This is a genomic window from Arenibacter sp. F20364, from assembly GCF_023015905.1.
GTDB lineage: Bacteria > Bacteroidota > Bacteroidia > Flavobacteriales > Flavobacteriaceae > Arenibacter.
In genome coordinates this window covers 1-57671 of record NZ_JALKBD010000027.1, presented here as the reverse complement: position 1 = coordinate 57671, position 57671 = coordinate 1, and the positions used below count along the sequence as shown (strand labels likewise).

Here is a 57671-nt window from a genome sequence, read left to right as displayed (position 1 = left end):
CCGGGGAGCAGTAAACTATACCCAAAAAAATCTTGGATCATTGGTGAAAAGAAAAGGATAGGCACCGTTAATATCAATGTAATCCAAAACCGTTTTCTAAAGTCGGCAATCATCATTTTATGGTGGTCGTGGCCTGCCATGCCCATTGGGATGCTGCCATGATCATGATTACCATGATTCATCTTACTGTGATCCATTTTTGAGTGATCCATTTTACTATGGTCATCCGATTTTGGGTCTTCCATTTTCGAGTGGTCCATCTTTGAATGGTCCATTTCTGGGTGATCATCTTTATCGTGATTCATTTTCGAGTGATCCATCTTTGAATGGTCATCTTTGTCGTGATTCATTTTAGAATGGTCCATCTTCGAGTGGTCCATTTTTTTGTCCTTGTGATCTTTGTTATTGTCCATATTGTTCTATTTAAGGGTTAACGCAATTTTTTTCGCATTTCTTCCGAGATATTCTCGGCATATACTCCGTAGGCATCCACTAAAATGCCTTTGACTCCGTTTTTAGAAGAAATGGCATATAGGATACTATTATCATCCGTACTGCTCATGCCTTCAAAACGGTGCAGTTCATCTACTTCAAATTCTTCCGGATGGATTTCTATTTTCAGTGACGCACATTCCAGACATTCTGGCTTTAAGTTGAAATCATAAGTATATCCTCTTTGCTGGAGATTGCTTATGGCTTCTGAAAGGGTATCGTAATTGTTCATCTTTTCATTATTTATAGGTCATTGTAAAATAGCTGCCGTCTTCCTCGGTAAATTTCTGAAAGGTCAATAAACCCTTGTCCGTCAATATTTCACTTGCGACATAAATTAACTGTTTAATTCGTATTCCAATAGCGTATGCTTTAATATTGATTTTAGATCTAATTTCTTTTCCATTTCCATTGGATTCCAACACCCGGTCATAAATTTTTATTTTACTATTGGAACCAAAAAAATTTAGCAATCCCGAATCAAAACTCATTACGAGTTCAATATCTTCTAAGTTTGTCAAATCATAGAGTTCCTTGAAATTTTTGGACACCGTATTGATTTCGGTTTCCTTTGATTTTGGTTTTGAAAAAGGAAAGGCCATAATCATAATACTAGATTCTTCTGGTTTACATCGGTAAGTGGTGGTATATTTATCGGTGGAGGCACCATTTTCATCAAAAAGTTCGGTCACGACCTGAATTTCATAATAATCATCGGATTCAATTATCTTTCCCGCTTTAAAAGTTTGTTTATTCATAAAATTGCCATTGTTATCGAAATTTTCCCGTACCACCAGTCTATCGGACAATTGTCCAATCAACATTTTATCTTGGGCATAGGCGGAAATAATCATTAAAACGAATAATATTAAGTGTAATCCTATTTTCATAAATGGCGCATCAATTCAGTGACTTCCTTGGCAATGACATCGCTTAAATCGATGGCGTTCGATTGGTGTGGGATAGTATTGCAAGTAACGATATCCTCCACATCGGCATCCCACAGATCTTGATAGGCATTTCCTGAAAATATAGCATGAATGCCTATACATATCGGGGGTTTCATTCCGGCATTTTTTAAATGAGCTACGGTTTCGATCATGGTCCGGGCGGTAGAAATAATATCGTCCACTAGCACCGGTGTTGAATCCTTATACTTCTCTATTTCGGGAACGGAAACTTCTACATCTCGGTCGCCATGACGTATTTTTTGCAATATGGTAAATGGGGCATCCGCCTTTTTTGCCACATCGGAAACCCATTGCTCACTTTCGGAATCAGGTCCGATAAGTATCGGATTATGTATATTTGTCTTAATGAATTTCGATATTTCGTCCGCAGCATGAATAACTCTGTTCGGAATATGATATACCTCGCCCAAGGAATGTATCCTATGTAGATGTGGGTCAATGGTCGTGATGCTATCTGCAAAACCAGAAATCAATTTTCCAAAAAACCCAGAAGTAACCCCTTCGCCTTCATTGAATACTTTGTCTTGCCTCATATAAGCCAAATATGGGGCCACTAGGCAGGTGCACATAGCGCCCAAGGATTTTGCGGTGTGGCTTAAGAAATACAAGGGTAACAGCTTTTCATCGGGTTCGTGCAAGGTGCAGATCATGACCACACACTTTCCCTTCACATCGGAAAGGATGCGGGTATAGGATTCCCCATCTGGAAATTTGCGTATGGTGCATTCCCCTACTTCCGCTTTCATTTTTTTTGCTAACAATTCCGTGAGTTCTTGGTTTCCCGGAAGACTGAATAATATAGTTTTCATTTTTCTTTTTATTTATTCTATTGCTATAATATCATCGTGATTCTCATAATATTCCAAGGCATAATTCAACTCGCCTTCAGATTCTGCAAAGAGCGTATAGAGCAATTGGCCTTTTTCTATTTTATCGTTCAAATGAACGTTCAATAAAATACCCGCAGATTTGGATTGCGGCGCTCCCGATAGTTTTGCGAGTTTAGAAATCTTTCGGTTATTTATTCGTTGAAGTTCCCCTGTTTTTCCGGCCCGAATTTCATGCGAATAGGATGCCTTTAAGGGGCGTGAAAACCTTCCTTGTGCCCTGCAAATGGCCTCGAATTTTTTATAGGCCTTTCCCGATTCCAAAATTTGCGTCGCGTTTTCGTAGCCTTTATCTTTCTCAACTTCTTCCGATAATTCGAGCAGTTCCCCTGCCAAGAATAAGGCTCTTTCTTTGAGGTCTTTTGGTGCTCTTTCTTCATTGCGCAGTACACTTAAGATATCGATGGCCTCCAAATTGGGTCCAATTCCCCTTCCAACAGGCTGGCTGCCGTCGGTAATAACTACTTTTACTTTTAAACCTACAGTATTGCCAACATTTTCCAATTGTTCTTGTAGTTGTTGTGCCGTTGCCAAAGATCGTACTTTGGCTGTCTCGCCCACGGGAATATCAATAACTACATGGGTAGAACCAGCGGCCGCTTTCTTGGAAAGTACCGATGCAATCAACTGCCCTTCACTATCAATATCCAAGGCTTTTTCAATTTTGATAAGCATATCATCTGCCGGACTTAATTGTGCAGTACCTCCCCACACAAAACAACCACCTTCTTTTTCTACCACAGCTTCAATTTCTTCCGAAGAGAGCGCAACATTCGTAATTACCTCCATGGTATCTGCTGTTCCTGCCGGGGAAGTAATCGCTCTCGATGATGTTTTTGGCATTGTAAGTCCATAAGCCGCAACAATGGCCACAACGATAGGAGTTGTGCGGTTACCGGGCAAGCCACCGATACAATGTTTATCGACTACGATTTTCCTGTTCCAATCCAATTGCTTTCCAGAAGCGATCATAGCCTTGGTCAGGTCTGAGATTTCAGTGACATCCAATCTATTTCCTGCGCAGGCGGTAATAAAGGCAGAGAGATGAATGTTGGAATAATCTCCTTCAACGATATCGGTAATAATCTCATTAAAGGCCGTATAATCCAGTTTTTGATTGTAGATTTTGGCCCTTACATGACTTAATGAATCTATGGGTTCTAAATGGGATACTCTTAACGTTTCATTACCGAATACCTTTAATTTTTTTGCTGCCGCATCTGATAGTCCAATTTCATGAGGCAACAGAATGTCCGAATTTATTACGTTAAGGCTAGCCACTATAGAGTCGGTGGTATTGGCAACCCTAATTCTGGTAAGTGCCTCAAACCCTTCGGAAATACAAACGTGACAATCTTCTCGCATGTAGACCACATGCTCGTTCTGTGTGTAAATACCAAGGTGTTTGTATTTTAGGATATTTGACCGTTGTTCCATATTATCTGTTGTTTTTGAGATTTTTATAACTATCCTATTTTTTCAATGCTATAAAGCTGAGGAATTTCAGAATCCCAATCATAGGTTTCTTTTATTCCCTTTTGAAGGGCTTCTGCACCTTCTTTTTCCCCGTGCACAATGAAAATTCTCTCCGGTTTATTCTTTATTTTATTCATCCAGTCCATAAGCTCTGTATGGTCTGCGTGCGCCGAGAGACCTTCTATTTCTGCTACCTCCATATGAAAAGGAACTGTTTTTCCATATACTTTCAATTCCCTGTTGCCTTCCAACAATTTTCTTCCCCGAGTACCTTCCGCTTGATAACCTATAAACAGCAGCGTATTATTGGGATTTTGAGCTTGTGTTTCAAGATAGTTCAGCATTCTGCCTCCTGTGAGCATTCCGCTACCTGCAATTACAATTTTTGATTTGTTGTCGGTTCTTAATTCCATAGTTTCTCGATAGCTGCTCACGACGGTGAAATATGAACACATCTCATCACATTCAATTTCTTTTAGTTTGTGCCAATCCCTAGTGCGATGGAACAATTCCAGAACATTGGCTCCCATAGGGCTGTCCATTATCATCGGGACTTTAGGGATTTTGTTTTCCTTTAGTAACCTCCAGAAAATGAGCATCATCAACTGGGCACGTTCTACCGAAAAACTTGGGATAAACAGGCTGCCGCCTCTATTGATGGTGTCATTGACCAATTTTTCAATCTGCGGAATGGCTTCCACTTCGTCAGGATGAAACCTTCCACCATAGGTCGATTCTATAAAAAGTACATCAGCTTTTTTAGGTTTTAAAGGCGGATAGAGTAATAAATCATTGGTTCTACCAATATCTCCAGAAAAGACAAAACGTTTTCCGTTTACGTCCAACTCGATGAATGTTGCACCCAAAATATGTCCGTTATACTGAAAACGAGCTTTGATACCTTCAAACAATGGAATCCATTGAGATTGGGGAATCGCTTTAAAATGCGGTATGGTATTTTCAACATCCTTTAAATCGTAAAGTGGTTCTGCGGGACTATGTTTGGAATAGCCTTCCTTATTGGCACGTTCAGCTTCTTGTTCCTGGATTTTTGCACTATCGTTCAAAATGATTTTGGCAATGTCCAATGTAGGGTTGGTACCGTAAATGGGACCTTTGAATCCTAGTTTTACCAACCTGGGCAAATAACCTGTATGGTCCATATGGCCATGGGTAAGCAATACCATATCAATTTCTGAAACCTTCACTGGCGGATATTCCCAATTTTTTAGCCGCAAATCCTTAAGTCCTTGAAATAGTCCGCAATCTATAAGGACTTTTTTATCCCCTGTATCCACTAAATATTTTGAACCGGTTACCGTACCTGCTGCGCCCAAAAAGTGAATGTTTATTTTGTTGTTGTTCATTTTTTTAGTTTAAAAGTGTTGCAAATAATTTTACTGTATCTTCTGAAATCCTTTTATTGCTAGTATCCAGAATCACTATTACCTTCTAACCATTACTCTTGTTTATTCACCTGTTTACGGACTTCAAGGCTCGTGCTTTCACAATTCCAAATATTAAAGTCCCCCACAACAGGAAGGTGCGTTCCCTTTGTCTTCGTCCGATTTGCATAATTCCGCTATTTCTTTGTACAGTTCATGAAAGTCCTTTTTGATAAGAAGTGCCAGTTTCTTTGCGGATTCAGGCTCGGAGTTTACCATCTCCAATAGTGTTTCAAAGGCCTCTTCAAGTAACCTTGGTTCATCCTCCAATGCTTGGTAAAATGTCTCAAGGTCTATTTTGTTCTGTTTTTGTAGTGCTTCTGTTTTCATCTGTATTCTATTTAAGATTAATACATGTTTATTTACTTATTTTTCATTTTAATGCGTGGTACATAATTTTTCCGAATCTTCAAGAATGTCTTTTTGTCGCCGTTTGGATATACCTATTTGTTCCAATAGTGAAGGGCTTTTGTTAATTTCCTTGCAGAGCACAATGCCTTTATCCAATAATTTGGACTTCTCGATCTTTGTCAATGTTGTTAAAGAGGTTAAGGGATGTAGGCCGGATCTGTCTATCCGTTCTTTTAGACCGTCCCCCTTTGGATAATCCCAACTTGTGAGCAACAACCCAACACAGGTTCCATATTGTATTGCATCTGTCGTGAAGCGGGTGTTAGTATATACACCACCTTGATGGAATTTGGTTTCATGGCCCTGCTGTTTCTCCCATTGTTTTTCTACATCCAAAAATCTGGATTGGATGTAGAGTGGAATCTTTACATTGCAGTACCTGCCCTGATCACTATGATATTTGCATTCGATCATAAAATGTCTATTGTCTTTTAGGGCTATCACATCCACTTCGTGCTGTACACAATTGCCCTGAACAATTACCCCGACTTTTGTGTCAAAACCTTCGTGTGCCAATAGTTTACCTACCAGTTTTTCAAATGGATAACCTGAAGGGCCGAGTTCCATAAGTGCCTTTTTAAGCTTATATCGAGAGGCATTTACCCTAGCCTTGCCTTTGAGCATCCTGAACGCCATTTGATATATCTTTTTGGTAGTCATTCCATCGTAAACTTCCTTTACAATATCTTGAACTATCTCTTCCACCAACAATTTATCGGTTCCAGCCCGTTCTAATGAAATTCTTACCTTTTCTATTTCAAAAGGTGCTTTGTCCCCGTTTGCTTTTATAATATTTATCTTATCCATTGATGTGTATTTTTTTAATATTGGCCAAAGCAAATACTATCAAGAAAAAACTTAAAAATATTTCTAACATAACAACGAATCTGGCTACGTCAGAAGTTGGAATAATATCGCCGTAGCCTACTGTTGAAAAGGTAATCACACTGAAGTAAAAAAAGTGGTACAAATTATACAAGTACGAGTTTGAATAATCGGGAACACCTTCAAATGTGGTAGGACTGAATTGGAAAAGACAGGCATAATCGGTTGCAAAGGAGAAAATACTTATGACGATTATCAATCCAAAAACCCAAAGCAATCTCTCCAATGAATGACAGATCTTTATCAATTTTGACAGTCTTTTCAAGGTAGTCATCGTAATCACAATGGTCTTACCCAATGCGGCCGTTATTATGATAATGTGGAATGGCAAAGTACTATGATCGATTGTTGACATTAAAACAACATAGAAGATGCCAATTCCCACAATGGTGACGAGTGGCAAGACCGTTCTTCCCAACAATAATTTGTAAAAGGGCTTTTCTTGTATTTGATTTAAGCTATCCGACATCGAATTATACTTTTTTTTAAATTTTAATCGTCATTACTGGAAGTGCGGAATGGTTGGCTATACCTTCAGCGATACTTTTGGAAAACAAACTCAAAAATCCCGTACTCCCGTGGGTGGACATAGCAATCAAATCCGTTGGTTCGTGTTTAACGAACGTGTTTATGCCAGTTTCCACAGTCGGTTCGTTATTGACGTACATGGAATAGTTTTTCAAATCGGGAAACTTCTCCAAAAACCTCTTGATCGGATCCAGACCTGCTGATATACTATTGGTATCAGTTTGGGTATTGATTCGCAACAAACGAATATGGGCATTGCATTTTTTCGCAATTGAAATTACATGCTCGAAAGCACCACTTACATCCTCCATAAAATCAGAAACAAATACTATATTTTTAAAAGGGAATGCAACGTCATCTCCTTTCACCACGATTACGGGTACATCTGATTTTCTAATGATTTTTTCCACATTGCTACCCAATAATTCCCTTACGGTCCCTTTGGTACCACTGCTTCCCGTTATGATAAAATCATGATGAAAATGACCGGAATGTCGTAAAATATTGGTTGTTTCTATTTGGTATTCCAAGAATGTCTGGCATTTTAAGCCTTCCTTTTCAGCCTTTTTTTCCAATTCCCGTAAGGCGGATTTGGCCGACCCGATTTCCCTCAAGGTATCAGGGTATCTTTTTTCTTTTAGCTTGTCAAGTTTTACCCAGTCTACGGGGGTATGTATCAAGTGAAAGAAATGGATTTCCGCTTCATACAGCTTGGCCATTTCAATTCCCAAATTAGCTGCTTTGGTACAGTTTTCGGAAAAATCGGTAGGTACTAGTATATTTTTCATAGTGATTGTTTTTTAAGATTCATATATTTAAACGATTAAAAGAAACTTGTCGTTTTTAGTTATTAGCAACTTCGTTTCCCGAATCGATTTGTTTTTCAAAGCAATCCAGATTATAAATTGTGGTGTCCGCAATGTTTGTCAGTGCAGTATCGGTCAAGAAGGCCTGGTGGCTCGTTATCAGAACATTGTTGAAAGTCATTAAACGCGCAATCACATCATCCTGAAGTATTTCATCCGAATGATCTTCAAAGAAGAGTCCTTCCTCTTCTTCATAGACATCCATCCCAAAATAACCAACTTTTCCCGATTTTAATCCTTGAATAACCGCTTTGGTATCCACCAAACCACCTCTACTCGTATTGATAAGCATTACTCCTGGTTTCATAAGAGAAATATGCTTGTCATTGATCAAATGTTTGGTGGAAGGAGTTAAAGGGACATGTAAGCTAATGATATCAGATTCACTGCATAGCGTTTTACAATCAGTATAGCAAACCCCATATTTTTCAACGAGCGATTCATCTTCGGAGGTATCAAAGGTCATTATTTTACAGCCAAAACCATGGAGTATTTTAACAAGGATAGCCCCGATTTTCCCGGTGCCCATTACCCCGACCGTCTTTCCATTCAGGTCAAAACCCGTCAATCCGTTCAAGGAGAAATTCATATCCCTCACCCTATTGTGTGACCTGATCAGTTTTCTGTTCAAGGCCAATATCAGGGCGACGGTATGTTCAGCAATGGCATAAGGGGAGTAGGATGGAACGCGTGAAACTTTGATACCCAATTCAGCGGCCTTTTTAGTATTTACATTGTTGTATCCAGCGGTTCGCAGGGCAATGTATTTTATTCCAAAGGCACTAAGTTTATCAAGTACTTCGGCCGAAGCATCGTCACTCGTAAATAGGCTCACTGCATCTGCTCCCTGAGCCAAGGAAACAGTGATTTCGGTCAGCCGTACATCAAGTAGGTTAAGCTCGTGCTTGCCTTTGTTTGCAGCTACCAAATGGGGCTCTTCAAATTTGTGGGTGCTGAATACCGTTGTTTTCATTTTGTTTTATTAAAATTTATTGTACTAATTCTTGGAGTTCTAATAGTCCTTATAAAGAGCCCATTTAGTTTTTCCATTTCCAGTTTCTGATCTCGGGCATATCCAAACCGTTTTTCCGTATGAAATAGTTGTGCTCGATCAGCTTGTCCTGCATTTCCTGTTTTAGATAGGCCACTTCATCTCCTAGGTTCGGCAACCTGTCCAAGACATCCTGTACTAAATGAAAACGATCCATATCATTTAGAACCGTCATATCAAAAGCGGTCGTGATAGTTCCTTCTTCCTTATACCCCCTTACGTGAATATTGGCATGGTTAGTTCGATTATAGGTTAGCCTGTGTACAAGCCAAGGATAGCCGTGAAAAGCGAATATGACAGGCTTGTTTTTAGTGAACAACATATCAAAATCGGCATCCTTTAATCCATGAGGATGCGCCGTATCGGTTTGTAGCTTCATTAGATCCACCACATTTACAACACGTATTTTCAGATAAGGTAATTTTTCACGTAATATGGACACTGCTGCCAACGTTTCAAGAGTTGGCACATCCCCTGCGCAGGCCATAACTACATCGGGTTCCGCATCTCTATCAGTGCTCGCCCAGGTCCAAATACCGATGCCCTTGGCACAATGTATGACCGCTTCTTCCATGGGAAGCCATTGGGGTGCGGGATGTTTACCGGCTATCACGACATTTACATAATGTTTGCTGCGGAAACAATGGTCCATTACGGATAAAAGACAATTGGCATCCGGTGGCAGATATACCCGGACTATTTCGGCTTTTTTATTTACGACATGATCAATAAAGCCTGGATCCTGATGGGTAAACCCGTTATGGTCTTGCCGCCATACATGGGAGGCCAAAAGAATGTTCAGGGAAGCAATTTTTCTGCGCCAAGGTAACTCTGAGGTTACTTTTAGCCATTTGGCATGTTGGTTGAACATGGAATCTATAATATGGATAAATGCCTCGTAGCAATTAAACAGACCGTGTCGTCCAGTCAAGAGATACCCTTCCAACCAACCCTCGCATTGGTGTTCGCTCAGCATTTCCACTACACGTCCGTCTTTTTTAAGAAGTTCATCGGTTTTCATGATCTCGGCTTCCCATTGTCTACTAGTGGCCTCGAAAACTGAATTCAAACGGTTTGAAAGTGTTTCATCAGGGCCAAAAATCCTAAAGTTTCGTTGTTTTTCGTTCAACTTGATAATATCCCTTGCGAATTCTCCAAGAACGCGAGTATCGCCGTTTCCCATCTCTCCACGTACCGATACATTTAAGCCATACCCCCTAAAATCGGGCATGCGAAGATCTTTCAGTAAGATGCCTCCATTGGCATGCGGGTTGGAACCCATTCGCCGCTCACCTTTAGGGGCCAAATCCACCAGATCGGCCAAAAGATGCCCTTGTTCATCAAAAAGTTCTTCAGGTCTGTAGCTTTTGAACCATGTCTCAAGTTGCTTAAGGTGTTCCTGATTACTGGCAGCATCAGCCAACGGCACCTGATGTGATCGAAAATGGTTTTCCACGGGCAAACCATCCACAAACTTGGGGCCCGTCCATCCTTTGGGGGATTTTAAAATAATCATTGGCCAATGGGGACGTTCCCAATTGTCATTTTGCGCCGCATTCTCCTTAATCGTTTTTATTTCCTCGATTACTTTATCCAACAATGCCCCCATTTTCCGATGCATTGTCATAGGTTCATCGCCCTCGATGAAATAAGGCTTCCAGCCGTACCCTAAAAAAAGCTGTTCCAGCTCTGTATCCCCGATCCGGGCAAGAATTGTTGGGTTGGCAATCTTATACCCATTGAGGTGCAGAATAGGAAGTACCACACCGTCCGTTACAGGATTTAGAAATTTGTTGGAGTGCCAAGCGGTAGCCAAAGGACCTGTTTCCGCTTCCCCGTCGCCCACTATACAGGACACGATCAGATCTGGATTATCAAAGGCCGCCCCGAAAGCATGGCTGAGCGAATAGCCCAACTCGCCCCCCTCATGAATTGATCCTGGGCATTCTGGGGATACATGGCTGGGAATACCGCCAGGAAAAGAAAATTGGGTAAACAGTTTTCTCAATCCCTCTTCGTCTTGGCTAATATCAGGATATACCTCACTATAGGTTCCCTCAAGATAAGTGCTTCCGACGATGGCGGGTCCTCCATGTCCAGGACCCGACACATAAATCATGTTCAGGTCATATTTTTTGATGATACGGTTTAGATGAACATATATGAAATTTTGGCCCGGGGTAGTGCCCCAATGACCCAATAACATGGGTTTAATATGTTCCGTCTTCAGGGGTTGTCGCATTAAGGGGTTATCCCTTAAATAGATCTGGCCTACGGAAAGATAATTCGCCGCCCGCCAGTACGCATCCATTTTATCCAAAAGTTCCTGCGCTATTTGAACTGACCCTAATTCACTATTTTGATTTTCCATGTCTTATTAATTTTTATGCTGTCTTTCTTTACTTTTAAAATCGTTGTATAGATCTGCCGTGCATTTTGCAATCATCAACTCTTCGTTAGTAGGGATTACCAATACTTTTATTTTGCTCTCTGCCTTCGAGATTTGAAATCCATTTTGTTCGTTTTGCTCTTCATCCAATTCTATTCCTGTAAAGCCCAAACCTTTACAGATTCTCGAACGGATGATTGGGGCATTTTCACCTATACCGCCGGAGAAGACCAATATATCAAGTCCACTTAATACAGCCATAAATGAACCGATCCACTTTTTTATCTGATAACAAAATAAGGCTACCGCCTCAGCTGCCCTTTCGTCTGAACTTTCTTTTTGCAGTAGGTCCTGCATATCGGCACTGGTTTCCGAAACCCCCAAGAGACCAGCTTCATGATTGATCAAATGATTGAACTGTTTAGTATTCAGACCTTCGCTTTTCATCATAAACCAAGCAACCCCAGGATCCAAATCCCCACTTCGGGAGCCCATGACACACCCACCTGCAGGGGTAAATCCCATAGTGGTTTCGACACTCCTCCCTTCTTTCAAAGCCACTAAACTGGCCCCGTTTCCCAAGTGGGCAAGAATGATACGCCCTTTAGCTTCTTCCACACCTATTGTTTTTTTCAGTTCTTCCACGAGGTAGGCATACGATAGACCGTGAAAACCGTATTTTTGAACGCCGGCTTGGTCAAAGCGCCTTGGTATGGGCAGAATCTTTGCTATGCGTGGTAATGTTGCATGAAAGGCAGTATCGAAACAGGCTACTTGAAATATTCCAAGGCATCGCTGCCTGAAAAGTTCGATGATTTCGATTTCGGCAGGAAGATGTTCCGGGTCATAGTCCTTTATTAGCTTTAATTCCTTTAACAAAGTTGCATCTATTACCTCCGCACAAGAATGTGCCTTTCCGTGGACGATGCGATGGCCGATACATTTGACCCTATCAAAACCAGCTTGCCTTTTTAACCAAAGGATCAAAAAGATGGCTGCCTCGTAAAAACCGGGACAGTATATTTCATATCCCTTCTTTTCATCAAGGTCGAGATTGGAAACATTGAAAGTCGTAGTCGCCAACCCAATTCGGTTAATACACCCAGAAAATATGAGTTTCGGAGTTTTGGCCATTTCATACATAGCGAACTTGATGCTGGATGAACCACCATTGATCGTTAAGATATTTGAATTTTCCGGAAGCATTTATTTTCTAGTTTACATTTATAAATTATCTATACCTAAGGTTTTGATGACGTGATTGCTATTTGGATCCTATCATAAATCCAGATAAGTAAAATCACAATCCTTTTCTTTCATAAAAGATGATGCCATTTCTTTATATTTCGCCCCAAGCTCATAACGCACCATTCCAATAATGCCGGTTGTTCGGAACAAGTGGTATTTCGAACCGCCTTCTTCAGTTCTATCTGCAACAGCTCCTCGTCGAAACAGACTTTTTTTATTATGGTTTCATGATATTTCAGTGTCTCCATTTTTCTTTTTATATTTTAAGTTCTATTCTAATACTGCCACAAAATCAAGTTGTCTTCTAATGGTACAGAAATGCCTTCGTAGCTTGGTACAATACGAACGGTATAATGATCTGAAGGACGGGAAGTATTTGCCTGTGCATAAAAATTATGTGCACCATCTTCCCCCAACCAATCAAATGTCATTTTGATCCTTTCGGACGCTTCACCGTTCAAGCCTTCCGCGAATAGTTCTACCTGAATATGTTTGGGGTCTATTCCTTTCAACCATATGACTACTTTAAAGTGGTGCTTTTGGCGTTCACTTTCAATTTCGACTCTCCCAAATTGTATGGTATCCCATTTATTTTTAAGATCATGTCCTGCGCTGACAATTCTTTTCCCTTTAGCTCCTTTCCTAGCTGCGCATTTTTTATAGTTGATTGCCCCTGGCAGATAATAGTCCTCCGTATATTCGCGAACCGTTCGATTGGCGGAAAAACGAGGCGTTAGGATCGCCATACTTTTTCGCATGCGTTCCACCCAGGATTCCGACACCCCTTTTTTGTTACGTGCGTAAAATTCGGGGACGACCTGTTGTTCCAGTATTTCATATAATTCTGCTGCCTCGTGTGCGTCCCATGCCGGATCATCTCCATGTTCTTGGCCATCGCCCAATGCCCAACCCACTTCAGGACTATATGCCTCGGCCCACCAACCGTCCAGTACCGACAAATTGAGGCCTCCATTTACAAGTACTTTCATGCCACTGGTACCACTGGCTTCCCATGGTCGTCTCGGCGTATTGAGCCACACATCGACACCTTGCACCAAACTTTCCGCCAACATAATGTCGTAATCACTTAGAAAGAGGACATGCTTGTACAAATTATGTTCTTGGATAAATTGCACCCATTTTCGTATCAAGGCCTTCCCGGATTCATCGAAAGGGGGTGCTTTACCGGCCAACACCAATTGTACCGGATGTTCTGGATGGGTAAGAATTCGTACAAAACGTTCCGGATCCTGCAATAAGAGGTCCGGTCTTTTGTAAGGCACAAATCGGCGGGCAAAGCCCAATGTCAAGGTGTCCGGGTCAAAAACTTGGTTAGCGATACCAACCACTTCCGACGGTAGGCCAGAAACTATTGCCTGTCTCTCAAACCTTTGCCTTATAAAACCGACGAGCCTGTTTCTGGATTTAGTCCTAAATTGCCATAACTGCTCATCGGATAACTTTGAAATATGTGCAGAATGATCATCGAGTTCGCCCCTCCAGCGGTCCTTTCCGCAGGATTCCGTCCAGATTTCATCTGCATATTTGGAGTCCCAGCATGGCATGTGCACTCCATTTGTTACATGACTTATCGGAACTTCCTCCACTGGCCAACGCGGGAAAAGATTGTTAAAAAGAGTTCTACTTACCTCTCCGTGCAATCGGCTAACGCCATTTACCCCCCCGCTGCCACGAATGGCAAGATAGGCCATGTTGAAACTCTCCGATCGGTTATTGGCGTCTGTCCGCCCCAAGGCCATCAAATCATGAAAGTTTATGCCCAATTGTTCTTTGGCATAAGTACCTAAATGGTATTCCATAGACTCATGACTGAAATGATCAAAACCAGCTGCAACCGCAGTGTGTGTGGTAAATAGGTTGCCCGCTCGAGTAACGGTAAGTGCCTCTTCAAACGAGGTACCGTTCGCCTTCATAAAATTGTTGGCTCGTTCCAGGACCAAAAAAGCGGCATGCCCTTCGTTCATATGGCAGACTTCGGGCATTATATCCAGGGCCTTAAGCAGCCGGTAGCCCCCGATACCCAAAATAATCTCCTGTTTTATGCGGAGTTCTGGCCCACCCCCATACAGCTCATCTGTTATTCCACGATGTATGGGCAAGTTGGCGGCGTCGTTGCTATCCAACAGATAGAGCTTAGACCGTCCTACCTGTACCTGCCATGCCCGGAGCCATATCGGGTGACCCGGCAACGATACCTTTATACGTAGCCACTCCCCGTTAGGTAAACGTAAGGGCGTAATGGGCAATTGTCCCGGGTCATTATAGGGAAATAAGGCATTTTGCGTTCCATATTTGTCAATTTCCTGACGGAAATAGCCTTTGGCATAAAGTAGTCCCACGGCAACAACGGGTACCCCCAGATCACTGGCCGATTTTAACTGATCACCCGCTACATTGCCGAGGCCTCCGGCATATATGGGTAGGGCCTCATTAAGCATATATTCCATACTAAAATAGGCAATAGTGGTAAGCGGTGTCTTCGGATGCTTTTTCTGAAACCAAGTGGGAGTTGAATTCGCTTGCTCATTTGCCTTTAATAGGCCATCGAGCTTTTCCCGAAAAGCTGGATCTGCCAAATGTTCCTCCAGTCGATTTCGTGAAATCGTTTGCAAAATTACCCATGGGTTCTGCGTGAATTCCCAAAGTTCTGGATCCAGTTGTTGCCATAGTTCATCCGAGGCATGGTTCCATGACCATCGTATGTTCAGGGCCAGTTCTATCAGTGCATCGATTCCCTCGATGTCTGTGTGCATTAATCCGTAGATTTGATTTGCATTGTATTTTTGTTTTTTCATGCTTGTAATGCTTGTTCTTTATTAAGTTCCTTTATTTAATGATTCTTGAATATCAAAAATTCCATGGGTTTTAGCTTTACCTTGATGAAAAGGCGGTCAGCATCTTGATCTATATTTTTTTCTATCCTGATTTTTTTCTTGTTCCCATAAATGCATTGCATAAGTGTACCCTCTTTATTGATAGTGGTATCAATTGCTATATATTCCTCTTTGATATCTTTTGGGGAGGAATTATAAACAACGAGAATTTCACCCGTATGCAGAATCCTTGAAAATGCCAAAAGACATTTCTCGCAATCAGGAAACTGAAAATCGAGTCCGTTTTTTGAAGTTTCCCGAAAATACATTCTGCCGAACTTTAGAATGGCCTCTTTTTGTCTTAGATGTGCCAAGACAGCAATTCTCTTGAATATCCATGATTCTTGGTTCAATACGTTCGACTCCTTATCATCGGGATTGAACATTCCTTCCCTAATATATCGGTCATCCATGCCGTTACCCTCAAAACCTTGTTCGGTACCATAATAAATACACGGAGCGCCAAGGGCACAAATAAGAAATCCCATTCCCGCAACAACTTGTGCAGTAGTGGCGTTATGGCCAAATCGGTGTTTAAAGTCCATCCCCACCTGATCATGGTCATCGATGTAGGTCACGAGGAACTCCCCATGCCTACCTCGGCTTAGAGCATTCTTTTGCAAATCCGAATACCTCTGTATCAATCTATTCGGGGATGAATTCCCTTTTATCACTTCTGCTAAAACACTGTGTAATGGATGATCTAATATAGAATCAAGCCCGTAATATATATTCCGGTCCTCGGGCAGTATTTTGGGACCTATATAGGGATTACCCGTCTCATCGTCCCCGATAATTTCACCAAATAGAAAAAAGTTTCTTTTGCCTAAGGAGTAGGCATATTCCCTTATCGTAGAGCAAAAACGGTTAATGTCGTTTCCCTTCATATGTTTGACGGCATCCAAACGGAAACCATCCACATCTGTCTCACGAATCCAGTAACAATGTATCTTGGCCAGTATCTCCCGTAAATCTTCACTATCAGGGGAACCATCGTTTCTAAATGTTTTTAAGGTAAAGAAGTCGCCTTCCTGTGTCTCGGGATAATTATCGAAATTTATAATCTGCCCTTTACGGTTATACAGTTCCATATTTCTCAGTTCAACTGGAATTGGCCTATCTTTTTCCCGCCATTCGTCCAAGGGAAAACGCTGGCCGTTAAAATAGTAATAGTTGTAATCAAAAGGATACGACCAATTATCTCCGGAATGATGCAAAACGATATCCAAGAACACCCTTATATCCAACCCGTGTGCCTTGTCCACTAGTTTTTCCAAATCTTTCTTGTTGCCCCAGCGTTTGTCCACGTCCATATAATTCTGGATGGCATATCCATGATAGGATTCTGGATTATTTTCAAACACAGGGCTTAACCAAATGGCGGTAGAGCCCAAATTTTTGATATAGTCAATGTTGTTGATGATTCCTTGGAGGGTACCGCCAAAAGGCTTTTGCAATTGATCTTCATTTCCGAAACCGGGATGTCTCATGTCGAACTTTAAAGAATGTCGTTTTCTACTATCATGAAATCGGTCGACCATCAGAAAATAAATGACCTCCTCCCGCCATTCCCTGTGACAGTTTACCCAGTAGGCCTTGCCCGGTTTTGGAGAAAAATCTATTTCGTTAATTGATTTTATCATCTTCTTCTTTAAATATTTAAATAGTGGAAAATTCCGTATTTGCTTTTACATCAGTCTCTTTGGATCCTTCCATTTTATTCCCGTAAAAACGATTGAAAACCATACAGGCTGTTAGGTCACCGGTAACGTTGACTGCTGTTCGGAACATTCCAAGCAAGCGCTCAACCCCTATTATTATGATAATTCCTTCGGCGGGAATTCCTACGCTGGATAGCACAGAAGCCAAAATCACGACGCCACCTCCTGGAATGGCCGGAGTTCCAATGGAAGCTGCAACTATGGTAACTACTACAACAATAATATTCAGAAGGCCCATTTCCAATCCGTAGGCCTGCGCTATGAACAAAGTCGTAATGGTCTGATAAAGGGCCGTCCCATCCATATTTACAGTAGCCCCGATGGGAATAATGAAATTGCTGATGGAGGCATCCACTATGAGCCCTTCCTCTGCTGTTTTTAGAGATAGGGGCATTACTGCGGCTGAACTTGTAGTTGAGAATGCCAATAGTTGAACATCCGTTATTTTTCGCAAAAATGTCAATGGGTTGCTCCGGCCAAGAATGCTTACCAACACGAGGTAAATACCTACCAATATTAGCAATCCTATTAGCACCACGAGCACATAAAAGCCCAAACCCCTTAGGGAGTTCAAACCGACGCTGGAGGTCAATTGTGCCATTAAACCGAATACGGCGATCGGAACTAATAACATAGCCCATTTGACCACGGTCATACATATTTCCTGAATGGCCCCTAGGAGTAACTTTACCGGTTTAAGCAAGTCGTCGGTTAGTGATAATACGGCAACTCCAATTATAATAGTAAAAATAACGATACTCAACATTTCGCTGCTTACCATAGAGGCCAATGGATTTTCAGGCAACAAATTTGTTATGGCGTTCGGAATATCATTTATTCCAAATGACAGTTCCGAACTTTCGGCAGTATTGGCCACTGCATTTGCATGACCAACTTCCGCCTGTTGGTGCAGATACTTTCCAGGCCTAAAAATTAATGCAAGAATTGTACCTATTGTCACTGAAATAATGGTTGTTGATATAAAATATAATAGAACACCACCACCCAACCTTTTCAGGTTTTCCTTATTGTTACTTGCAATACCAGTAATGATTGATGCTACGATCAAGGGAATCATGATCATTTGTACCAATTTTAGGAATAACATACCTGGTAGGGCCAACCAATTTCCTAATGCATCGGCAGTGTTTTTGGTTATCCAACCATTTTGAGGACTTAACAACAGGCCAACACCAACACCTAAAAACAAAGCAATGATAACCTTAAGCCAAAGCCTATTTTCTACCAACTTTTGCAAGTAGTGGTGTAGGGATTTTAATGATTTTATTTCCGTATCGACCATTCTTTTATCTGTATTATGCTACCGTGATTCTTTTCTCAATGTAAACGCCCTGAACCGCATTTATTAATTCCACCCCATCCTTGAAGGGTTTTTGAAAAGCCTTTCTTCCCAGAATTAAACCCGATCCTCCGGCTCGTTTGTTTACGATTGCGGTTGTGATGGCTTCTGCCATATCGGATGCTCCTTTGGAACCTCCACCTGAATTTATCAATCCTATCTTGCCCATATAGCAATTGGCAACCTGTAATCGACAAAGGTCTATAGGGTGCTCTGTCGTCAGATTCTCGTACATGGCATCGTCGTATTTTCCAAATTTCAGGTCTTTAAAACCAAAATTTGTGGTGGGCAACTTTTGTTTGATGATATCTGCCTGTATCGTTACCCCAAGGTGATTGGCCTGCCCCGTTAAATCTGCTGCTGCGTGGTAGTCCACTTTATCCGTTTTAAAAGCGTCGTTCCGGGTGTAGCACCATAAGATCGTAGCCATGCCAAGACTATGGGCTTCGGCAAATGCATCCGAAATTTCCTTTAACTGTCGATTACTTTCCCTAGATCCAAAATAGATGGTGGCCCCGATCGATATAGCACCCATGTTCCAAGCTTCCCTGACCTTTCCGAATAAGGTTTGGTCGTAGGCATTGGGGTATGACAGGAGTTCGTTATGGTTTATCTTAACAATGAAAGGAATTTTATGCGCATATTTACGGGCATAGAGACCCAACGCCCCGAAGGTTGAGGCGACCCCATTACAACCAGCACTAATGGCTAATTTTATGATATTTTCCGGATCAAAATAATCGGGATTCTTATAAAAGGAAAAGGCTGCACTATGCTCAATACCTTGGTCAACGGGCAGTATACTTAAATATCCTGTATCTTTCAGATTGCCATGCCCGTAAAGCTGGGCAAGACTTCTTAGCACTTGTGGATTCCGATTACTATTGACAAAAACTTTAGAGACAAAATTTTCATCAGGCAAATGGAGTTCATCCTTGGTAATCCTTTCGCTTACGTGGTCCAAATAGAAAGATGCTTTGTCCCCTAAATGATTCACTAAATTTTCATATGTTTTCATAACGCTATGTTTATATGATTCCCAAACTTATATTGGTTTTGGCGATGGATTTTGCTGCATCTGTCTCAATCCCAGTAAGTGCACGAATGGCATCTATAGTCTCTGGGATAACAATCGCCTGGTTATCCACCACATAAGCATAAAAAAGCTCATCACCCACTACTTTAAGCATATCTTCCCACAGGGCCACCTCGTACATATCTCCCCAAGGCCTGCCCATATCCAAGAACATTTCTTTTATTGTATTGTTTGAAACCAAACCTTGGTCATAATTAATTAGCTTAATCCGTGTAGAAGTTTTAAAAGCATTTAGCACTTCTTCTTTTGTGGCTTGTTTTTTTAATTTCACGTTCCAGTAATGCATATGGCTCAATGTTTCGGGCACTTTTACTGCGGCAGTGATGACATCCAGTTCGGGATCCACACTTTTAGCGTCAGGACCTTGATGGCTTGGAATATCTTTTTCGGGAACCATTGTATTCATAATACCACCTAAATGGCTTTCCCATGGGTCGGTGGCCCTTCTTAATAATGTTCCCCGTGCATAGTCCAATAGATCTGCTCTCTTCAAAGTTGTCAGGGTTCGAAGAATAGAAGTGGTATTGCAAGAAACTACCCTTGTAGCATCTAAATTTATCGCGGATTGATAATTATTTTCTGCACTAAAGGAATGGCCAGTAGTATGGTGTTTTTCACCACCTTGAAGAATGAATTTTATACTCAGTTTTTTATATATTTCCACATTCTTTGCCGCTATATTCTTTGGGGTGCAATCCACCACTAAGTCTGTCTTTTTCAACAGGTCTTGCAGGTTACCCTTTGCTGGAATACTTGCAGCCTTCATTTCTTTTTCGGCCTCGGCGGTTGCCGCGTAGATATCATACTCTTTTCTTATGGCATTCTGTATCCGCCAATCGCTGATGACATCGCAAACCCCGATCAAGTTCATATCGTCTTGTACATTAATGGCGTCGGCCACTCTTTTTCCGATGACCCCATAACCTACTACTGCAATACTTTTCATATCCTTATTATTTTACTGTTATTAATTTTTTACTGTTTCTATGTAATAGTATAGCGCCTATTACACCTGCTAACATAGAAGCGAATAGGATACTTACCTTGGCCGTGAATATCAAAGACTCGTCTGTGAAGGCCAGCTCATTTATAAACAATGACATGGTAAAACCAATACCTCCAAGAAAAGCTATACCATAAATCATGTTCCAATTCACTTTTTCCGGTAGTTTTGCAAGTTTAAGTGCGACCAGTATTCTTGAAAAAGCGGCAATACCGATAAATTTTCCAAGAATCAGGCCCAGACCAATCCCCAAACTAACGGGGCTGGATAGTACTTTCAACAAATCACCATGAAGATGTATTCCTGTGTTTGCCAAAGCAAACAAAGGGAGAATGATGAAGCTAACTATTGGGTTTAAGGACCTTTCCAATTTTTGAAGGGGAGTCTCCGCCTCTGAACTTGTAGTCTTGATATCCTCCAAAATATCCAACTGCGTTTTTGAGATAAGCGCGCCCCTTATCGACTTGGTTTCTTGAAATTTTTTGTGTAAGTTGTCTAAACGGTTCAAAAAGGTATTTTCCTTAATTTTTACCCTGCCTGGAATTGCAAATGCGGTAAGAATTCCAGCTATCGTTGGATGTATTCCTGAGAAAAAGAAGGCCAGCCAAACACCACCTATACCAATAATGGCATAAAACCATGTGCTTCTTACTCCCGCATAATTTCCGATAATCAAAGCTCCGAAGAACAATAGTCCATGAAGTAGATCCATCTCGGAAATACCGGAGGTATAAAATAGCGCAATGACCAAGACACCACCCAAATCGTCCACTATAGCAAGAGTAATAAGAAAGACCCTCAAAGCGGAAGGCAGTCTTTTTCCGACAATGGCCAATACCCCTAGAGAAAAGGCAATGTCCGTAGCCATGGGAATGCCCCAACCATTTGATGCCTCGCCCGAGCTATTGAACATAAAATAAATAAGGGCAGGAAGTACCATGCCTCCAATAGCCGCTCCAATAGGTAATACCGCACTCTTTGGAGATGAAAGTTTACCGCCGATTATTTCACGTTTCAGCTCTAAGCCAACTTGTAGAAAGAATAGGGCCATTAGGCCATCGTTGATCCATAACAATAGCGGCTCCGATAGCTGAAGGGTGCCAATAGTGAAGGCAATATCGGTTTGCATTAAGGCGATATAATATTCCTTCCATGGCGAATTGGCCCAGACCATTGCGATGACTACAGTGATAAATAGAATAACACCATTGTTATTGAGTTCTTTGGCCGTGTTGCCAAAGAATTTCATAATACCGCTATTTGTTTCGTGTTTAAGCATCAATGCTGGGTTTTTTGTATGTTTTTATCCTTTTCTAAAGCATTATTGGTATTGTTTTTTGATGGAGTTTCCGTGGTAGAATCACGTTTGAAATTCCGGATTATTACCCTATTGCTCTTTTCATAAGAAAAATAACTTATGGCCCAATTGAAGCCGACCAAAAGTTTATTTCTGAATCCGCTAATTGACATCAAGTGCACCACGGACCATAACAACCAAGCAAAGTATCCGGTAAACTTCAATTTTCCCAGATCCGCTACCGCCTTTCGCTTTCCAACTGTCGCCAAAGACCCTTTATCAGTATATTTAAAAGACTTTGATGGTATGTTATTGTTTAGGTTGTTCAACATTTGGGCAAGATAATTTCCTTGTTGAATCGCAGCCTGAGCTACCTGGGGATGGCCTATTGGAGTCTCTTCGGAAATCAGTGCCGCAATATCCCCGATGGCATAAATGTTTTCTTGCCCTTCAACCTTCAAATAAGCATCAGTTTTTAAGCGATTGCCCTTAGCTACATGCTTCTGATCGATACCCTTTGGAAAGTCCCCTTTTACACCTGCCGTCCAAATAAGGTTTTTGGCCAATATTCTCTTCCCGTTTTTGGTTTGGACAACCTTACCGTCATAATTGCTAACGGATTCATTCAACAAGACAGTCACATTTAGATTTTCCAGATAGGTCAATGTTCTTGAAGAAGCTTTGTCGGACATTGCTATAAGTAGTTTATCCATAGCTTCCACCAAAAAAATATTCATTATTGAAGAAGGATATTCTGGATAGTCCTTTGGAAGGATATATTTGCAAAACTCAGCTAGTGCACCTGCCATTTCTACTCCCGCAGGGCCACCGCCCACGATCACAAAATTGGTAAGGGCATCACGTTCCACATCATCGCATGTAATTGCCGCCTGCTCCAAGTTTTGCAACATCATATGGCGGATATTTAGGGAATCCCGGATATCTTTCATGCCCAAACTATTTCTTTCCACTTCTTCCATACCAAAAAAGTTAGTCTTAGTACCAGTCGCCAGTACCAAATAATCATAGGTAAGTTTTCCTTTGTCCGTTATGACAGTATTAGTAGAGGCCTGGATTTCCCGTACCTCGGCCAGTCTGAAGCTTACGTTTTTGTACCCTTTAATTTGTTTCCTAAATGGAAATACAATACTATCGGGTTCGAGGCCGCTCGTAGCTACCTGATAAAATAAGGGCTGGAATTGATGAAAGTTGTTACGGTCTATAAGCACTATCTGAACATTTTTGTTTTTTAGTCCTTCCACCAATGCCAAACCCGCAAAGCCACCTCCAACTATAACTATTCTCGGTTGCTCGGAATCGGGCAAGCAAATTTCATCTGCCACTTTACATTTATCATGATCTATACTGCCTAATATTTGATTATTGCTCATGCCAAATTGATTTTAATACATTTTCCGATACAAGTGCTTAAATAGTCCATACCCGCGCTTACTAAACTTTTTGCTCTTATATGCTGCGTTTTCTTACAATCAAAACTGAGCAGTCCGCATGTGTTGCTAAGGACTGGGAAACCGAGCCGAGCAAAAATCTAGAGAATGCACCATGGCCCTGAGACCCAACTACGATTAAATCTGCATCAAAGGCTTCGGCCTTTTCTAGAATTGCGCTTTTGGGAATCCCATTGACCACTACTGTTGTAATCGATAATTTGTCATTCTCGATTTTTAATAATTTTGAGGCATCATTAACAATTGCCTCCGCCGATTTTCTTGCATTGGATATAGCTTCTTCGTAATAATTACCAAGCGTGCCACCCATTGGAACAGCCAACATGGGGTTTTCGAACACATTTAATATACATACTTCCGTGCCTGCAGGCAATGGTATCGCCCCAAGTTCATTTACGGCCATCTTGCTATAATCAGAACCGTCTATTGCTAATACTATTTTCATCTTATGATTTTTATTTTTTGGTGATATATCTATGCTATGTCTCCTAATCTCAACTTATGATAATAGGCTTCATTAACTTTTTCCAATACAAGTGCTCGTTTAGCCCTGACCAATACATTCCGAAAGTGAACGCGAACAGCAGTTCCTCAATTGGGATGCCTAGAACAAGGATTTGGGTCAGATTTTCCAGGTTCCAGTATAGTTCTACATAATCTGGATAGAAGGGAATAATACTTCCAAAATACACAAAGTAGAGCAGCGTGAACAAAAGACCCCCGACCCATATTTTCCCCTTTAGATCTGGCCGGCAATACAGCGTTGCCAAACCTCCCATGAACATGGCCAAAATTCCGCAATAAATATGGTTCAAATCGGTAAAGAGACTCAAAACCAAAAACACTAGAACTGGGACGAAAAGAATGTATATGTGAAGTCTGTGCATGGCATGTCCGCGTTCCGTATGCGCCATTTCAATGTATCTTCTCTTAAATAGAAGGTTATATAACACCGTACCAATACCCCCAATGGCGAATGAAAAGATGAGACTTTCAATATCGAAGCCAGTCTTTATCGCAAAATCAAAAAGGGACGGCGGATGCCAATATTCTGGAACGAACAAAGGCTCTGTAAGCCCAAAAGGCATGGTAATCCAACTCATTTTGAGCATCTCTTTCCTAGAATCCTTTTTCAAAAGATAAACCAGGCCCCAGAGGGCGAGGAGAATAAGGGACCATATGAACCAGACGTATTGCATTTATTTCTTTAGTTGCACATTGTAAAAAGCCGCTATACAGGCCCCAATAAGCCATCCAAGGATAAAAGTTTGAATGATTCCGAAGAATGCTTCCGATAACGGCACATCCATTCTTATAATACTGGAAGTATCCAAACCGTGTAACAGGCTGTTGAAAAATGATATTGTACCTTCTTGACCTGCTGTTGTCATTACAATCATACAGCCCAGATAAATTAAGGCGCCTGTTAGGCCAAAAGCAAATCCTAATTTTTTTACATTAAATCGATTCATAATTCTTGTTTTAAAATTAATTGTCCAGTTTTTAAATATAATTTTTGAAACCCGTACAAACTATTTACAGATCCCTGTTAATGATCCATCTTTTTGTTGCCATCCATCTTTTTGTTGCCATCCATCTTTTCGTGCAAGGTCTTTTCCAGATTTTCATGTTCCAAGGTATGGTCGCAAAAAGTGTCGCTTAATTCACCGTGAGCCGCTATGACGGGCATAAAGTGGTGCGTTGTAAGGAGCATCAGGTCAGGGTATCTGGTAATCATTTCGCTAAGTTTACCGGCCAGGATGGTATCGTTTGCAGCCGCTCTTACGAGTTCATCTACTATCATGCCCGTGGCATGGTCATTTTCCATCATCTTGGCAATATACTTTTTGCCCAAATCGTGGTCTTCAACCATCAATGTCAACACCTTCTCTTGTTGTGAAGGGTCTTTAAGCATATCCTTTACAGAACTTTCTTGTTTTTGTGCACAAGCCGACAAAGTGAAAGTGGCCAAAACAATTCCTATTGCTTTTTTAATTTTTGTTTTCATTTCGATTAATTTTAATTGTTAAAATTTGTTGATACTTCCTATTCGGATTTTAGAATCTTTTTTGATTCTTCATATTCCTCTTTTGTAATCTCCCCTTTCGCAAATCTTTTTTTGAGAATTGTGAGCGGGTCTTCTTTTTTTGATTTTCGGTAAGGGATATCATATGGAACAAAGAATATCCATATTAAGAAGATGAACCATATGATCCACCATAAAAAGTGCATACCACCAAAGTGTCCGTTGAAAAAATGCATAGTTTTTAGTTTTAAAGATTAGACTTATTGCTTAAATAATTGTTGTTGATGTACTGACTGTTTTCTGTGATTATTTTTACGTTAAAAAACTATTTCAAGGTCTCCTTTACCGAACCGCATCCGGGCATTTTCAGCCCCATATAGGGATTGTTTATTTTTTCGCTCAGGGCTAGCCAATTTGCACCCTTACCATCCATGGCCATGGGACAATGATTCCAATAAAGCGTTTTCCCCTTCAAATCCATTTTCTTGGAAATAGTGTACAGTTGTTTGGACAATGTTGCAAAGTATAATCGTTGTTCAGTAAGACTGGAGGCTTTGGAAAGTTGATTCAAGGTCTTTTTCAGGTAGGTCTCGTTCACGGCGGTCGAGTCGTTAATCAATTTTATTGCCGCTTCCTGTACGGACTCGTAATTATCTTCGGCCAATGCATTTTCGATGTTCATATATCCCGCCAAAATTGAATCCATGTCCTCCTCTATACTTTTCTCCTTAAAAAAGCAATGTACTGCACAGGCATGAAGTTTGTAGTTTTTATGTATATAACCCAAGGAATGGCCCTTAGTATCCAATATTTTACATTTTTCATCATTTCCTTCAACATAGAGCACAAACTCACCACTATCGTTATAATACTGACCTCCTTTTTTTGCTTTTCCCAAGGAATTGCCCTCAGCATCATATACCTTCCCGTTTTTAATGAAACCGATTTTCCTTCCCTGGTTATTGAACACAATATCTTCCTTACTTATATAACCAAGGGTTATACCACGGTCCGAGACTTCACCATTACCGTTGATATACATCTGCCTTTTGGTTTTATCGCTTGCCTGTGCAGATATAGATTGTACCGAGAGCAGCATTCCAGTCAGGAATACAAGGCTCATGATGAGATGTTTTTTCATTGTTACTGTTTTTGTGTGTGTTTATAGCTTATTCATTTTAGGTATTGAAATCCCTCTTTAGGGCTTTGTTTCATTTTCCGATTTTAATGTTCTTTTTAATTCCTCGTATTCTACCTGAGTGATCTCACCCTTTGCGAACCGTATTTTTAGAGTTGTGGCCAGATCATCTTCCTTAGTTTCTGTGGAAGATGGGCTGGAGGGCGTAAAGAAAATCCACCATAAAAATATGAACCAAATTGTCCACCAGATAAGGTGCATTCCCCAAAAAAATCCATTGTTATAGAACATATTCTTAGTTTTAAGATTATTAATATTTTAAAGTATCTCCGTAATGGTATAACCTTCAAGTTTGTTGAGTTGCTGTTGTAATTCCTCAACTGAAAGCCTCTCTTTCATACTGATGATCGTTTTGCCTTTTGGGTTCAAAAAGATTTCCGTTTTCTCAATGTCTGGATGTTCTTCCAAGGTTTTTCTTACCCTTGCGACACATCCGCCGCAGCTTATTCCGTTTATTTGATATTTATGTTTCATTTGTTTTTACCATTATTAATGGTGACTATGGCCCTTTTGCTCCTCCTTAGTTTCTGCAGACAATGGTTTTTCTTTACCATGTTCGTGCTGCTTATTATTCTGTTCCGTATGGTTATGCGCCCCGTGGCTATGTGCACCATGTGGCATAAAGAGATGAAAAATGAACATTAGGACAATGAAGCCAAAAAGCCCGTTATTCCCGGTAATGCCCAGTGAGGGTGCGAAAAATATTAGTAACAACGGCAATCCACAACCGATAGCCATCCATATCCAGTGACCTTTCATAATTTTTATTTTTAGGTTTAAATGTTATATTCTTTAATGATGATCGCCATGGCTTTGGCTTTTGCTCAATTCGAGTTCGCCTTGCTCTTTGGCATCTAATTCACTTTCTTCCATCAATCCCATTCCTTTCATGTCCATTCCCTTGTTGCCCATCATCTTCTTGCACGACTCCATACAATCTTCACTCATCATGCCTTTTTCGTGCATCATTTTCATCATATTGCCCATCATCTTGCCTTCTTTCATCATGGATTGCATCATGTTTTTCATCATCATGCTATCTTTCATCATCTTTTGCATTCCGACACCCTGCATCATATTGCCCATCATTTTATGGTTTCCTTGCATCATCTGCATTGCATGGTCGTTATCTTGCATGTTGTCCATGAATTCCGTCATGTAACCGTGGTTACTTGGAATCGCCTCAAAAAGTTCCATTCTAGTTTCCGAATTTTCGAGGATTGCGTTGAGGTCTGTTTTCTGATCGCAACTGGATAGGATAACCAGTACGAGGACAGAAATAATTATTGTTACTGTTTTCATTGTATTTAGTTTTAATTAATATTAATTTCTTTTTATTAAAGCACATTTCCCTAGAGCCCTAAATTTCCATTCTCATGGAAAATGTGCTTTACCAATTCAATTAATTCGCGGATTTCAGAAATTCCTCGATTTTTGCAACGTCATTTTCTGTAAGATTGGCCCTTACGCGCATGTGCAAACTGATGGTTTCCCAATCCGTGTCGTTATAATCGGCTGGAGAAGGTGCTAAATGGCATCGATTACAGGTTTCTCCCCATAATTGGGCTCCTGATTTTTCCAGTTTGAACTCCTCTTCCACCCCTGCCACAACAGGAATATTATTTTCTGTAAGTGTTTTCTTAGAAGAAGAACAGGCAACTACGGTTATTCCAATGGTCAGGAAAACCATCACGATTACTAAAAATTTATTTATTGTCTTCATGTTTTCTATTTTTATGTATTCTTAAAATCCTATTGCCCAGTGGAGAAATAACCCATTAGTAGTCGTTATGCCTTCTCCGCCATGCCCACCTTCGGTTTCAGTGGTCTGATAACTTATTTTGATAAGGGATCTCCAGGTTAACCAGTAGTTCAATCCAAAGGCAAATTGGGTCGATTTCTCTTCCCACTCAGAACCCTCCGGAGCATTGAAATTTGAATATCTTCCAACAAACTCCAATTTTTTCATGAAGTCACTCTCCGCCATGGTAGGTCGATAACTCAATTGCCCATAAAAGGAATTGCTTTGGTTATCGAACGAATATTCTTCCTCATCTCCATCCTCATGCATCTCAATGAAGGTTGCCGTGTCCACATTGGAACTGTTGTATTGAGCCTTAATGTCAATAAAGCCACTAAGGGGCGACACTTGTTTAACAAAAGCAAAATCGATGGCATATAAGAAAGCACCAACGTCCTCATATGGCGAATCTTTTGCCCCGGCACCATTTGTTGAATAGGCCGAAATCCCTAATTCGGTAGAAGAATCTGAAAATGGCAATAACCCCAATCGGCCCCCAAAGGCCTTACTTGTATTATTATCTTCATAATTTTGAAACATGAGCATTCCCGCTTCCTCCGGCTCAATACTTCCGTCCTTTAATCGCGGACCGTTGGTAGAATAAATGGCATAGTTTAAAGAAGGACCGCCAAGATCAAAGGCACCTCTGAGTTCAACACCGATCCCTGAGGCAGGAGCTATCCCATCATGGCCAAAGCCCAAAGGTCTTGTCGGAAGTCTGTTTATCCATGCGGGATGAAGCCTCTCCATAAATGTTCCGAAAGGAAGTAAAAATTTTCCTGCCCTAACGGTCATGTTCTTGTTAAGGACATACATAACGTCGGCATATTCCAAGCCCACCTCAAGTTCGTTACTTTCTAGAACAAACTCTAATTCGGCTTCAAACATGAGTTTGTCCGAATGTTTGAATAAAAAGATCGGCGCGAAGGCCGAGCCTACATAAGAGGATTCTTTTTCATCTCCGTTACTCATATAGTTTAGCCCTGTATGTCCATAACCACGGATCATGAACTGGGTCTTACTTGGTTCAAAATTGTTGTATGTTTGGCTATATATAGGATTACCAAAAACAACTACGGTTAGTAATATTATTAGCTTTTTCATTTTTTAAGTGTTCTGATATAATTAATAATTTCCCATCGTTTGTTCTCCGGTATTGAGGTTTCGTATGAGGCCATTGGAGCCCGTCCTGTTTGAATTTTCCAAAAAATGGCTCCATCGCTCTGGGATTGGAATTCTGCGCTGGTCAAATTTGTCGGTTTTGGCGTTAGACCTGCACCGGCCACACCATCACCTTTTCCTTTTGCCCCGTGGCATACAACACATAGTACTTTGTAAAGTTTTTGACCGTTGGCAGCCGCATTGACATCACCTTTTAATGGGTTGACAATCTTATCAGCACTAAGGGGTGCTACCCATTTTTCCTGGGAATGGCTATTGAATCCCAGGAATAAAAAACTTACAACCATTACTATGGTCATACCCGGAAAAATTCTTTTTTTATTCATTTTATTGGCATTTAATTGTTAATAAATCTATTTCTTATTGAATGTTTACGTCTGCATAATCTTCGTTCATATTTATATAATTTCGTCAAGGAAACTTCTATCCCACATTTGGCCATTTTTATAATCGGTCATGCTTAATCCCGTAATGGTCTTAAACTGTCTCGATAAATGGTTTATGCTGCTGTAATCCAACAAATAGGCTATATCCGAAAAAGTGTGCTGTTGCAACTGAATAAGTTCCTTTGCTCTCTCAACCTTTAATTTTATAAGGTATTTTTCTATTGTGGTATTTTCATTTTTTGAGAATATTTTGCTCAACAACTTATAATCCCTATGAAGTTCAGATGCCAAATGTTCAGAGGTCTTTTCCTTAATATGAAATGGCAGGTCACCTACCAGTTCGATCAAAGCAATCTTTATATTTTCAACGATCATTTCCTCCTCGTTTTTCGCGATTTCAAATCCGTTGGAGTGAAGAACCTCGGTTATATTCGAATCGATTAGATTGTCAATACCAGTACTGATACGGACAGTAAGTTTCCCCAATTCGACGGAAAGTACTGCTACATCGATCTCTTCAAGCTCCTGTTTTATGACTTTCAGGCACCGCCTGCAAACCATGTTCTTGACCCAATATGTTTTTATGGATTCCATGTTCACAATATGTTATTGTTCCTTAAGTATAAGGTCCGTCAGAGTATTTAATCCCTGATAAATTAAAATTGGAAAAAGGTTGTCGTTGGAAAAAGGGTACGACATGAGGTAGCCTACAACTTGTTGCAGACTAATAGGAAGTACAGATTATCGTGACAATAATCTGCTCAATAATATTCAAATTAAGAAAGTTTCGTGAAGTACAAGGATGTCCTTCTCGATCCAAGGTGGATTGTAGTTTATAAAGGAAACCACATTAAATTCAAGTCCTTCGAAAAGATTTACGTAGGAATGGAAAAATGCCTGTAGGAAAACAATTTTATTCGTATCCAGTTCAACTTGTGACTTTTTAAGATTGTCTTCGGCCTTTTTTACAATAGATTTATTGCTACAGCAATCCATTTGCCCTATGGAACATTTTTTAAAAGGTTTTGATAAATTCTGCTTTTTATCTTTACAAGGCTTTGCTTTGCCAAAAACCGCAACATCTACCAACTTGTTGCAGCAAAAATGCATATCCACCATGAAAGACGAAGTTGCAAAAAGCACTGCGAAGGCTAGAGTAACGGACAATATTTTGGTCAAAATCTGTTTCACTTCCTAAAGATTTGAATTTTTTTTGTTCCAGTATCGGGTATTAAATTATTTTCAAAAAAATCATAGTTATTTTAAAAATAATATAGTTCGTGTTCTAAATGCAAAGAACAGTATCAAAAGTAGAACAAGGTTTTTAACCATCACATGATAAATGTCATATTGGTAACCTAAATTAGAAATTGGATGGCATTCTATTAAAGGCCTATGTAAGTAGATTGCCATTGCCATCCCATTCTGCCATGACCCCTCTTTGACTTTGATCTACACATTTTGCCAACCATTCTTCTTCATAGGCAACGCCATGCTGTTTCAATACGTCTGCGGGCACTCCGTCCCATACATTTGGGGTATTGCCCTTATACCCCAAATCCTCTAGGCCGATCTTCGATGTGTAATAACCTGTTAGCGTCAGATTTCGCAACATGGAAAAAAACTGTATTTCCAAGGGGCGTTCGCCCTCTGGAATTAATATATCGGGATAGGCTATAGTATCCAATAGTTTTTTTTGCCAAGCCTCAGTACTCGATTTGAATTCGGTACCGAATTGGGTATTGCTCTCATGGTCCAACCACATGAGGCCGCCCCTGAGGGTCGTTTGCAATTCTGGGATATCCTTGGCCATGAATTCTATAAAATTTGGTACTCCTGCGTCCGTAGCACTACCAAATTTATCATTGGAAGGCAATATCAGATCACTCAAAACGGCAATAGTCCCCAACTCGTGTCCGTTGAAAAATTGTAACGCTTCCAGTTCCATGATCCGTTCTTTCTCCTTCGGTGTCCGACCATATTTGTAACTATAGCCCTGTAGTACTTCAGTGTTCTCCGCTTTAGCCTCATCTTCAGGTTTGCAGCCGTGGACTGCCAATCCACCAGCGACCGACCCCAGGATAATCGATTTTATACTATTTCTTCTATCCATTTTTCTATATGTTTTGCTGTTTCAATTGTTCTACAATATAGTCAGATGTTCTCCAGGCTAGAGCCAAGATGGTCCAAGTGGGGTTCTTGTCGGCCTGGGACACAAAAGGCCCTGCATCGACGATAAATACATTGTTGGTATCGTGAAGTTGCTGAAACCTGTTCACTACAGAGGTCTTGGAGTCATTGCCCATTCTAGTCGTACCCACTTCATGGATGATCCACCCTGGTGGGGATATACCATAATCTTGTTCCTTGGTGGGTTTTTCTCCTAAAGCTTCTCCGCCCATGTTGTGGATCAGTTCTTCAAAAGTGTCCTGCATGTGCCTTGCCTGCTTTCGTTCGTGGTCGGACCATTTGTAATTAAACCGAAGTACCGGAATTCCAAACTCATCTACTTTAGTAGGATCTATTTCACAATAGTTATCCTTCATAGCGATAGATTCTCCCCGGCCACCAAAACCAAGGACGGCACCATAGTATTTTTTAACATCGTCCCTGAGGCCATTGCCATAGCCCCCCACTTTTGTGCCGAAGAATTTGTTGAACTCGTTAGCTTTAAAACCAAACCCATAGTTGGGCATGCCCATTCCACCCCATACCTCAATATGGTATCCGCGTGGGAAGTCCAATTTTTTATTGTCGCCCCACCAAGGGGAATATACGTGCATGCCCCCAACGCCGTCCTCGTTATAGGAAATTTTCCGGTTCATCAAGCCCGGAATAAAGGCCGCCCTGCTCGCCCCCGTGGAATCGTGAAGATATTTACCAACAATATCGCTGCTATTGCCCAATCCGTTCGGGTGTTGAGCACTTTTGGAATTCAAAAGTATCCGGGCCGAGCTGCAGGCGGATGCCGCCAGAACGACGACTTTCCCTTTTAGCTTATATTCCTTTCTATCCTCTTTATTGATGTACGAAACGCCCGTTGCCTTGCCCTCTTCATTCGTGGTAACCTCTCTTACCATGGCATTCAGGAACAGATCGATCTGACCGCCACTTTTCTGTGCCGGGAAAATCAAACAGGTTTCTGCAGAGAAATCGGCATATACCATGCAGGCCCTAGAGCATTGCGCACAATAGAAACATATGCCCCGATCCTCATTTATCATTTTGGTCAGGATGGACAGCCTAGAAGGATAAACAGGGATATTCGATTTCCGTGCCCCACGGATGTAAAAAAGTTCATGCAATCGAGGTTTTGGTGGGGGCAGAAAGAATCCATCGGGGTCATTGGGCAAGCCCTCGATGGTGCCGAAAACCCCGATCAACTTATCTACCTTGTCGTAATAAGGTTTAACATCCTCATAGCCTATGGGCCAATTATCGCCCAGCCCGTCCTCATTTTTGTGTTTAAAATCCCTTGGCCCGAAGCGCAATGAAATCCTGCCCCAATGATTGGTCCGACCGCCCAACATTCGCGAACGGAACCATCTAAAATTGCTTCCGTTACTATTTGTGTAGGGTTCTCCCTCGATATCCCACCCACCGTATGCGCTGTCGAAATCGCCAAAAGGCCGGACGGTACCTGCACCTCTTCTAGGCGATTCCCACGGCCACTTTAATTGAGTTATCTGTTCCGGGTCTTTAGGGTCAAAGAACGGCCCGGCCTCCACAACGGCAACCTTTAGACCTGAATCGGCAAGTATTTTGGTCGCCATGCCTCCGCCTGCCCCAGAGCCGACTATGATTACATCATATAGTGTCGAAGATTCCTTTATTTGCATGGTGTTGACATATTATAAGTTACCCAGGATTCAACATGTAGCAATCCTTTGAATGACAATAAATCTATAGAATGATCAATAATTATATCTGCATAATTTTCTTTCTTTTTTATATAATTTCCTTACAAAATTTCGTTTTAAACTGGAGATTATTATAATTGGTCATGCCCGTTACGTAAATGTTTTTGGACTATCCCGACAACTGGTTTACAATACCACAGTCGAGTGAAAATAGAATAATTGAAAAGATACATTGCAGAAATCCAATAATTTATGAATTGCACGAACAAAAGGAGCAAACATGATATTTATCATGTTGGAAATAAATGAAAGTAATTAAGTTTGTCTCTCAAAATAATGAATGTAGCAACTCTAAATTTTTGTTAAATACAAACCTTGAGTTAAAATTTTTGTAGTTTTGTATAACTGATGAAAAGAGTTTTATTTCAAATATCATCTTTTTTAATGGCACTTGTAGTGTTGTTCTCGACCTTCTCTTTTACGGTTGCACAACATTATTGTGGTGATGATCTTGTTGATTTCTCTTTCTTCGGCCAAGCGGAATCTTGCGGAATGGAGATTCAACGACCTTCGGATTCACACAAACACAATTTGGAAAAAAAGGATTGCTGCGACGATGTAACACTTTCAATTAGTGGACAACATGACTTGAAACTTTCATTTGAAAAATTAAGTTTTGAACAACAGCAGTTCGTTGTTTCATTCGTTTATAGTTATCTAAACCTTTTTGAGGGACTGCAAGAAAATATAGTTCCTTTCAACCATTACCCACCACCTCTTTTGGTCAAGGATATTCAAATCCTAGATCAAACCTTCCTTATTTAAGAGCATTCTTATGAAGTATTACCATGCTATTGATTTAGTATGGTTATAGGCATTTTTCGCCTTTGGAACATTTCTTTTAATTCCAATTCAACATTTCATAATATGCTTAATAAACTAATCAAATATTTTTTGGAGAACAAGCTGGTTACGGTTCTCATTTTATTAACAATTATAACCTGGGGCGTTGCCACCTCGCCCTTTAATTGGGATACGGGATTCCTGCCCAAAGACCCGGTTCCTGTTGATGCCATACCTGATATTGGGGAAAATCAGCAGATTGTCTTTACCCAATGGCCCGGACGATCGCCACAGGATATAGAAGATCAAATATCCTACCCCATGACTACTTATTTATTGGGAATACCGGGCGTAAAGACTATCCGTAGTTCTTCGATATTCGGATTTTCCAGTATCTACATCATATTCAACGATGATGTAGAATTTTATTGGTCGCGTTCCCGGATATTGGAAAAACTAAATTCACTCCCGGCCGGACTCTTACCGGATGCTGTGACGCCGACCTTAGGGCCCGATGCCACTGCTTTGGGCCAGGTCTATTGGTACACCTTGGAAGGTAGGGACAAGGACAACAACCCTACGGGCGGATGGGACTTACACGAAATACGTACCGTTCAGGACTTTTATGTAAAATATGGTCTCAATGCCGTTGAAGGTGTCTCCGAAGTAGCATCCATTGGTGGGTTTGTTCAGGAATACCAGATAGACGTGAACCCCGACGCTTTAAAGGCCTATAATATCCCGTTGCACAAAGTGATGCAGGCGGTACAGAAATCCAATAAAGATGTTGGGGCAAAGACTATAGAGATCAATCAAGCGGAATATTTGGTCAGGGGTTTGGGCTATGTTAAAAAGACAGAGGACATCGAAAAGGCGGTCGTTGCAGTTCAGGACAACGTTCCAGTTCGAATCAAAGACATTGGGGTCGTAAGTTTAGGGCCTGCGACTAGAAGAGGTGTACTTGATAAAGGAGGGGCAGAGGTTGTTGGGGGCGTTGTTGTTGCCCGGTATGGCTCCAATCCCTTGGCGGTCATCAACAATTTAAAAGAAAAGATCAAGGAAATTGCCCCGGGGCTTCCAAAGAAGACGTTGGCGAACGGGATGGAGAGCCAATTGACCATCGTTCCGTTCTATGACCGAACGCAGCTTATCCACGAGACCATAGGGACATTGGAAAATGCGCTATCCCATGAAATCCTTATAAGTATTATTGTAGTATTGATTTTAGTACTTAATCTAAGGGCCTCCATTATAATTTCAGGGCTATTGCCCGTAGGGGTTTTAATGACCTTCATCGTTATGCGGTATGCCGGTGTTGATGCCAATGTAGTGGCACTTTCGGGTATTGCCATTGCTATTGGGGTCATGGTCGATGTCGGGATCATCTTCATAGAAAATATTATTCGCCACCTAGAAATGCCAGAAAACCATGGCGTAAAGGGGAAGGAACTCATGCAGGTAATTTATAAAGCGACCATTGAAGTGGCATCGGCAATAACTACGGCCTTGGCTACTACCGTGGTCAGTTTCGTGCCTGTTTTTGCAATGGAATCTGCAGAAGGAAAACTTTTTAGGCCATTGGCATTTACCAAAACTTTTGCCTTGTTAAGTGCTTTTGTACTTGGTCTCGTGGTATTACCTGCCCTTGCACATTTCATCTTCGGCATCAACTATGACAAGAAAAGGGTCCGCAGGTTCTGGGGTATCCTTTTGATTGTGGCTGGAATTATTTTTGCTGTCTATGCCTCGATGTTGTTGCCACTTGCCCTTACTTTAATTGGAATAAACAATCTTTTGGAACCCAGGTGGCCCGAAAAATATAAAGCGTATCCCAATTACATCAATTTAGGGCTTACCATTTTTATAGCCTCTTTTTTCCTTACGGAGGAATGGATGCCCTTAGGGCCCCAAAATGGCATTATAATCAACTACTTGTTCGTATTGTTTTTGATAGGAATCATATTGGCAGCCTTAATGGCGATAGTGCATTTTTATGAACCTGTACTCAAATGGTGCTTGCAGAACAAAGGGAAATTTATGTTGATTCCCTTCGTAACCATATTTTTTGGAGTATTGATATGGCTAGGGTTCGACAGTACTTTTGGAATTGTAGCTAAAGGTTTCGAATTCGTAGGTTGGAAAAACGTCAGGCAAACTTCTGGCTGGCAAGCTTCCTCAAACAGATTTCCTGGAATAGGCTCTGAATTTATGCCATCTTTGAATGAAGGCAGCTATTTGTTAATGCCAACTTCAATGCCACATTCAGGGGTGGAATATAACCGAAATGTAATTGGTCAATTGGATATGCTTCTTGATGGAATTCCAGAAGTGGATATGGCAGTCGGAAAATTAGGACGTGTGGAATCGGCACTCGATCCTGCACCTATTTCCATGTTCGAGACCATTATCAACTACAAACCCGAATTTATCCTAAACGAAGCAGGTCATAGGGTCCATTTTAAAGTGGACCGTAAAGATCGGTTCATTACCGTTCAAAAGGATACCCTTACCAATGGAGAGGCATTGGAAAGGGGTATTACAGAAGAAGACTTGATTGCAGACGAAAATGGAGAATTTTATCGAAATTGGAGGCCCCACATCAAATCGGCAGATGATATTTGGGACGAAATCGTCAGTGTGACCAAAATACCCGGAATCACTTCAGCACCAAAATTGCAGCCTATAGAAACTCGTTTGGTAATGCTCCAGACAGGGATGCGCGCCCCTATGGGTATCAAAGTTTACGGCCCGGATTTGAAAACAATAGAAGATTTTGGGATGCAGTTGGAAGTGATATTAAAAGAAGTCGCTTCCGTAAAGTCAGAAGCGGTATTTGCCGATCGGATCGTTGGTAAACCGTATTTGCATCTCAATATCAATAGGGATGAAATATCACGATATGGTCTCAATGTTGAGGACGTGCAACAAAGCATTGAGACCGCCATTGGAGGAATGAAAATATCCTCTACCGTCGAAGGTAGGGAGCGGTTCCCAATTAGAGTGCGCTATCCAAGGGAACTAAGGGATGATCCTGAATCTTTAAGTAAGATATTGATTCCTACCCCCGTGGGGGCCCAAATTCCGCTTTCACAAGTGGTCGATTTTGAATATGTAAGAGGGCCACAGGCCATCAAGAGCGAAAACACATTTTTGGTTGGTTATGTTCTTTTTGACAAAAGGGATAGTTTTGCGGAGGTCGATGTGGTAAACGATGCACAAGATGCCATCCAACAAAAAATCGATGCAGGGGAATTAACGGTCCCTGCGGGAATAAGCTACAAATTTTCTGGCAGCTATGAAAACCAGATAAGAGCGGTCAAAAGATTGTCTATAGTAATACCGATCAGTTTGGTTGTCATATTCTTGCTGCTGTTCTTTCAATTTAAGACAGTTATTGCATCATCAATCCACTTCTCGGGGGTATTCGTCGCATTTGCGGGCGGATTTATCATGTTGTGGCTCTATGGGCAGGACTGGTTCCTAAATTTTGCCATATCGGGTGTGAATATGCGAGATCTTTTTCAAATGCACACCATCAATTTGAGTGTTGCTGTTTGGGTAGGATTTATTGCCCTCTTCGGTATCGCAACAGATGACGGGGTTATTATGGGGACCTATATTCATCAAGTTTTCGAGGAAAAAAAGCCAGATACTATAGAAGGGGTAAGGGCAGCTGTTTTGGAGGCCGGTAAAAAAAGGGTCCGCCCGGCAATGATGACCGCAGCCGTTGCTATTATTGCCCTCCTCCCAGTATTGACATCGACTGGTAAAGGCGCTGATGTAATGATTCCCATGGCAATCCCCACCTTTGGAGGAATGACCATCCAGATCATGACCATGTTCGTCGTGCCAGTTCTTCAGTCGTTTTGGAGGGAAACGGTCATTAATAATAAGAACAAAAAAAATAGAATAAAATGAAGAACATAATCGCACTGTTACTATTATTTACCTGTTTAGGATTGCAGGCACAGACATTGGAAGATTATTTCAAAATAGCTTCGGACAACAATCCGGGCCTACTTTCCCAATATAAGGAGTTCGAAGCGGCTTTGGAAAAGGTACCACAGGTAAGCACCTTGCCAGATCCATCCATTTCTTTCGGGTATTTTATATCTCCGGTAGAAACAAGGGTCGGGCCACAAAAGGCACGGTTTTCATTGACCCAAATGTTCCCATGGTTTGGCACGCTGAAGGCCCAGGGCGATGTGGCCACACTTATGGCAGAGGCAAGATACCAATCTTTTTTAGATACCAAAAACAAACTCTATTTTGAGGTATCCACGGCTTATTTTCCTTTATACGAATTGAGGGAGTGGATGAAAATCGAGGAAAGGAACATTGCCATACTAGAATCATATAAGTCCATTTCCAACTCGAAGTTCAAAAATGGTAATGGGACACTGGTTGATGTGTTGAGAGTGGATATCATGCTAAAAGAGGCAAAGACAAATTTGGGAATTCTGAATAAAAAAGAGACGCCCCTGTTGGCATCGTTCAATAAACTATTGAACCGCGACGAGATAGAACCAGTTATTATCGCCGATACCATTGAAATAGATCATATACTATTGGATTATGCGAAGGATTCCCTTGTTGTGGACCATCCACTTTTGAATTCACTTGAATTAAAAATAAAGGCAAGCGAGGCATCTGAATATGCTGCAATAAAACAAGGCCTTCCAAGGCTCGGGCTCGGGTTGGATTTTGTAATAGTCGATGAACGGACCGATATGGTTTTGCCGGACAACGGGAAGGATGTATTGATGCCAATGGTAACCGTAAGCCTTCCCATCTTTAGGGGAAAGTACAAAGCAGCTGTCAAAGAGGCGCAATTGATGCAAGAAAGTTATTCGCTTCAAAAAACGGAAACCGTAAATGCGCTGAATTCAAATTATGAAATGGCACTGTTCGATTTACGACAACAGACCGATTTGATTTCACTTTTTGATCAGCAGATATCGGAATCAGAACAAGTTCTCAATCTCTTGTTCACGTCTTATGGAAACTCGGGAAAGGATTTCGAGGAGGTACTTCGGATGCAGCAACAACTGCTTAAATACGATAGACTTAAAATAACCGCATTTACGCAATATCGCATTGCGCAAGCAAAACTGAATTACATCACAGCAAAAAAATAGTACTATGAAAACAGAAACTAAAAAAATAATAGGTATAGCTGCAATTACCTTGATCATAGGGTTATTGCTTGGATGGCTGTTTTTCGGAGGTTCGGAAAACAGGACAGTGGACGAACACCAACACGACGGCGAAATCGTCAGTGAGACCATTTGGACCTGCTCCATGCACCCACAGATCAGACAGAACGAACCGGGTAACTGCCCCATCTGCGGCATGGAATTGATTCCTTTGGATAACGATAGCAATGCTGAATTGGATCCCATGGCAATCAGCATGTCTCGGACCGCAATGCAGATTGCAAATGTCGGTACAGAAATTGTCGGAAAGACCAAGCCTGTAAAGTTATTGCGATTGAATGGAAAGGTACAGGCCGATGAACGGTTGGTCTATTCCCAATCTTCCCATATTCCTGGCCGCATTGAAAAATTGATGGTTAATTTTACCGGCGAATACGTCAATAAAGGGCAGGTAATCGCCTCTATTTATTCTCCAGATCTGGTCAATGCCCAAGAAGAACTTTTCGAGGCCCGAAAAATAGTCGAGACCCAGCCAATGCTTTTTAACTCGGCAAAGGAAAAACTTAAAAACTGGAAGCTTTCGGATATCCAGATTACACAAATTCTGGAATCGGGTACAGTTCAAGAAGAACTCCACATACTGGCCGATATATCTGGCTATGTGACAGAAAAGAAGGTCAATCTTGGGGACTACGTCAATAAAGGCATGCCTATATACCAGATTGCCAACCTGAGCACTGTTTGGATATTGTTCGATGTTTATGAATCCGACATGGTCTGGATAAAAAAGGGTGATGAGGTAAGTTTTACGGTACAATCTGTACCAGGCGAAACCTTTAAAGGAAAGATTTCGTATTTGGACCCTGTGATCGATCCTATGACCAGGGTTGCAAAAGCAAGGGTAGAAGTGAATAATCGGAATCTACAACTGAAACCCGAAATGTTCGTTTCCGGCACTGTTGAGGCTAAATTGCCTTTAAAGTCCGATGCAATCGTTATTCCCAAAACAGCGGTCATGTGGACAGGAAAGCGTTCTGTGGTCTATATAAAGAATATTTCGGACAAAGGTGTAAATTTTATGATGCGCGACGTCACGTTAGGCCCGGCTTTGGGCGAAAGTTTCGTAGTGAACGAAGGACTGGAAGAAGGTGAGGAAATTGCCATTAACGGAACCTTCAGCATAGATGCCGCTGCACAACTTGCCGGCAAGCCCAGCATGATGAATCCCGAAGGGGGCCCAGCCATGACAGGGCATAATCATGGAGGTATGGATAAGGGGGGAGAAAAAGAATCGGAAAGTGGAATGAGATCCAATGAATCTACGGACCATTCTGAAATGCCCGATAAGACTGACCACAGCCGTATGGAAAAGAGAATGGAAGTGTCAAAAATCTTTGTTGGGCAGCTTGAGAAAGTCTTTGACAACTATCTGGACCTCAAAGACGCCTTGGTAAAGGACGAGGCCACTGCGGCAAAAAAGGGGGCCGATAAATTGTTGGCCACATTGAAAAAGGTAGATATGAAACAATTGACCGACCAGGAGGCCCATAATCACTGGATGGCCATTTCAAAGGAGATCAAGTCATCTTCAGAAGCTATTGGCAAAACCTCTGATATTGAAAAGCAAAGGGGTCACTTTAAACATCTATCGGCACATTTATCAAAAGGTGTACGCCTGTTTGGTGTAAACAAGGAAGTATATGAGCAATTTTGCCCAATGGCAGATAACGAAAAAGGGGCATATTGGCTTAGTATCCATGAGGAAATCAGGAATCCTTATATGGGAAACAAAATGTTGACATGTGGCACCACGGAAGCTATCATCAGTAAGTAGCAATAACATTTTAGAAAATTAAAATATAGCTTAAAGTTGACATATAAAAGAATTAGGACCCTCTACAGTAAGAAATATTAATTGGAAATTAAAACAAAAAATGATAAGACAATGCGAATACTACTTTCAGGAATTTTAGTATTGACCTTAATGGGTTGTAAATCAGAAAATAAGAACGTGTCGGCACAAGATACTAAACAAGTGGTTGCCACTGTAGAACCTGAAGATATCATAAATAAAAATCCTCAGGTAGGCTCCCAAGTACCAAAGGAGTTGGTCTGTATGGTAAATGATGCCTTCATGGGAAAAATGCAAATTCCCGTTCCCGTAAATGGCAAGACTTATTATGGCTGTTGCGAAATGTGTGTTAAAACATTGAACAACAATGATGAAGCCAGAACGGGCATTGACCCTTTTAGTAAACATAAAATCGATAAAACAGAAGCATTCATTGTACTGATGGGCGTGGACAACAAAGTTGCCTACTTTGGATCAGAGGAGAATTTTTTAAAGTTCAAAGAAGTTAGCCGAATGGACCATTAGGACAAGTCTCCATAACAAATTGAGATTTATTTTCGAATATCAGCTTAGTGAAAAATTCAGAAAAATGATAGCGAAATTAATTTCAAAATGATTAGAAAAGAACACAAACTATGAAATGATGGAAATGTACTGGTGGGCTTTGGGTGTTGGTATTCTCGTGTTCATAATATCAATAGTCGTGGGTAGGTTCAAAGAACGGTCGGACCGTTCAGAGTAATACATAGCGTTTGATTGAAAATACAATGATGTTCAACCATATGTTTCTATTTCTTACGGAAATGGATAATGAGACAACTTTAAAATCAATCAAACCAATATATGTGCTAACCAAGGAATAATATGAACTTGAGAAAATAAAATATTAACTATGACTAAAAAAATGACAATACTATTTGTGTTTCTCATAACATCTATGAGCATCGCCCAAGTAGGTACCAATGGTAAGGATAGAAAGGAAGAAGGACGTGCCGTTAAGGAATACAGCCTTATTTTAGAAAACAATAAAATAACGCTTGGAGGGATAACTGCTTACGGGATGACCATCAATGGCAGTATTCCCGGACCAGTCTTGAAATTTACCGAAGGTGACCTTGCCATAATCAACGTAACCAATAAAATGGACGTTGAAACATCGGTACATTGGCACGGATTGATTCTTCCAAATTTCTATGATGGTGTACCGTATTTGACAACACCACCTATTGAACCTGGAGAAACATTCCAGTACAGAATTCCTATCAACCAGTCAGGGACCTATTGGTACCATTCCCATACGATGCTACAAGAACAGAAAGGTGTGTATGGTTCCATTATGATTCAGCCCAAGGAAAAAACCTTGGACTATGATAAAGATTTAGTTGTAGTACTGTCTGACTGGACCAACGAAAAACCGATGAACGTACTGCGTAACCTAAAAAGGGGAAACGAATGGTATCAAGTTAAAAAAGGTACAGCGGTCCCTTTGGGCAGGGTCATCAAGGAAGGTGCTTTTGGTGCACAACTTAAATTTTGGAGAGACCGTATGGAAGGAGCGGATATTGCCGATATCTATTATCCAGCATTTCTGACCAACGGGAAAATATTGGCAGAATATCCAGAATTCAATCCAGGGGAAAAGGTGCGGCTTCGCTTTATCAATGCTTCGGCCTCTACCTATTATTGGATGGATTTTGGAGGGGGTAACCCAATGGTGGTTTCCGGCGATGGTATTGATGTGCAACCTGTATCCAAAAGCCGATTTCTATTTGGTGTTGCCGAAACCTATGATGTAATCGTTACCATACCTGACGGTACTTTGGAAGTTAAGGCAACAGCACAAGATGGCTCTGGGCATACATCATTGCGTTTAGGACAAGGGACACTTTATCCTGCAAAAACGATTGACAGACCGGACAAAGTGGAAATGATGAAGCAAATGGCAAAAATGGATATGAAAATGGGAGCACCTGCAATGGCTGGTAATAAAAAGAAAAACACCCCTGAATTTTTAATGCAGAAGTATGGAATGAAGATGGATATGAAAGACGGTCAGATGAATATTGGGATGCACGATAAGATGTTGATGAACAATGGTAAGATGAATGATCAAATGGAAATGAAGATGGATGATAAAAAGCCTGTGAAAAGTGACCATATGAATATGGACAATAGGTCGGGAATGAAAAAAGACTCGATGCCAATGAACCATAACGGAACATCGGATAAAATGAAAGGCCATATGGGTCACAATATACCCAAGATGCAGCAGGATGCTTCCTCATTTAATTACGACACTCGTAAAACTTATTTCAACTACGACTTTTTAAAGGCCAAGGAAAATACCACCTACAATGCGGATTTGCCGACAAACGACATACTGTTGAACCTAACGGGAAATATGCAGCGCTATGTATGGAGTATGAACGGTGTACCACTTTCAGAAGCCGATAAAATAAAAATCAAGGGAGGTGAAGTAACGCGGATTACGCTCAATAACCTTACGATGATGCACCACCCGATGCACCTGCACGGTCATTATTTTAGGGTCATCAACGAAAATGGCGAACGTTCCCCATTAAAGCATACAATAAACGTACCGCCAATGCAGAAAGTGGTCATAGAGTTCTATAACGAAGAGTATGGCGATTGGTTTTTTCATTGCCACATACTGTATCATATGATGGGAGGTATGGCAAGGGTTTTCAGTTATGATACGCCAAGGGATGAAAGAATGAAGGATTATCCTGTTCAGAAACTTATTGATGAAACAGACCATTATTATTCTTGGGGAAGAGCACGTCTAGGTTCAAATTTTAATGAGCTCAATTTAATATCGAGTAATATTCGAAATGAATTTGGCCTACGTGCCGAATTTGACTACAACCAAAACACCGAAATAGAAGTGAATTATAATAGATACCTGAATGATTGGGTCCGTGTGTATGCAGGAGTAAATACCGAAACTTCTTCTCCGGATTCTTACGACACATTTAATACAGTAGGATTGGTTGGTGTTAAATATTTTATGCCTTATAGATTTAATGTAGATGTGAGTATGGATCATCAACTGCGCCCAAGAATACGTTTGGACAGAGAATTATTGATTTTTCCTAGAGTTTTTCTGGAAGGTGAATACGAGTATAGAGCAGACTTTGGGTGGGTAAATGATATAGAGAATAATAAATCCTTTGAAAGTGAAACCCAATGGTTGGTAGGGGTAGCATACATTCTTTCCCGCAATTTTTCAATCCAAGGAAACTACAATAATCGATATGGTTGGGGTGGTGGACTATTAGCCAGATTTTAAATATGTCACAGTACAAAAAAAATAGTCTCAGTTTAACAGGTGCCGTATCTCTTGGTACGGGAGTAATGATCGGTGCCGGTATCTTTGCATTATTAGGTCAGGTAGCCGAATTATCTGGCCAGTGGTTTCCGATTGCATTTTTAGTTGGTGCGATTATCTCTGGCTTTAGTGCCTATTCGTATGTTAAGATGTCAAACGCATACCCCTCTGCCGGGGGAATTGCCACCTATCTTAAAAAGATTTATGGCAAAGGTGCACTTACAGCTTCGGGGGCTTTACTGATGGCTTTTTCCATGGTCATCAACGAGAGTCTTGTCGCCCGTACTTTCGGCTCGTACACCTTGCAACTGTTCGATGTTAGCGATAATAGTGTCTGGGTTCCTGTTTTGGGGGTCATACTTTTGATTACGGCGTTCTTGATCAATATTTCGGGAAATAATGTTATCGGGAAATCTTCGTTGGTAATGGCCATCCTGAAAATAGGTGGTATTTCCATTTTTGCGATAGGCGGTCTATGGGCCGCAGGATTCTCCTTTTCGGAAGTAGTCCCATCCAGCAGTTTGTCCGAGTATCCGGTCTCCAGTTACCTAGGGGCTTTGGCATTGTCCATTTTAGCCTACAAAGGTTTTACTACTATAACCAACAGCGGTGGGGAAATCGTTAATCCTAACAAGAATGTCGGTAGGGCCATTATTATTTCATTGGCCATTTGTACCATTATCTATCTTTTGGTCGCTTTTGCGGTTTCCTCTAATCTTTCGATTGAGGAAATCATACGGGCCAAGGACTATTCCTTGGCGGAGGCATCTAGACCTGCCTTTGGTAAATACGGTCTTTGGTTTACGGTAGGTATTGCCATTGTTGCCACAATTTCGGGAGTTATAGCCAGTGTTTTTGCCGTTTCAAGAATGACTGCCATGCTAACGGATATGGATTTGATACCCCATAGGCATTTTGGAATGCCTGGAGGCATACAGAAGCATATGCTGGTATATACTGTAGTCTCGGCAATCGCATTGACCGTTCTGTTCGATTTGACAAGGATTGCATCTTTAGGTGCTATTCTCTATTTGGTCATGGATATTGGAATCCATTGGGGCATTTTGAGAAACCTTCGAAAGGAAATAAAGGCGAATGCAGCCATTATTGTAACCGCCATTATCCTTGACCTTATCGTTCTGGGATCTTTTTTATGGATTAAAGTATCAAGTGATCTGTTGGTGGTCGTTGTAGCGGCGGTACTTACGGTACTCGTTTTTACTGGGGAAAAATGGTTTTTAAAAAAAACGGATAACATTTAAAATTTCAAATGATGATGATGTACGGGTGGGTAATTGTTTTAGTTGTTTTGGTTCTAGGCATATGGATGTATGTTGGGAAGAACGGGAACACGCTAAAAAGAAAACAGAAACCTATGGATATTCTGGACGAACGTTTCGCTAAAGGCCAGATATCCAAAGAAGAATATGAAGAACAAAAACGAATGTTGAATTCTAAAAATTAAAACAATGAAATATTATTTCAACAAGACTATTAACGAAGATTTTGAAAAAGTAATCGACAAGGTTACGGAAGAGCTGAAAAAAGAAGGTTTTGGTATTCTGACCGAAATCGATGTCAAAGAAACACTGAAAAAGAAACTCGATGTAGACTTCAAAAAATATCGAATCCTTGGTGCCTGTAATCCGCCCTATGCCCATCAAGCTTTGGAGGCCGAAGACAAGATTGGCACCATGTTACCTTGCAATGTGATCGTACAGGAAATTTCAAAAGGGGTTGTTGAAGTTGCGGCAGTAAATCCAATGGCATCGATGCAGGCTGTCGATAACAAACAATTGATGGAAATTGCCGATGAAATAACAGCTAAGCTTGAAAATGTAATTGAAAAACTTTAAGAGGCCAATCTTTAAATTATGTAAAAAAATTATATAAATAAATCTAAATCTAAAATCAGGTATTATGGGAAAATTAAAAGTGACTACAAGTATAATGGCGATTGCATTCGTAACCCTTATGGCTACTTCATGTAAAGACGCAAAAAAAGAACACAGTACTACAGATGGGCACCATTCAGAAATGGGAAGTGGCGAAAACCATCATGATGAAGGTATGGACATGCCCCATGATGGATCCCTGGAGTCAAAAAGCATGATGGGTGACGGGCAAAAGTCATCAAAATCGGATATGTTGGTGGCTAATTATTTGGAACTTAAAGATGCTTTGGTGGAGGATAACCAGAATGCTGCATCGAAAGCAGGTGGAAAAATGGTTATGGCTTTTAACAATTTTGATATTAGTTCTTATGCTTCCGAACAACAGGAAGAATTAAAGGACATCATCGAAGATGGCAAAGAACATGCAGAACATATCGCCGAGAGCCCAATCGAACATCAACGTGAGCACTTTGATGTTTTGAGTATAGATTTAATAGATCTGATAGCTATTACAGGAACGGAAAAAACCTTGTATCAGGATTTTTGCCCTATGTACAACAATAATAAGGGGGCACAATGGTTAAGTGCCACGAAAGAAATCAAGAACCCCTACTATGGTAGTAAAATGATGACTTGTGGCAGTGTGCAAAAGCAAATTAACTGAGAAGGTAGTTACGATCATAGGATCAATTTTGCTGGTAGTTTTGGTGGGTATCCAGTTTGTGCCCACCAAACCCAATCTGAGCGAAATTGTACCTGAAACTGACTTTATGGTAATCAATTCGGTACCTAAAACGATTCATAACAAGTTACAAGTAAGTTGTTATGATTGCCACAGTAACAATACGGAATATCCGTGGTACAATAAGATCCAGCCGATCGCTTGGATTTTGGAAGACCATGTAGTACAAGGTAAGGAAGAACTTAATTTTAACGAATGGGGAAACTATTCAGCACGGAGGAAAAATAGCAAATTGAAGTCCATTATCAGCCAAATAGAAGACGATGAAATGCCGCTTTTTTCCTACACCATTGTACATGGGGATGCAAAACTCTCAGAAGAGGATAAAAAGGAAATTATAAAATATTTGACACAGGTTAAAAAAGACTTATAACAAAATGAAAGAATTAAGTCTCAGCATTTACGTCGTACCGACCATAGCATTGGTTTTGGTAATTCTCTTCTATTACCATTTTGTCAATCAAGTTGGGAACAAGCTAAATTATAGAAAGTCCATAATTACGGTGTCTTTATTGGCGTTTATTTTGAATTTTATTTGGGAATTCGCACAAGGTCCATTATACAAAGGATTTAAATACGATTGGCAGCATATTTCATTCTGTATGTTGGCATCCATAGCAGATATGTTGATGGTACTCATATTGCTCTTCTCGTTTGGATTGATTTATAAAAATGTGTATTGGATAAATAGTATGGATTTGAACAAAGTGTTGCTTTTGGTCTTTGTTGGCTTTTCGGGTTCAATACTTGCGGAAGTCTTTCATACCATGCGGGGCGATTGGTCGTATACCGATACGATGCCATTACTGCCAGTAATGGAGGTAGGTGTTTCGCCCGTTCTACAGTTTATGATATTGCCATGGCTGATTTATTCGATAAGCAAGCAAATGGTAAAAGAATAATAAGATAAAAATCTGGGAGTGATCGGGAAGTGTTTCCCGCCAAAGTACAGATCTTTATTGTTTAAGAAAAAGTCCTGTTATGGGAAGGGAATATTTAGTTAGTTATTAGTGTTTAATGCCCTTCCCTTGACAGGCACAATAAACTAAATGAGTTGTTATGAAATGAGCCATTACAATTTTAGATACCAATAGATATGTTCAATGGCGCATTACACCCGACTGAAAGAAATAGTCTGGCAGGTCTGACTTACAAAAATAAATAGATATCAACAGATGAAAGATTGTTGTAAAAATAGACCTCCAAAGTCGAAAAAACGAGGTTGGAAAATTTGGTTGAACTATGCAATTTACATCATAATAGGCGCTATTTTCATAGGTGCGCTTATTTTACAAATAATTAATAACCTGTATTATAAATAATTAAACATGAAAATACCGATTTTATTTTCCTTGCTGCTTATAAGCCCCGATTCTGGTAGCTCTGGCTATTAGTTGTGCCTTTTATTCTCCATGGCTTTATAAACTATTTAGAAAAAACTGGTACTATCAAAAGAAAAGGTGAAACTAAAACTAATTCGTATGAATAAATTTATTACAGTGGAAAGTGATAGGGATTTATGTCTATCCAGAAACTTGATTGTTTTATTATCGACCTTGTTACTGATTCTTAGCAGTAATGCGTCGTCTGCACAAGTATATACCACCAAGGAAGGAATTGCGAATTTCAAGGCAAAAATGTCATTTAATTCATATACTGGCGAGTCAGACCGGTTAAACGGAACCATTAATTTTGTAACTGGAGAAGTAGCTTTTAGGTTACCAGTTAAATCCATAAAGACAGGTAAGGATAAACGTGATGAACATATGTACGAGTTACTTAAATTGCAAAAATATCCCGATGTTGTCTTTGAAGGAAAACTAATCGATGACTTTGATTTTGATAAAAAGGCCAAGCAAACGGTCAAGGTAAAAGGAGATTTTACCCTTGCGGGATCCACCCGACAAATAACGGTTCCACTAGATCTGAATCCCGTGTCAAAAGGCATACAACTGAACGCAACATGGTCGCTGTTGATTACCGATTACGGTTTGGAACGCCCAAGTTTGGCATTTATAAAAGTTAATGATAAGCATGATTTAAGTGTTGTTGCAGTGCTTAAAGAGAAATAAAATTCAAAAAAAATATGACCCTACCAAAGATGATATCCAACGTATAATTTCCTTTTTCAGTAATCCAATAGTAATGGTAACAAGACAAACAGCAATAAAAATCAGAAAAGCACACCGGTATTTAGGTCTTTTTTTGGGTATCCAGTTCCTCATATGGACGATTAGTGGCATGTATTTTAGCTGGACGGATATTGATGAGATACACGGCGACCATTTCAAAAAGGAAATTCTGGAACAAACCGCTTTTTCCGATTTATTGGGCACAACACAATTAGAGATTGAACAACCAGTTCGATCTATGGAATTACTTGAAATTGCAGGCAGTCCCTATTATTGGATTAATGGAACAACCCTGTACAATGCCCGAACAGGGAACAAAAAAAATGAAATTACCCAACAAGAAGCCCAACAAGAAGCCCAACAAGTAGCTAACCGGTATATGCAACCTGAATTAAAAGTGTCAGGAATCAAACGTATAGAAGAAGTGGATAAGCACCACGAATACCGCGGTCGCCCCTTGCCAGCTTATGAGATTTCCTATGAAACCCCTCAAAATCTCAAGGCCTATGTAGCAATTGAAAATGGGGAGTTCCAAGCGGTACGACACCGCAAGTGGCGTTGGTTCGATTTTCTGTGGATGACACATACCATGGATTACGAAGGAAGGGATGACTTTAACACCTTTGTACTAAGGGCGTTTTCTCTATTGGGATTGATTACCGTAGTAAGCGGATTTACCTTATGGTACATATCCTCGCCAACAATGCGAAAAATTGGAGAAAAAACATAATTATTAACTACAATATACATTGGGATGGAAATCACAACTCGATGGATCACAACGAAATAGACAAATATAATTCTGGAAATGGAGCGAAGTATATATTATAAGTTATTAATGATTCCAAATAAAATTCGAAACGGGCTATTCTTTTTTACTTTAAGTAACTTTTTAACCCGATTTGGTCTGAATATCTATCCTTATTATTGGGATAAGGAAGAATTTATCCATGTCACTGAACCAAAGATAAAAGATAATCCTGCACCCTATAGGGTGGTGCAATTAACAATTGATGAAATAGGCCTCATGAATAAAGTACTGGGAATAGCCCCAGGAAAATTAGAGAATGATATACAGGAAGGGCATTTGTGCCTAGGCTTAAAGCATAAGAATAAAATTGTGTCTATGGTGTTCGCCAAAACCCAGAATTTCATATATAAAGAGCGGACCATTAAACTAAATAATGACCAAGCATATATATACAATCTATATACTCTTGAAGAGCACAGAGGCAAGAACCTAGCGCCCTTTCTGCGCTACCATTTATACAAGACATTAGAAAAAACGGGAGTCAAAGAAATTTATTGCATAACCGGGTATTTAAATAAACCGTCACTTAAGTCCAACAGAAAGTTGTCCATATGGCACAAGCAATTGTTTCTATATGTTGGACTTTTTAAAAAATATCACTGGCATTTTAAATTGAAAGATTATGGAACAACACAAATCGGATAATTGGCACCAAGTAACAGCTTGAATTATATGGGTTTAAAGAAGGATTAGTGTCCACATAGCTTTAATAATATTAGTGGGACAACAGGGAGGATTCATTTTTGTTAGGAAAGACCATATCAACAAATCTAAAATTGGTATGGGGTAATTTTTTAGCTATTAATTAAGTTGGATGATGAGTCAAAATAGAAGAAGTAAAAGAAAAAATCAAGAGAAACGACTAAAAGGAAGTATTTCCAAACGAGATAAAATATACGGAATACTGGCGATAGTGTTGTTATTTCTTTTAGCGGCAATATTGGTTATTATCAATGCAATTAGATAATCGCGTGGCGTACTATACAATTTGAAACTGGAATTATATGAGCAACATCATCCACATAAAAAATATGGTCTGTCCAAGATGTATCTCTGCAGTATCCAATATTTTGGAACAACTTGAGATACCGTATGTTTCTATCAATTTAGGGGAGGTGAAATTACTTTCCTCTTTAGATACCAAAACTAAAAGCGATTTATCTAAGGCCCTTCAAAATTGGGGTTTTAATTTGATCGACGATCGTAAAAGTCAACTTATTGAACAAATGAAAACATTGGTTATAGATAAGATCCATCATTCTGCGAACGAATTGGATATTAAATGGGCAGACCATATAAGTGAAATCCTGCACCTTGATTATAAATACTTGAGTTCTCTTTTCTCATCCGTTGAAAGCATCACGTTTGAACAATATATCATCAACCAGAAAATTGAACGTGTAAAAGAACTCATTGTTTATGACGAACTGACTTTGAGTCAGATAGCCTTTAAACTACACTATAGTAGCGTTGCCTATTTGAGCAATCAGTTTAAAAAGATAACAGGTATGACACCTTCACAATTTAAAATAAGCACGAACAAGAACCGTAAATTCTTGGATGGGATTTAGAGTAAAATAATGTGATATTTGGATATAGTTCTAAAATGGTATTTTAATTGGCCAATTGAAATTATGATATTTCAGAAAATTCTTAAAAACAATCTGTAATGCAAAAAACAATATTTGAAATCTCAAAGTTGGATTGTCCCTCAGAGGAAAACCTAATCCGGATGAAATTGGACGAAATTTCAAGTATTGCGAATTTAGATTTTGATATTCCCAATCGAAAATTGACTGTTTTTCACAACGGAGAAATTTACCAAATTGAAAAGTCAATAAACGAACTTAATTTAGGCGGAAAAAAATCTCAACTGAAAAAACTGAGCAAACCGATTTTGAAGAACATACTAACCAACGAAAATTACTTTGGACTGTTCTTGGAATTAACTTTGCTTTTTTTGTTATTGAAATGACAACGGGCTTGATTTCAAAATCAATGGGACTTGTTGCGGACAGTTTGGATATGTTAGCAGACAGTTTTGTTTATGGAATTAGTCTTTTTGCAGTTGGCGGAACTTTAATCAAAAAGAAGCGAATTGCAAAAATTGCAGGATATTTTCAAATCACACTTGCAGTTATTGGATTTATAGAGATTTTAAGACGATTTTTGGGAAACGAAAGACTTCCAGATTTTGCGACAATGATTGTTGTTTCAATTTTCGCTTTAATCGCAAACGGAATTTGTTTGTATTTATTGCAAAAGTCAAAAAGCAAAGAAGAAGTGCATATGAAAGCAAGCATGATTTTCACTTCAAATGATGTGATTATAAATTTAGGCGTGATAACAGCAGGACTTTTAGTGAATTGGTTAAATTCAGGAAAACCTGATTTGATTGTAGGAACAATTGTCTTTGTTTTAGTTATCCAAGGTGCTTTTAGAATATTAAAATTGAGCAATTAAAGTGTCGTTAGTTTCCATAATCAGCTAATTCTACAAATTTTTCAGTAAATAACGTAATACATTAAAGTCCTTTAATTCCGAAATTTGAAGTGTACAAATAAGAATGGGATTATGGAGACAGTTAACATATTGGAAACCAAAGAAAAAAGCAATAAACAGGGAATAAAAGAATCATTCCCAGTTACAGGTATGACCTGTGCGTCTTGTGCAGCGAGTGTTGAATCTGTATTAAAACACACAGAAGGCGTTTTTGATGCCAGTGTCAACTTTGCCAATAGTTCTGTTCTTGTGGAGTATGATCAAGAGTTGAGCCCTAATCAACTTCAAGATGCGCTTCGCGAAGTTGGTTATGATATCATTATTGATGCAGAAGATCCTTCAGAAGTGCAACAAGAACTTCAGCAGAAGCACTACCAAGATATTAAAGAGCGTACTATCTGGTCGGCGATTCTTACACTTCCCATTTTTGTATTAGGAATGTTTTTTATGCAATGGGAACCTGGGAAATGGATATCCTTGGTATTAACTTTTCCTGTCCTCTTTTGGTTCGGTCGCAGCTTTTTCATCAATGCTTTCAAGCAAGCCAAACACGGTAAGGCGAATATGGATACATTGGTAGGCTTGAGTACAGGAATCGCTTTCCTCTTTAGTGTATTTAATACTTTTTTCCCTGAATTTTGGTTGAGTCGCGGTATCGAGCCTCACGTTTATTTTGAGGCGGCTACGGTAATTATAACCTTTATTTCATTGGGGAAACTATTGGAAGAAAAGGCTAAATCCAACACGTCTTCTGCTATTAAAAAGCTGATGGGTCTGCAACCGAAAACCCTCAAAATTATTGAGAATGGGGAAGAAAAGGAAATTCCTATTTCCGCTGTGCAAGTGGGTCAGACCATTTTGGTACGTCCGGGAGAAAAGATACCTGTAGATGGAGAAGTTTCCAAAGGAAGCTCGTATGTAGATGAAAGTATGATTACGGGAGAACCTCTTCCAGTAGAAAAAACAAAGGATGAAAAAGTCTTCGCTGGTACGGTAAACCAAAAAGGGAGCTTTCAATTTACCGCTGAAAAAGTAGGTAGGGAAACCTTACTGTCCCAAATCATAAAAATGGTTCAAGAGGCACAAGGTAGCAAGGCTCCCGTTCAAAAACTTGTAGATAAAATTGCTGGAATATTTGTTCCAATCGTTTTGGGTATTTCTATCATTACGTTCATTGTATGGATGTCAGTAGGTGGCGAAAATGCATTTTCACAAGCCTTATTAACCTCAGTAGCGGTATTGGTTATAGCCTGTCCCTGTGCATTGGGATTGGCAACACCTACCGCGATAATGGTAGGTATCGGTAAAGGAGCCGAGAACAATATCCTAATAAAAGATGCCGAAAGTTTAGAACTCGGTCATAAAGTAAATGCGGTCATTCTTGATAAAACAGGTACAATTACAGCAGGAAAACCATTAGTAACTGATATACTTTGGAATGTTAAACTTGAAAATAATAATGACTACAAGCAAATTCTTTTAGCCATTGAAGCGCAATCAGAACATCCTTTGGCGGAAGCAGTAGTCAACCACTTAAAGGAGGAAGATATTGAACAAGCTGAAATTGCTTCTTTTGAAAGTATCACGGGACAAGGTGTGAAAGCTCAAACAGAAAATGGTTCACAATACTATGTTGGAAACCATAAATTAATGCTTGAAAAAAATATCCGGATCGACCCTTCCTTAATGCAAACAGCAGAAAGTCTCGAAGAGCAAGCGAAAACGGTTATATTCTTTGGGAATGAAAAACAAGTACTGGCGATACTCGCCATTGCCGACAAAATAAAGGAAACCTCAAAATTGGCCATAGCAACACTTCAAGAAAGAGGTATCGAGGTATATATGCTTACCGGAGATAATAATAAAACCGCATCTGCTGTCGCAAAACAAGTAGGAGTAACAAATTACCAAGGCGAAGTAATGCCTTCAGAGAAAGCAGCTTTTGTTGAGAAATTACAAGCTGAAGGAAAGATAGTAGCTATGGTAGGTGATGGCATCAACGATTCCCACGCTTTGGCACAGGCCAATGTTAGTATTGCTATGGGTAAAGGTTCGGACATAGCGATGGACGTCGCGAAAATGACATTGATAACGTCAGATTTACAATCCATCCCAAAAGCGTTGGAACTATCAAAGAGGACTGTATTGGGGATACGTCAGAACCTGTTTTGGGCATTCATTTATAATCTCATTGGTATTCCTATTGCAGCAGGCGTTTTGTATCCTGTAAATGGATTTTTATTGGACCCAATGATTGCAGGAATGGCCATGGCTTTCAGTAGCGTATCTGTAGTTCTAAATAGCTTAAGACTTAAACGAGTAAAACTTTAATATTAATTATAAATTCAAATACTATGAAAACTTTAAAATTTAAAACAAATATTAATTGTGGTGGTTGTGTATCAAAAGTAACCCCATTTTTAAACAAGCAAGAAGGTATAGAAAGTTGGGAAGTGGATACCGATAATCCTGACAAAATTTTAACCATAAAAAGCGCTGGTGCTTCAGAAGAAGATGTAAAAACTACGTTGCAAAAAATTGGGTTCAAGGCAGAAAGTGTAAGTTCGAATTAGTGGCATTTTTTTGGTCAATTGGGAGAAAACAGAGCATTCAAAAACCATAATAAATTTGGAGCTTAGTATTGGCCATTTTGAATGTAATATTTAAATATCGTGAGGGGTGAAGGAGTACTATTTAGAAGTTTTAAAGAGTTTAATAAGTTATTGAAAATTCTCTATGGTGAAGTTTTGGATGATATCATTCGGATATTTAAACGAAAATAAAGAAGGAGTCTAAGAAACAACAAGCTCATTGGCCTCATCCAAAACAGAGTTGGTAAAACTTTTCAAATAGATTTCGGTAGTTCTTAAGGAACTATGACCTAAACCTTCACTGATTATTTCTGTAGATATGCCCATAAATTTGGCTATCGTGGCCCAGGAATGGCGGATGTAGTAGGTCGTGAATTCTCCTTCTATCCCCGCATCTTTCGCAATGATCTTAAGACGTTCGTTCATTCTCCTCCTTTGCGATTTGTACTTTTGAAAATGTTTGGTGCTTCCGTCATAGTTCGTGGGAAACAAATAATCCTCTGGTTGTTTCCCCTTAAGGTAGAACTCCAGGGTGTTCCCCAGACTTTCGGTAATCCTGACGGAGAATGGGTCACCCGTTTTGCTCCTGCCATATTGAAGTCGGCCGTCCTTGATATTCTGCACTTTAAGCTTTACAAGATCTATAAAGTTCATTCCCCTGCAGTAGAACATGATCAGGGCATAGTTCTTTGCATGCCAAAGAGGGCTTTCGTGCTCATATTCCAATTCCTTTATATCCATAATCTTGACTTTTGCCACGGCCTTCTTTTTGGTCCTCGCCATTGATGGCGTCCTATAATGATCGAACGGATTTTTGATCGGAACAAATTGGTCCTCTTTAATGGCACTATTGTATATGGACCTAATCGCCCTGATGTACATCCCTATCGTGTTCTTGGAATTTCCCTTGCTCAGTTGTTGGGCCTCGAAGTCCTTGAGAAATGTCACGGAAATATCGTAGAGAAATATATCCTTTCCATTGTTAAATTTAGTCATGGCATCCAAGCCACTTTGGTACCACTGTGCCGTGCCCGGAATGTTCGCTGCCCGTTTTCTTTTTATCAACACACTTCCCCATTGGGATAATGAAATATTATTTTCCACCTTCTTTTTTATCTCAAAATCCAGTTCGGTATCCCATCTGCCCTTGATATGGCCCAGAAGGAGGTCTACGTCCATCCGGTCGATACTATCGCCGAGCTCGTATACCACTTGTTTGGCCCAATGGAACTTATCGCCAAGTTCAGCGTTTATCTTTTGGCAATCCGAACTATTGTTCACTGCTGCGGATTTGCGCAGAAGATGGTTTTTTGAGTCCCATCCTGCAGGGGAGGTGTAATGGCCAATGCCAAGCAGTCGATTCTTTATATGGAAGACCCTGAGGACTATGGGATATAGGCCGGTAATCCTACTTTTGGATTTCTTCCTTGTGTCGAGTATCAGACTTACCTTGGCCATTGATTCTTGGATATTATAAGTAAAAGGTAAGAAATAAAAACGCTCACTTTACGCTCACTTTTCCTTGATATCAAAAGGCTACAAATGACTACAAAATAAGTCAAAATGATTTAAATTGTTGATATTCAAGTACATAAGATAGGCATATAACATGTTTTGATGTCCTATCTTATAGACTTACAAGCAGGGGGTCACTGGTTCGAACCCAGTAGGGCCCACAGTAACAAAGATAAGGCTTCCAAGAAATTGGGAGCCTTTTTTGTTGGTTCAAAAATTCCAAAAAGGCTCCCTTTGTAAGGATCATGGATCATGCCTAATTTCTGGGTATTTGGATATTTATGCAAATAACTGAGTTAACCTAAACAGGAAGAATTCTGTATTTCTAACGCCTCTGAATT

The 57671-nt window shown here is 40.2% G+C and carries 57 protein-coding genes and 1 pseudogene (1 of these 58 running past the window's edge); 19 read left to right on the top strand and 39 right to left on the bottom strand.

What is annotated here, in order from left to right; translation table 11 throughout:
• The 38 genes from MWU84_RS18535 to MWU84_RS18350 all read right to left on the bottom strand — a co-directional run.
• Positions 1 to 305 carry the 5' end (the start) of a copper-translocating P-type ATPase gene (locus MWU84_RS18535; RefSeq protein ID WP_111624534.1) on the bottom strand. It extends 1822 nt beyond the left edge of the window, so the window shows 305 of its 2127 coding nt (coding positions 1-305); the start codon lies at positions 303 to 305; its stop codon lies off the left edge, out of view.
• Positions 306 to 430: 125 nt separating this feature from the next.
• Positions 431 to 724: a phosphoribosylpyrophosphate synthetase gene (locus tag MWU84_RS18530; protein WP_069858935.1), complete on the bottom strand. Its 294-nt coding sequence runs from the start codon at positions 722 to 724 to the stop codon at positions 431 to 433.
• 7 nt (positions 725 to 731) lie between these two features.
• On the bottom strand, positions 732 to 1382 hold the full coding sequence (locus MWU84_RS18525; protein ID WP_111624449.1) for a hypothetical protein: 651 nt from the start codon (positions 1380 to 1382) through the stop codon (positions 732 to 734).
• Positions 1379 to 2272, bottom strand: a complete 894-nt coding sequence (locus MWU84_RS18520) for a ribose-phosphate pyrophosphokinase (protein WP_111624448.1) — start codon at positions 2270 to 2272, stop codon at positions 1379 to 1381. The genes MWU84_RS18525 and MWU84_RS18520 overlap by 4 nt, the downstream gene beginning before the upstream one ends.
• Positions 2273 to 2284: 12 nt before the next feature.
• Positions 2285 to 3787 (bottom strand): thymidine phosphorylase family protein, encoded by a 1503-nt coding sequence (locus MWU84_RS18515; RefSeq protein ID WP_111624447.1) that lies wholly within the window; start codon positions 3785 to 3787, stop codon positions 2285 to 2287.
• Between the two features lie 29 nt (positions 3788 to 3816).
• Positions 3817 to 5193: an MBL fold metallo-hydrolase gene (locus MWU84_RS18510; RefSeq protein ID WP_111624446.1), complete on the bottom strand. Its 1377-nt coding sequence runs from the start codon at positions 5191 to 5193 to the stop codon at positions 3817 to 3819.
• A 153-nt stretch (positions 5194 to 5346) separates the two neighbouring features.
• Entirely contained in the window at positions 5347 to 5601 is a 255-nt protein-coding gene (locus tag MWU84_RS18505) for a hypothetical protein (RefSeq protein ID WP_111624445.1), read from the bottom strand.
• A gap of 48 nt (positions 5602 to 5649) precedes the next feature.
• Positions 5650 to 6489, bottom strand: a complete 840-nt coding sequence (locus MWU84_RS18500; protein ID WP_111624444.1) for an ATP cone domain-containing protein — start codon at positions 6487 to 6489, stop codon at positions 5650 to 5652.
• The gene (locus MWU84_RS18495) at positions 6482 to 7036 is read right to left on the bottom strand and encodes an ion channel (protein WP_111624443.1); all 555 of its coding nucleotides are present in this window, start codon (positions 7034 to 7036) and stop codon (positions 6482 to 6484) included. The genes MWU84_RS18500 and MWU84_RS18495 overlap by 8 nt, the downstream gene beginning before the upstream one ends.
• Positions 7037 to 7052: 16 nt before the next feature.
• Entirely contained in the window at positions 7053 to 7883 is an 831-nt protein-coding gene (locus tag MWU84_RS18490; RefSeq protein ID WP_111624442.1) for a universal stress protein, read from the bottom strand.
• A 55-nt stretch (positions 7884 to 7938) separates the two neighbouring features.
• Positions 7939 to 8934 carry a 2-hydroxyacid dehydrogenase gene (locus MWU84_RS18485; protein ID WP_111624441.1) on the bottom strand — a complete coding sequence of 332 codons (996 nt, stop codon included), beginning with the start codon at positions 8932 to 8934 and terminating at the stop codon, positions 7939 to 7941.
• A gap of 64 nt (positions 8935 to 8998) precedes the next feature.
• The gene (locus tag MWU84_RS18480; RefSeq protein WP_069858916.1) at positions 8999 to 11383 is read right to left on the bottom strand and encodes a phosphoketolase family protein; all 2385 of its coding nucleotides are present in this window, start codon (positions 11381 to 11383) and stop codon (positions 8999 to 9001) included.
• A 6-nt stretch (positions 11384 to 11389) separates the two neighbouring features.
• Positions 11390 to 12607 (bottom strand): acetate/propionate family kinase, encoded by a 1218-nt coding sequence (locus MWU84_RS18475; RefSeq protein ID WP_103440876.1) that lies wholly within the window; start codon positions 12605 to 12607, stop codon positions 11390 to 11392.
• A 110-nt stretch (positions 12608 to 12717) separates the two neighbouring features.
• Complete coding sequence (locus MWU84_RS18470; protein WP_069858912.1) at positions 12718 to 12897, bottom strand: hypothetical protein; 180 nt, start codon at positions 12895 to 12897, stop codon at positions 12718 to 12720.
• A gap of 27 nt (positions 12898 to 12924) precedes the next feature.
• Complete coding sequence (gene glgP, locus MWU84_RS18465) at positions 12925 to 15465, bottom strand: alpha-glucan family phosphorylase (RefSeq protein WP_111624440.1); 2541 nt, start codon at positions 15463 to 15465, stop codon at positions 12925 to 12927.
• A gap of 35 nt (positions 15466 to 15500) precedes the next feature.
• On the bottom strand, positions 15501 to 17186 hold the full coding sequence (locus tag MWU84_RS18460) for an alpha-amylase family glycosyl hydrolase (RefSeq protein ID WP_111624439.1): 1686 nt from the start codon (positions 17184 to 17186) through the stop codon (positions 15501 to 15503).
• Positions 17187 to 17202: 16 nt separating this feature from the next.
• On the bottom strand, positions 17203 to 18567 hold the full coding sequence (locus MWU84_RS18455; protein ID WP_103440875.1) for a dicarboxylate/amino acid:cation symporter: 1365 nt from the start codon (positions 18565 to 18567) through the stop codon (positions 17203 to 17205).
• Positions 18568 to 18580: 13 nt separating this feature from the next.
• A complete protein-coding gene (locus MWU84_RS18450; RefSeq protein ID WP_069858904.1) occupies positions 18581 to 19642 on the bottom strand; it encodes a class I fructose-bisphosphate aldolase in 1062 nt (353 codons plus the stop codon).
• 10 nt (positions 19643 to 19652) lie between these two features.
• On the bottom strand, positions 19653 to 20666 hold the full coding sequence (locus MWU84_RS18445; protein ID WP_069858902.1) for a type II glyceraldehyde-3-phosphate dehydrogenase: 1014 nt from the start codon (positions 20664 to 20666) through the stop codon (positions 19653 to 19655).
• 7 nt (positions 20667 to 20673) lie between these two features.
• Positions 20674 to 22002 carry a Na+/H+ antiporter NhaA gene (gene nhaA, locus MWU84_RS18440; RefSeq protein WP_111624438.1) on the bottom strand — a complete coding sequence of 443 codons (1329 nt, stop codon included), beginning with the start codon at positions 22000 to 22002 and terminating at the stop codon, positions 20674 to 20676.
• The gene (locus MWU84_RS18435; RefSeq protein ID WP_111624437.1) at positions 22002 to 23411 is read right to left on the bottom strand and encodes an NAD(P)/FAD-dependent oxidoreductase; all 1410 of its coding nucleotides are present in this window, start codon (positions 23409 to 23411) and stop codon (positions 22002 to 22004) included. The genes nhaA and MWU84_RS18435 overlap by 1 nt, the downstream gene beginning before the upstream one ends.
• Before the next feature lie 76 nt (positions 23412 to 23487).
• Positions 23488 to 23934: a universal stress protein gene (locus tag MWU84_RS18430; protein ID WP_111624436.1), complete on the bottom strand. Its 447-nt coding sequence runs from the start codon at positions 23932 to 23934 to the stop codon at positions 23488 to 23490.
• 49 nt (positions 23935 to 23983) lie between these two features.
• The gene (locus MWU84_RS18425; RefSeq protein WP_246904428.1) at positions 23984 to 24592 is read right to left on the bottom strand and encodes a lycopene cyclase domain-containing protein; all 609 of its coding nucleotides are present in this window, start codon (positions 24590 to 24592) and stop codon (positions 23984 to 23986) included.
• A 96-nt stretch (positions 24593 to 24688) separates the two neighbouring features.
• Entirely contained in the window at positions 24689 to 24961 is a 273-nt protein-coding gene (locus tag MWU84_RS18420) for a DUF5676 family membrane protein (protein ID WP_069858890.1), read from the bottom strand.
• Positions 24962 to 25038: 77 nt separating this feature from the next.
• Entirely contained in the window at positions 25039 to 25497 is a 459-nt protein-coding gene (locus MWU84_RS18415; RefSeq protein WP_111624434.1) for a hypothetical protein, read from the bottom strand.
• A gap of 38 nt (positions 25498 to 25535) precedes the next feature.
• Positions 25536 to 25721, bottom strand: a complete 186-nt coding sequence (locus MWU84_RS18410) for an SHOCT domain-containing protein (RefSeq protein ID WP_245946400.1) — start codon at positions 25719 to 25721, stop codon at positions 25536 to 25538.
• A 119-nt stretch (positions 25722 to 25840) separates the two neighbouring features.
• Positions 25841 to 26656 (bottom strand): DUF3347 domain-containing protein, encoded by an 816-nt coding sequence (locus tag MWU84_RS18405; protein WP_111624432.1) that lies wholly within the window; start codon positions 26654 to 26656, stop codon positions 25841 to 25843.
• Positions 26657 to 26713: 57 nt separating this feature from the next.
• Positions 26714 to 26944, bottom strand: coding sequence for an SHOCT domain-containing protein (locus MWU84_RS18400; protein ID WP_111624431.1), 231 nt, complete (start codon positions 26942 to 26944; stop codon positions 26714 to 26716).
• Positions 26945 to 26971: 27 nt separating this feature from the next.
• Positions 26972 to 27187 (bottom strand): heavy-metal-associated domain-containing protein, encoded by a 216-nt coding sequence (locus MWU84_RS18395; protein WP_111624430.1) that lies wholly within the window; start codon positions 27185 to 27187, stop codon positions 26972 to 26974.
• A gap of 15 nt (positions 27188 to 27202) precedes the next feature.
• Complete coding sequence (locus MWU84_RS18390; protein WP_245946396.1) at positions 27203 to 27472, bottom strand: hypothetical protein; 270 nt, start codon at positions 27470 to 27472, stop codon at positions 27203 to 27205.
• A gap of 33 nt (positions 27473 to 27505) precedes the next feature.
• The gene (locus MWU84_RS18385; protein WP_246904427.1) at positions 27506 to 28015 is read right to left on the bottom strand and encodes a hypothetical protein; all 510 of its coding nucleotides are present in this window, start codon (positions 28013 to 28015) and stop codon (positions 27506 to 27508) included.
• Positions 28016 to 28115: 100 nt separating this feature from the next.
• Positions 28116 to 28436, bottom strand: coding sequence for a hypothetical protein (locus MWU84_RS18380; RefSeq protein WP_069858876.1), 321 nt, complete (start codon positions 28434 to 28436; stop codon positions 28116 to 28118).
• Positions 28437 to 28457: 21 nt separating this feature from the next.
• Positions 28458 to 29618 carry a hypothetical protein gene (locus MWU84_RS18375; protein ID WP_111624427.1) on the bottom strand — a complete coding sequence of 387 codons (1161 nt, stop codon included), beginning with the start codon at positions 29616 to 29618 and terminating at the stop codon, positions 28458 to 28460.
• Positions 29615 to 30022: a cytochrome c gene (locus MWU84_RS18370; protein ID WP_245946395.1), complete on the bottom strand. Its 408-nt coding sequence runs from the start codon at positions 30020 to 30022 to the stop codon at positions 29615 to 29617. The genes MWU84_RS18375 and MWU84_RS18370 overlap by 4 nt, the downstream gene beginning before the upstream one ends.
• Positions 30023 to 30094: 72 nt before the next feature.
• Positions 30095 to 30676, bottom strand: a complete 582-nt coding sequence (locus tag MWU84_RS18365) for an AraC family transcriptional regulator (RefSeq protein WP_069858871.1) — start codon at positions 30674 to 30676, stop codon at positions 30095 to 30097.
• A gap of 177 nt (positions 30677 to 30853) precedes the next feature.
• The gene (locus MWU84_RS18360) at positions 30854 to 31273 is read right to left on the bottom strand and encodes a hypothetical protein (protein ID WP_069858869.1); all 420 of its coding nucleotides are present in this window, start codon (positions 31271 to 31273) and stop codon (positions 30854 to 30856) included.
• A 202-nt stretch (positions 31274 to 31475) separates the two neighbouring features.
• Positions 31476 to 32195: a gluconate 2-dehydrogenase subunit 3 family protein gene (locus MWU84_RS18355; RefSeq protein ID WP_246904424.1), complete on the bottom strand. Its 720-nt coding sequence runs from the start codon at positions 32193 to 32195 to the stop codon at positions 31476 to 31478.
• Positions 32196 to 32199: 4 nt separating this feature from the next.
• Entirely contained in the window at positions 32200 to 33921 is a 1722-nt protein-coding gene (locus tag MWU84_RS18350; protein WP_111624425.1) for a GMC family oxidoreductase, read from the bottom strand.
• 429 nt (positions 33922 to 34350) lie between these two features.
• Between MWU84_RS18350 and MWU84_RS18345 the strand changes: the two genes are divergently transcribed.
• The 19 genes and pseudogenes from MWU84_RS18345 to MWU84_RS18255 all read left to right on the top strand — a co-directional run bounded on the left by MWU84_RS18345 (position 34351) and on the right by MWU84_RS18255 (position 55797).
• Positions 34351 to 34767 carry a hypothetical protein gene (locus tag MWU84_RS18345; RefSeq protein ID WP_111624424.1) on the top strand — a complete coding sequence of 139 codons (417 nt, stop codon included), beginning with the start codon at positions 34351 to 34353 and terminating at the stop codon, positions 34765 to 34767.
• Between the two features lie 102 nt (positions 34768 to 34869).
• Positions 34870 to 38703: an efflux RND transporter permease subunit gene (locus tag MWU84_RS18340; RefSeq protein WP_111624533.1), complete on the top strand. Its 3834-nt coding sequence runs from the start codon at positions 34870 to 34872 to the stop codon at positions 38701 to 38703.
• Positions 38700 to 39923, top strand: coding sequence for a TolC family protein (locus MWU84_RS18335; protein ID WP_111624423.1), 1224 nt, complete (start codon positions 38700 to 38702; stop codon positions 39921 to 39923). The genes MWU84_RS18340 and MWU84_RS18335 overlap by 4 nt, the downstream gene beginning before the upstream one ends.
• A gap of 4 nt (positions 39924 to 39927) precedes the next feature.
• Positions 39928 to 41775: an efflux RND transporter periplasmic adaptor subunit gene (locus tag MWU84_RS18330; RefSeq protein ID WP_103440866.1), complete on the top strand. Its 1848-nt coding sequence runs from the start codon at positions 39928 to 39930 to the stop codon at positions 41773 to 41775.
• Between the two features lie 111 nt (positions 41776 to 41886).
• Entirely contained in the window at positions 41887 to 42318 is a 432-nt protein-coding gene (locus tag MWU84_RS18325) for a hypothetical protein (RefSeq protein WP_069858851.1), read from the top strand.
• A 379-nt stretch (positions 42319 to 42697) separates the two neighbouring features.
• Positions 42698 to 45103 carry a multicopper oxidase domain-containing protein gene (locus tag MWU84_RS18320; protein ID WP_245946394.1) on the top strand — a complete coding sequence of 802 codons (2406 nt, stop codon included), beginning with the start codon at positions 42698 to 42700 and terminating at the stop codon, positions 45101 to 45103.
• A 2-nt stretch (positions 45104 to 45105) separates the two neighbouring features.
• Positions 45106 to 46404: an APC family permease gene (locus tag MWU84_RS18315; RefSeq protein WP_246904422.1), complete on the top strand. Its 1299-nt coding sequence runs from the start codon at positions 45106 to 45108 to the stop codon at positions 46402 to 46404.
• A gap of 8 nt (positions 46405 to 46412) precedes the next feature.
• Positions 46413 to 46607: an SHOCT domain-containing protein gene (locus tag MWU84_RS18310; protein WP_317046770.1), complete on the top strand. Its 195-nt coding sequence runs from the start codon at positions 46413 to 46415 to the stop codon at positions 46605 to 46607.
• A 4-nt stretch (positions 46608 to 46611) separates the two neighbouring features.
• The gene (locus MWU84_RS18305; RefSeq protein WP_103440864.1) at positions 46612 to 46998 is read left to right on the top strand and encodes a DUF302 domain-containing protein; all 387 of its coding nucleotides are present in this window, start codon (positions 46612 to 46614) and stop codon (positions 46996 to 46998) included.
• A gap of 64 nt (positions 46999 to 47062) precedes the next feature.
• Positions 47063 to 47701, top strand: a complete 639-nt coding sequence (locus tag MWU84_RS18300) for a DUF3347 domain-containing protein (RefSeq protein WP_111624421.1) — start codon at positions 47063 to 47065, stop codon at positions 47699 to 47701.
• Positions 47673 to 48152, top strand: coding sequence for a heme-binding domain-containing protein (locus tag MWU84_RS18295; RefSeq protein ID WP_246904420.1), 480 nt, complete (start codon positions 47673 to 47675; stop codon positions 48150 to 48152). Before MWU84_RS18300 ends, MWU84_RS18295 begins: the two co-directional genes overlap by 29 nt.
• Before the next feature lie 4 nt (positions 48153 to 48156).
• Entirely contained in the window at positions 48157 to 48681 is a 525-nt protein-coding gene (locus MWU84_RS18290) for a hypothetical protein (RefSeq protein WP_111624420.1), read from the top strand.
• 579 nt (positions 48682 to 49260) lie between these two features.
• Positions 49261 to 49851, top strand: a complete 591-nt coding sequence (locus MWU84_RS18285) for a YceI family protein (protein WP_111624532.1) — start codon at positions 49261 to 49263, stop codon at positions 49849 to 49851.
• Between the two features lie 73 nt (positions 49852 to 49924).
• Positions 49925 to 50641 carry a PepSY domain-containing protein gene (locus MWU84_RS18280; protein ID WP_246904418.1) on the top strand — a complete coding sequence of 239 codons (717 nt, stop codon included), beginning with the start codon at positions 49925 to 49927 and terminating at the stop codon, positions 50639 to 50641.
• 108 nt (positions 50642 to 50749) lie between these two features.
• Complete coding sequence (locus tag MWU84_RS18275) at positions 50750 to 51367, top strand: GNAT family N-acetyltransferase (protein ID WP_170126338.1); 618 nt, start codon at positions 50750 to 50752, stop codon at positions 51365 to 51367.
• A gap of 359 nt (positions 51368 to 51726) precedes the next feature.
• Positions 51727 to 52293 (top strand): helix-turn-helix transcriptional regulator, encoded by a 567-nt coding sequence (locus tag MWU84_RS18270; protein WP_111624418.1) that lies wholly within the window; start codon positions 51727 to 51729, stop codon positions 52291 to 52293.
• A gap of 98 nt (positions 52294 to 52391) precedes the next feature.
• Positions 52392 to 53185, top strand: a pseudogene (locus MWU84_RS18265) (cation transporter).
• Between the two features lie 111 nt (positions 53186 to 53296).
• The gene (locus MWU84_RS18260; protein WP_111624417.1) at positions 53297 to 55555 is read left to right on the top strand and encodes a heavy metal translocating P-type ATPase; all 2259 of its coding nucleotides are present in this window, start codon (positions 53297 to 53299) and stop codon (positions 55553 to 55555) included.
• Between the two features lie 23 nt (positions 55556 to 55578).
• A complete protein-coding gene (locus MWU84_RS18255; RefSeq protein WP_103440861.1) occupies positions 55579 to 55797 on the top strand; it encodes a heavy-metal-associated domain-containing protein in 219 nt (72 codons plus the stop codon).
• A 219-nt stretch (positions 55798 to 56016) separates the two neighbouring features.
• Here MWU84_RS18255 and MWU84_RS18250 read toward each other — a convergent pair whose 3' ends face one another.
• Positions 56017 to 57273: a site-specific integrase gene (locus MWU84_RS18250; protein ID WP_103440860.1), complete on the bottom strand. Its 1257-nt coding sequence runs from the start codon at positions 57271 to 57273 to the stop codon at positions 56017 to 56019.
• Between the last annotated feature and the right edge of the window lie 398 nt (positions 57274 to 57671).

What these genes read in the sequence shown, in the direction of transcription:
- MWU84_RS18510 (WP_111624446.1), bottom strand. Translation starts at nt 5,193, where the DNA reads ATGAACAACAACAAAATAAACATTCACTTTTTGGGCGCAGCAGGTACG.
- MWU84_RS18250 (WP_103440860.1), bottom strand. Translation starts at nt 57,273, where the DNA reads ATGGCCAAGGTAAGTCTGATACTCGACACAAGGAAGAAATCCAAAAGT.
- MWU84_RS18305 (WP_103440864.1), top strand. Translation starts at nt 46,612, where the DNA reads ATGAAATATTATTTCAACAAGACTATTAACGAAGATTTTGAAAAAGTA.
- MWU84_RS18375 (WP_111624427.1), bottom strand. Translation starts at nt 29,618, where the DNA reads ATGAAAAAGCTAATAATATTACTAACCGTAGTTGTTTTTGGTAATCCT.
- MWU84_RS18450 (WP_069858904.1), bottom strand. Translation starts at nt 19,642, where the DNA reads ATGAAAACATATGAAAATTTAGTGAATCATTTAGGGGACAAAGCATCT.
- MWU84_RS18455 (WP_103440875.1), bottom strand. Translation starts at nt 18,567, where the DNA reads ATGGTCGATACGGAAATAAAATCATTAAAATCCCTACACCACTACTTG.
- MWU84_RS18395 (WP_111624430.1), bottom strand. Translation starts at nt 27,187, where the DNA reads ATGAAACATAAATATCAAATAAACGGAATAAGCTGCGGCGGATGTGTC.
- nhaA (WP_111624438.1), bottom strand. Translation starts at nt 22,002, where the DNA reads ATGCTTAAACACGAAACAAATAGCGGTATTATGAAATTCTTTGGCAAC.
- MWU84_RS18415 (WP_111624434.1), bottom strand. Translation starts at nt 25,497, where the DNA reads ATGAAAACAAAAATTAAAAAAGCAATAGGAATTGTTTTGGCCACTTTC.
- MWU84_RS18505 (WP_111624445.1), bottom strand. Translation starts at nt 5,601, where the DNA reads ATGAAAACAGAAGCACTACAAAAACAGAACAAAATAGACCTTGAGACA.
- MWU84_RS18255 (WP_103440861.1), top strand. Translation starts at nt 55,579, where the DNA reads ATGAAAACTTTAAAATTTAAAACAAATATTAATTGTGGTGGTTGTGTA.
- glgP (WP_111624440.1), bottom strand. Translation starts at nt 15,465, where the DNA reads ATGAAAAAACAAAAATACAATGCAAATCAAATCTACGGATTAATGCAC.
- MWU84_RS18530 (WP_069858935.1), bottom strand. Translation starts at nt 724, where the DNA reads ATGAACAATTACGATACCCTTTCAGAAGCCATAAGCAATCTCCAGCAA.
- MWU84_RS18330 (WP_103440866.1), top strand. Translation starts at nt 39,928, where the DNA reads ATGAAAACAGAAACTAAAAAAATAATAGGTATAGCTGCAATTACCTTG.
- MWU84_RS18460 (WP_111624439.1), bottom strand. Translation starts at nt 17,186, where the DNA reads ATGATAAAATCAATTAACGAAATAGATTTTTCTCCAAAACCGGGCAAG.
- MWU84_RS18410 (WP_245946400.1), bottom strand. Translation starts at nt 25,721, where the DNA reads ATGCACTTTTTATGGTGGATCATATGGTTCATCTTCTTAATATGGATA.
- MWU84_RS18475 (WP_103440876.1), bottom strand. Translation starts at nt 12,607, where the DNA reads ATGCTTCCGGAAAATTCAAATATCTTAACGATCAATGGTGGTTCATCC.
- MWU84_RS18525 (WP_111624449.1), bottom strand. Translation starts at nt 1,382, where the DNA reads ATGAAAATAGGATTACACTTAATATTATTCGTTTTAATGATTATTTCC.
- MWU84_RS18445 (WP_069858902.1), bottom strand. Translation starts at nt 20,666, where the DNA reads ATGAAAAGTATTGCAGTAGTAGGTTATGGGGTCATCGGAAAAAGAGTG.
- MWU84_RS18520 (WP_111624448.1), bottom strand. Translation starts at nt 2,272, where the DNA reads ATGAAAACTATATTATTCAGTCTTCCGGGAAACCAAGAACTCACGGAA.
- MWU84_RS18490 (WP_111624442.1), bottom strand. Translation starts at nt 7,883, where the DNA reads ATGAAAAATATACTAGTACCTACCGATTTTTCCGAAAACTGTACCAAA.
- MWU84_RS18380 (WP_069858876.1), bottom strand. Translation starts at nt 28,436, where the DNA reads ATGAAGACAATAAATAAATTTTTAGTAATCGTGATGGTTTTCCTGACC.
- MWU84_RS18345 (WP_111624424.1), top strand. Translation starts at nt 34,351, where the DNA reads ATGAAAAGAGTTTTATTTCAAATATCATCTTTTTTAATGGCACTTGTA.
- MWU84_RS18430 (WP_111624436.1), bottom strand. Translation starts at nt 23,934, where the DNA reads ATGAAAATAGTATTAGCAATAGACGGTTCTGATTATAGCAAGATGGCC.
- MWU84_RS18325 (WP_069858851.1), top strand. Translation starts at nt 41,887, where the DNA reads ATGCGAATACTACTTTCAGGAATTTTAGTATTGACCTTAATGGGTTGT.
- MWU84_RS18400 (WP_111624431.1), bottom strand. Translation starts at nt 26,944, where the DNA reads ATGTTCTATAACAATGGATTTTTTTGGGGAATGCACCTTATCTGGTGG.
- MWU84_RS18425 (WP_246904428.1), bottom strand. Translation starts at nt 24,592, where the DNA reads ATGAGTTGGATTACCATGCCTTTTGGGCTTACAGAGCCTTTGTTCGTT.
- MWU84_RS18260 (WP_111624417.1), top strand. Translation starts at nt 53,297, where the DNA reads ATGGAGACAGTTAACATATTGGAAACCAAAGAAAAAAGCAATAAACAG.
- MWU84_RS18290 (WP_111624420.1), top strand. Translation starts at nt 48,157, where the DNA reads ATGAAAGAATTAAGTCTCAGCATTTACGTCGTACCGACCATAGCATTG.
- MWU84_RS18390 (WP_245946396.1), bottom strand. Translation starts at nt 27,472, where the DNA reads ATGAAAGGTCACTGGATATGGATGGCTATCGGTTGTGGATTGCCGTTG.
- MWU84_RS18385 (WP_246904427.1), bottom strand. Translation starts at nt 28,015, where the DNA reads ATGAAAACAGTAACAATAATTATTTCTGTCCTCGTACTGGTTATCCTA.
- MWU84_RS18495 (WP_111624443.1), bottom strand. Translation starts at nt 7,036, where the DNA reads ATGTCGGATAGCTTAAATCAAATACAAGAAAAGCCCTTTTACAAATTA.
- MWU84_RS18355 (WP_246904424.1), bottom strand. Translation starts at nt 32,195, where the DNA reads ATGGATAGAAGAAATAGTATAAAATCGATTATCCTGGGGTCGGTCGCT.
- MWU84_RS18500 (WP_111624444.1), bottom strand. Translation starts at nt 6,489, where the DNA reads ATGGATAAGATAAATATTATAAAAGCAAACGGGGACAAAGCACCTTTT.
- MWU84_RS18515 (WP_111624447.1), bottom strand. Translation starts at nt 3,787, where the DNA reads ATGGAACAACGGTCAAATATCCTAAAATACAAACACCTTGGTATTTAC.
- MWU84_RS18485 (WP_111624441.1), bottom strand. Translation starts at nt 8,934, where the DNA reads ATGAAAACAACGGTATTCAGCACCCACAAATTTGAAGAGCCCCATTTG.
- MWU84_RS18300 (WP_111624421.1), top strand. Translation starts at nt 47,063, where the DNA reads ATGGGAAAATTAAAAGTGACTACAAGTATAATGGCGATTGCATTCGTA.
- MWU84_RS18480 (WP_069858916.1), bottom strand. Translation starts at nt 11,383, where the DNA reads ATGGAAAATCAAAATAGTGAATTAGGGTCAGTTCAAATAGCGCAGGAA.
- MWU84_RS18315 (WP_246904422.1), top strand. Translation starts at nt 45,106, where the DNA reads ATGTCACAGTACAAAAAAAATAGTCTCAGTTTAACAGGTGCCGTATCT.
- MWU84_RS18470 (WP_069858912.1), bottom strand. Translation starts at nt 12,897, where the DNA reads ATGGAGACACTGAAATATCATGAAACCATAATAAAAAAAGTCTGTTTC.
- MWU84_RS18340 (WP_111624533.1), top strand. Translation starts at nt 34,870, where the DNA reads ATGCTTAATAAACTAATCAAATATTTTTTGGAGAACAAGCTGGTTACG.
- MWU84_RS18335 (WP_111624423.1), top strand. Translation starts at nt 38,700, where the DNA reads ATGAAGAACATAATCGCACTGTTACTATTATTTACCTGTTTAGGATTG.
- MWU84_RS18420 (WP_069858890.1), bottom strand. Translation starts at nt 24,961, where the DNA reads ATGAATCGATTTAATGTAAAAAAATTAGGATTTGCTTTTGGCCTAACA.
- MWU84_RS18435 (WP_111624437.1), bottom strand. Translation starts at nt 23,411, where the DNA reads ATGAGCAATAATCAAATATTAGGCAGTATAGATCATGATAAATGTAAA.
- MWU84_RS18280 (WP_246904418.1), top strand. Translation starts at nt 49,925, where the DNA reads ATGGTAACAAGACAAACAGCAATAAAAATCAGAAAAGCACACCGGTAT.
- MWU84_RS18310 (WP_317046770.1), top strand. Translation starts at nt 46,413, where the DNA reads ATGATGATGATGTACGGGTGGGTAATTGTTTTAGTTGTTTTGGTTCTA.
- MWU84_RS18405 (WP_111624432.1), bottom strand. Translation starts at nt 26,656, where the DNA reads ATGAAAAAACATCTCATCATGAGCCTTGTATTCCTGACTGGAATGCTG.
- MWU84_RS18285 (WP_111624532.1), top strand. Translation starts at nt 49,261, where the DNA reads ATGAATAAATTTATTACAGTGGAAAGTGATAGGGATTTATGTCTATCC.
- MWU84_RS18320 (WP_245946394.1), top strand. Translation starts at nt 42,698, where the DNA reads ATGACAATACTATTTGTGTTTCTCATAACATCTATGAGCATCGCCCAA.
- MWU84_RS18350 (WP_111624425.1), bottom strand. Translation starts at nt 33,921, where the DNA reads ATGCAAATAAAGGAATCTTCGACACTATATGATGTAATCATAGTCGGC.
- MWU84_RS18275 (WP_170126338.1), top strand. Translation starts at nt 50,750, where the DNA reads ATGATTCCAAATAAAATTCGAAACGGGCTATTCTTTTTTACTTTAAGT.
- MWU84_RS18370 (WP_245946395.1), bottom strand. Translation starts at nt 30,022, where the DNA reads ATGAATAAAAAAAGAATTTTTCCGGGTATGACCATAGTAATGGTTGTA.
- MWU84_RS18365 (WP_069858871.1), bottom strand. Translation starts at nt 30,676, where the DNA reads ATGGAATCCATAAAAACATATTGGGTCAAGAACATGGTTTGCAGGCGG.
- MWU84_RS18270 (WP_111624418.1), top strand. Translation starts at nt 51,727, where the DNA reads ATGAGCAACATCATCCACATAAAAAATATGGTCTGTCCAAGATGTATC.